Origin of the sequence: Paenibacillus sp. cl141a (genome assembly GCF_900109305.1) — a bacterium.
Lineage (GTDB): Bacteria > Bacillota > Bacilli > Paenibacillales > Paenibacillaceae > Paenibacillus_AQ > Paenibacillus_AQ lautus_A.
The window spans coordinates 57672-115342 of record NZ_FNZO01000008.1; the positions used below are offsets into that span (position 1 = coordinate 57672).

57 protein-coding genes, 3 pseudogenes and 1 other annotated feature (1 of these 61 only partly in view) are annotated in these 57671 nt (G+C 45.7%); of the genes and pseudogenes, 15 read left to right on the forward strand and 45 right to left on the reverse strand.

The window, feature by feature from the left end:
• Window positions 1–962, forward strand: partial view of an elongation factor G gene (locus BMX45_RS20685; RefSeq protein ID WP_090911413.1) — the 3' portion only. 985 nt of this gene lie to the left of the window's left edge; 962 of the gene's 1947 nt are visible here — the last part of the coding sequence; the start codon falls outside the window, past its left edge; it ends in the stop codon at window positions 960–962.
• Between the two features lie 691 nt (window positions 963–1653).
• Window positions 1654–2523: a cation diffusion facilitator family transporter gene (locus BMX45_RS20690; RefSeq protein WP_090911415.1), complete on the forward strand. Its 870-nt coding sequence runs from the start codon at window positions 1654–1656 to the stop codon at window positions 2521–2523.
• 182 nt (window positions 2524–2705) lie between these two features.
• Here the strand turns inward: BMX45_RS20690 and BMX45_RS20695 are convergent, their stop codons facing one another.
• The 9 genes from BMX45_RS20695 to BMX45_RS20730 all read right to left on the reverse strand — a co-directional run bounded on the left by BMX45_RS20695 (window position 2706) and on the right by BMX45_RS20730 (window position 9531).
• Entirely contained in the window at window positions 2706–3254 is a 549-nt protein-coding gene (locus BMX45_RS20695) for a hypothetical protein (protein WP_254778167.1), read from the reverse strand.
• A 44-nt stretch (window positions 3255–3298) separates the two neighbouring features.
• A complete protein-coding gene (locus BMX45_RS20700; RefSeq protein WP_254778168.1) occupies window positions 3299–4105 on the reverse strand; it encodes a phosphotransferase in 807 nt (268 codons plus the stop codon).
• Between the two features lie 457 nt (window positions 4106–4562).
• Entirely contained in the window at window positions 4563–5069 is a 507-nt protein-coding gene (locus BMX45_RS20705; protein ID WP_090911417.1) for a DinB family protein, read from the reverse strand.
• 155 nt (window positions 5070–5224) lie between these two features.
• Window positions 5225–5677: a VOC family protein gene (locus BMX45_RS20710; protein ID WP_090911419.1), complete on the reverse strand. Its 453-nt coding sequence runs from the start codon at window positions 5675–5677 to the stop codon at window positions 5225–5227.
• A 447-nt stretch (window positions 5678–6124) separates the two neighbouring features.
• Window positions 6125–6229, reverse strand: coding sequence for a competence inhibitor ComI (locus BMX45_RS31915; protein WP_254778179.1), 105 nt, complete (start codon window positions 6227–6229; stop codon window positions 6125–6127).
• Window positions 6230–6401: 172 nt separating this feature from the next.
• A complete protein-coding gene (locus BMX45_RS20715) occupies window positions 6402–7007 on the reverse strand; it encodes a nucleoside/nucleotide kinase family protein (RefSeq protein WP_090911421.1) in 606 nt (201 codons plus the stop codon).
• A gap of 199 nt (window positions 7008–7206) precedes the next feature.
• Complete coding sequence (locus BMX45_RS20720; protein WP_254778169.1) at window positions 7207–7689, reverse strand: hypothetical protein; 483 nt, start codon at window positions 7687–7689, stop codon at window positions 7207–7209.
• A 561-nt stretch (window positions 7690–8250) separates the two neighbouring features.
• Window positions 8251–8844: a GNAT family N-acetyltransferase gene (locus BMX45_RS20725; RefSeq protein ID WP_090911423.1), complete on the reverse strand. Its 594-nt coding sequence runs from the start codon at window positions 8842–8844 to the stop codon at window positions 8251–8253.
• A gap of 255 nt (window positions 8845–9099) precedes the next feature.
• Complete coding sequence (locus tag BMX45_RS20730) at window positions 9100–9531, reverse strand: GNAT family N-acetyltransferase (RefSeq protein WP_090911425.1); 432 nt, start codon at window positions 9529–9531, stop codon at window positions 9100–9102.
• A gap of 364 nt (window positions 9532–9895) precedes the next feature.
• Here BMX45_RS20730 and BMX45_RS32160 point away from each other — a divergent pair, with 364 nt between their 5' ends.
• On the forward strand, window positions 9896–9979 hold the full coding sequence (locus BMX45_RS32160) for a putative holin-like toxin (protein WP_220687457.1): 84 nt from the start codon (window positions 9896–9898) through the stop codon (window positions 9977–9979).
• 346 nt (window positions 9980–10325) lie between these two features.
• On the opposite strand, the gene BMX45_RS20735 is transcribed toward BMX45_RS32160, so the two are convergent.
• The 16 genes and pseudogenes from BMX45_RS20735 to BMX45_RS20800 all read right to left on the reverse strand — a co-directional run bounded on the left by BMX45_RS20735 (window position 10326) and on the right by BMX45_RS20800 (window position 22566).
• Window positions 10326–10979, reverse strand: coding sequence for a lysozyme inhibitor LprI family protein (locus tag BMX45_RS20735; protein WP_090911427.1), 654 nt, complete (start codon window positions 10977–10979; stop codon window positions 10326–10328).
• A 62-nt stretch (window positions 10980–11041) separates the two neighbouring features.
• On the reverse strand, window positions 11042–11317 hold the full coding sequence (locus BMX45_RS20740; RefSeq protein WP_254778170.1) for a phosphorylase family protein: 276 nt from the start codon (window positions 11315–11317) through the stop codon (window positions 11042–11044).
• A gap of 49 nt (window positions 11318–11366) precedes the next feature.
• Window positions 11367–11480: pseudogene (locus BMX45_RS31925) on the reverse strand (transposase); the annotation flags it as partial.
• 177 nt (window positions 11481–11657) lie between these two features.
• Complete coding sequence (locus BMX45_RS20745; protein ID WP_175495174.1) at window positions 11658–12722, reverse strand: DUF1648 domain-containing protein; 1065 nt, start codon at window positions 12720–12722, stop codon at window positions 11658–11660.
• Window positions 12723–13108: 386 nt separating this feature from the next.
• Window positions 13109–13270, reverse strand: a pseudogene (locus BMX45_RS31930) (GNAT family N-acetyltransferase); the annotation flags it as partial.
• A gap of 214 nt (window positions 13271–13484) precedes the next feature.
• Window positions 13485–13994 carry a DUF1572 family protein gene (locus tag BMX45_RS20750; protein ID WP_090911433.1) on the reverse strand — a complete coding sequence of 170 codons (510 nt, stop codon included), beginning with the start codon at window positions 13992–13994 and terminating at the stop codon, window positions 13485–13487.
• A gap of 274 nt (window positions 13995–14268) precedes the next feature.
• Window positions 14269–14880 carry a bis(5'-nucleosyl)-tetraphosphatase (symmetrical) YqeK gene (gene yqeK, locus BMX45_RS20755; protein ID WP_090911435.1) on the reverse strand — a complete coding sequence of 204 codons (612 nt, stop codon included), beginning with the start codon at window positions 14878–14880 and terminating at the stop codon, window positions 14269–14271.
• 209 nt (window positions 14881–15089) lie between these two features.
• Window positions 15090–15602, reverse strand: a complete 513-nt coding sequence (locus BMX45_RS20760) for a DUF6886 family protein (protein ID WP_090911437.1) — start codon at window positions 15600–15602, stop codon at window positions 15090–15092.
• 222 nt (window positions 15603–15824) lie between these two features.
• On the reverse strand, window positions 15825–16385 hold the full coding sequence (locus BMX45_RS20765) for a histidine phosphatase family protein (protein WP_090911439.1): 561 nt from the start codon (window positions 16383–16385) through the stop codon (window positions 15825–15827).
• Between the two features lie 238 nt (window positions 16386–16623).
• The gene (locus BMX45_RS20770) at window positions 16624–17040 is read right to left on the reverse strand and encodes a GNAT family N-acetyltransferase (protein ID WP_090911441.1); all 417 of its coding nucleotides are present in this window, start codon (window positions 17038–17040) and stop codon (window positions 16624–16626) included.
• Window positions 17041–18345: 1305 nt separating this feature from the next.
• Entirely contained in the window at window positions 18346–18870 is a 525-nt protein-coding gene (locus tag BMX45_RS20775) for a hypothetical protein (protein ID WP_090911443.1), read from the reverse strand.
• Between the two features lie 468 nt (window positions 18871–19338).
• Window positions 19339–19560 (reverse strand): hypothetical protein, encoded by a 222-nt coding sequence (locus BMX45_RS31935; protein WP_254778171.1) that lies wholly within the window; start codon window positions 19558–19560, stop codon window positions 19339–19341.
• A gap of 262 nt (window positions 19561–19822) precedes the next feature.
• The gene (locus BMX45_RS20785; protein ID WP_090911447.1) at window positions 19823–20089 is read right to left on the reverse strand and encodes a hypothetical protein; all 267 of its coding nucleotides are present in this window, start codon (window positions 20087–20089) and stop codon (window positions 19823–19825) included.
• A gap of 362 nt (window positions 20090–20451) precedes the next feature.
• A complete protein-coding gene (locus BMX45_RS20790; protein ID WP_254778172.1) occupies window positions 20452–20868 on the reverse strand; it encodes a GNAT family N-acetyltransferase in 417 nt (138 codons plus the stop codon).
• 253 nt (window positions 20869–21121) lie between these two features.
• Window positions 21122–21640, reverse strand: a complete 519-nt coding sequence (locus BMX45_RS20795) for a GNAT family N-acetyltransferase (RefSeq protein ID WP_302847929.1) — start codon at window positions 21638–21640, stop codon at window positions 21122–21124.
• Window positions 21641–21900: 260 nt separating this feature from the next.
• Window positions 21901–22566: a DUF4367 domain-containing protein gene (locus tag BMX45_RS20800; protein WP_139212478.1), complete on the reverse strand. Its 666-nt coding sequence runs from the start codon at window positions 22564–22566 to the stop codon at window positions 21901–21903.
• Between the two features lie 311 nt (window positions 22567–22877).
• Here BMX45_RS20800 and BMX45_RS20805 point away from each other — a divergent pair, with 311 nt between their 5' ends.
• Entirely contained in the window at window positions 22878–23441 is a 564-nt protein-coding gene (locus tag BMX45_RS20805; protein WP_090911453.1) for a hypothetical protein, read from the forward strand.
• Window positions 23442–24199: 758 nt separating this feature from the next.
• On the opposite strand, the gene BMX45_RS31940 is transcribed toward BMX45_RS20805, so the two are convergent.
• From BMX45_RS31940 to BMX45_RS31950, 3 genes are all read right to left on the reverse strand, one after another.
• On the reverse strand, window positions 24200–24529 hold the full coding sequence (locus BMX45_RS31940) for a DUF3024 domain-containing protein (protein WP_254778173.1): 330 nt from the start codon (window positions 24527–24529) through the stop codon (window positions 24200–24202).
• A 250-nt stretch (window positions 24530–24779) separates the two neighbouring features.
• A complete protein-coding gene (locus BMX45_RS31945; RefSeq protein ID WP_368087176.1) occupies window positions 24780–25241 on the reverse strand; it encodes an HAD family hydrolase in 462 nt (153 codons plus the stop codon).
• Window positions 25210–25419: an HAD family hydrolase gene (locus tag BMX45_RS31950; RefSeq protein WP_254778174.1), complete on the reverse strand. Its 210-nt coding sequence runs from the start codon at window positions 25417–25419 to the stop codon at window positions 25210–25212. Before BMX45_RS31950 ends, BMX45_RS31945 begins: the two co-directional genes overlap by 32 nt.
• Before the next feature lie 1074 nt (window positions 25420–26493).
• Between BMX45_RS31950 and mraY the strand changes: the two genes are divergently transcribed.
• A complete protein-coding gene (mraY, locus tag BMX45_RS20830; protein WP_175495175.1) occupies window positions 26494–27444 on the forward strand; it encodes a phospho-N-acetylmuramoyl-pentapeptide-transferase in 951 nt (316 codons plus the stop codon).
• A 90-nt stretch (window positions 27445–27534) separates the two neighbouring features.
• On the opposite strand, the gene BMX45_RS20835 is transcribed toward mraY, so the two are convergent.
• Together BMX45_RS20835 and BMX45_RS20840 are read right to left on the reverse strand one after the other, a co-directional pair.
• Window positions 27535–28479 (reverse strand): aminoglycoside phosphotransferase family protein, encoded by a 945-nt coding sequence (locus BMX45_RS20835; protein ID WP_090911462.1) that lies wholly within the window; start codon window positions 28477–28479, stop codon window positions 27535–27537.
• Between the two features lie 150 nt (window positions 28480–28629).
• Window positions 28630–28944, reverse strand: coding sequence for a DUF1904 family protein (locus tag BMX45_RS20840; RefSeq protein ID WP_090911464.1), 315 nt, complete (start codon window positions 28942–28944; stop codon window positions 28630–28632).
• Window positions 28945–29182: 238 nt separating this feature from the next.
• Between BMX45_RS20840 and BMX45_RS20845 the strand changes: the two genes are divergently transcribed.
• Complete coding sequence (locus BMX45_RS20845) at window positions 29183–30094, forward strand: aminoglycoside phosphotransferase family protein (RefSeq protein WP_090911466.1); 912 nt, start codon at window positions 29183–29185, stop codon at window positions 30092–30094.
• Between the two features lie 94 nt (window positions 30095–30188).
• Here BMX45_RS20845 and BMX45_RS20850 read toward each other — a convergent pair whose 3' ends face one another.
• Window positions 30189–30590 carry a hypothetical protein gene (locus BMX45_RS20850; protein ID WP_090911468.1) on the reverse strand — a complete coding sequence of 134 codons (402 nt, stop codon included), beginning with the start codon at window positions 30588–30590 and terminating at the stop codon, window positions 30189–30191.
• A 195-nt stretch (window positions 30591–30785) separates the two neighbouring features.
• On the opposite strand from BMX45_RS20850, the gene BMX45_RS20855 reads away from it, so the two are divergent.
• Window positions 30786–32006, forward strand: a complete 1221-nt coding sequence (locus BMX45_RS20855; protein ID WP_090911471.1) for an RNA polymerase sigma factor — start codon at window positions 30786–30788, stop codon at window positions 32004–32006.
• Between the two features lie 75 nt (window positions 32007–32081).
• Here BMX45_RS20855 and BMX45_RS20860 read toward each other — a convergent pair whose 3' ends face one another.
• From BMX45_RS20860 to nirB, 4 genes are all read right to left on the reverse strand, one after another.
• Entirely contained in the window at window positions 32082–32879 is a 798-nt protein-coding gene (locus BMX45_RS20860) for a PP2C family serine/threonine-protein phosphatase (RefSeq protein ID WP_090911473.1), read from the reverse strand.
• The gene (locus tag BMX45_RS20865) at window positions 32876–33343 is read right to left on the reverse strand and encodes an HIT family protein (RefSeq protein ID WP_090911476.1); all 468 of its coding nucleotides are present in this window, start codon (window positions 33341–33343) and stop codon (window positions 32876–32878) included. The genes BMX45_RS20860 and BMX45_RS20865 overlap by 4 nt, the downstream gene beginning before the upstream one ends.
• 43 nt (window positions 33344–33386) lie before the next feature.
• Window positions 33387–33609 (reverse strand) — a binding site (T-box leader).
• Window positions 33610–33684: 75 nt separating this feature from the next.
• Complete coding sequence (locus BMX45_RS20870) at window positions 33685–35805, reverse strand: assimilatory nitrate reductase catalytic subunit NasC (protein WP_090911478.1); 2121 nt, start codon at window positions 35803–35805, stop codon at window positions 33685–33687.
• Window positions 35806–35836: 31 nt separating this feature from the next.
• Window positions 35837–37990, reverse strand: coding sequence for a nitrite reductase large subunit NirB (gene nirB, locus BMX45_RS20875; RefSeq protein WP_090911480.1), 2154 nt, complete (start codon window positions 37988–37990; stop codon window positions 35837–35839).
• 438 nt (window positions 37991–38428) lie between these two features.
• On the opposite strand from nirB, the gene BMX45_RS20880 reads away from it, so the two are divergent.
• On the forward strand, window positions 38429–39655 hold the full coding sequence (locus tag BMX45_RS20880; RefSeq protein ID WP_090911482.1) for a nitrate/nitrite transporter: 1227 nt from the start codon (window positions 38429–38431) through the stop codon (window positions 39653–39655).
• Between the two features lie 132 nt (window positions 39656–39787).
• Here BMX45_RS20880 and BMX45_RS20885 read toward each other — a convergent pair whose 3' ends face one another.
• The 3 genes from BMX45_RS20885 to BMX45_RS20895 all read right to left on the reverse strand — a co-directional run bounded on the left by BMX45_RS20885 (window position 39788) and on the right by BMX45_RS20895 (window position 41716).
• Window positions 39788–40171: a hypothetical protein gene (locus BMX45_RS20885; protein ID WP_090911484.1), complete on the reverse strand. Its 384-nt coding sequence runs from the start codon at window positions 40169–40171 to the stop codon at window positions 39788–39790.
• A 61-nt stretch (window positions 40172–40232) separates the two neighbouring features.
• Window positions 40233–40793, reverse strand: coding sequence for a VanZ family protein (locus tag BMX45_RS20890; protein WP_090911486.1), 561 nt, complete (start codon window positions 40791–40793; stop codon window positions 40233–40235).
• Complete coding sequence (locus tag BMX45_RS20895) at window positions 40790–41716, reverse strand: M15 family metallopeptidase (protein WP_090911761.1); 927 nt, start codon at window positions 41714–41716, stop codon at window positions 40790–40792. Before BMX45_RS20895 ends, BMX45_RS20890 begins: the two co-directional genes overlap by 4 nt.
• Window positions 41717–41909: 193 nt before the next feature.
• On the opposite strand from BMX45_RS20895, the gene BMX45_RS20900 reads away from it, so the two are divergent.
• Window positions 41910–43646, forward strand: a complete 1737-nt coding sequence (locus BMX45_RS20900; protein ID WP_090911488.1) for an ABC transporter ATP-binding protein — start codon at window positions 41910–41912, stop codon at window positions 43644–43646.
• The gene (locus BMX45_RS20905) at window positions 43639–45486 is read left to right on the forward strand and encodes an ABC transporter ATP-binding protein (RefSeq protein WP_090911490.1); all 1848 of its coding nucleotides are present in this window, start codon (window positions 43639–43641) and stop codon (window positions 45484–45486) included. The genes BMX45_RS20900 and BMX45_RS20905 overlap by 8 nt, the downstream gene beginning before the upstream one ends.
• An 82-nt stretch (window positions 45487–45568) precedes the next feature.
• On the opposite strand, the gene BMX45_RS31410 is transcribed toward BMX45_RS20905, so the two are convergent.
• Both BMX45_RS31410 and BMX45_RS20910 read right to left on the reverse strand, forming a co-directional pair.
• Window positions 45569–45730, reverse strand: a complete 162-nt coding sequence (locus BMX45_RS31410; protein ID WP_175495176.1) for a hypothetical protein — start codon at window positions 45728–45730, stop codon at window positions 45569–45571.
• A 209-nt stretch (window positions 45731–45939) separates the two neighbouring features.
• Window positions 45940–46557 carry a LysE/ArgO family amino acid transporter gene (locus BMX45_RS20910; protein WP_090911492.1) on the reverse strand — a complete coding sequence of 206 codons (618 nt, stop codon included), beginning with the start codon at window positions 46555–46557 and terminating at the stop codon, window positions 45940–45942.
• Window positions 46558–46702: 145 nt separating this feature from the next.
• On the opposite strand from BMX45_RS20910, the gene BMX45_RS20915 reads away from it, so the two are divergent.
• The 5 genes from BMX45_RS20915 to qoxD all read left to right on the forward strand — a co-directional run bounded on the left by BMX45_RS20915 (window position 46703) and on the right by qoxD (window position 52927).
• Window positions 46703–48151, forward strand: a complete 1449-nt coding sequence (locus BMX45_RS20915; protein WP_090911494.1) for a MocR-like pyridoxine biosynthesis transcription factor PdxR — start codon at window positions 46703–46705, stop codon at window positions 48149–48151.
• Window positions 48152–49033: 882 nt separating this feature from the next.
• On the forward strand, window positions 49034–50038 hold the full coding sequence (gene qoxA, locus BMX45_RS20920; RefSeq protein ID WP_090911496.1) for a cytochrome aa3 quinol oxidase subunit II: 1005 nt from the start codon (window positions 49034–49036) through the stop codon (window positions 50036–50038).
• A gap of 63 nt (window positions 50039–50101) precedes the next feature.
• Complete coding sequence (qoxB, locus tag BMX45_RS20925) at window positions 50102–52045, forward strand: cytochrome aa3 quinol oxidase subunit I (protein WP_009589459.1); 1944 nt, start codon at window positions 50102–50104, stop codon at window positions 52043–52045.
• The gene (gene qoxC, locus BMX45_RS20930; RefSeq protein WP_009589471.1) at window positions 52042–52638 is read left to right on the forward strand and encodes a cytochrome aa3 quinol oxidase subunit III; all 597 of its coding nucleotides are present in this window, start codon (window positions 52042–52044) and stop codon (window positions 52636–52638) included. The genes qoxB and qoxC overlap by 4 nt, the downstream gene beginning before the upstream one ends.
• A 1-nt stretch (window position 52639) precedes the next feature.
• The gene (qoxD, locus tag BMX45_RS20935) at window positions 52640–52927 is read left to right on the forward strand and encodes a cytochrome aa3 quinol oxidase subunit IV (protein ID WP_009589381.1); all 288 of its coding nucleotides are present in this window, start codon (window positions 52640–52642) and stop codon (window positions 52925–52927) included.
• A gap of 283 nt (window positions 52928–53210) precedes the next feature.
• Here qoxD and BMX45_RS20940 read toward each other — a convergent pair whose 3' ends face one another.
• The 5 genes and pseudogenes from BMX45_RS20940 to bioB form a co-directional block, all read right to left on the reverse strand.
• Window positions 53211–54380, reverse strand: coding sequence for a cell wall-binding repeat-containing protein (locus BMX45_RS20940; RefSeq protein WP_254778181.1), 1170 nt, complete (start codon window positions 54378–54380; stop codon window positions 53211–53213).
• Window positions 54381–54453: 73 nt separating this feature from the next.
• Window positions 54454–55707 carry a DHH family phosphoesterase gene (locus tag BMX45_RS20945; protein ID WP_090911500.1) on the reverse strand — a complete coding sequence of 418 codons (1254 nt, stop codon included), beginning with the start codon at window positions 55705–55707 and terminating at the stop codon, window positions 54454–54456.
• Window positions 55708–55954: 247 nt separating this feature from the next.
• Window positions 55955–56083 carry an antibiotic biosynthesis monooxygenase family protein gene (locus BMX45_RS31955; RefSeq protein ID WP_254778175.1) on the reverse strand — a complete coding sequence of 43 codons (129 nt, stop codon included), beginning with the start codon at window positions 56081–56083 and terminating at the stop codon, window positions 55955–55957.
• Window positions 56080–56505: a rhodanese-like domain-containing protein gene (locus BMX45_RS20955; protein ID WP_090911763.1), complete on the reverse strand. Its 426-nt coding sequence runs from the start codon at window positions 56503–56505 to the stop codon at window positions 56080–56082. The genes BMX45_RS31955 and BMX45_RS20955 overlap by 4 nt, the downstream gene beginning before the upstream one ends.
• 91 nt (window positions 56506–56596) lie before the next feature.
• Window positions 56597–57593 (reverse strand): annotated as a pseudogene (gene bioB / locus BMX45_RS20960) (biotin synthase BioB).
• Between the last annotated feature and the right edge of the window lie 78 nt (window positions 57594–57671).

Sequence of the window (57671 nt, forward strand, 5' to 3'; positions counted from 1 at the left end):
ACGGCGAACTCAAGGTGGGCGACGTCATCGGCAGCGTTTCCGGGAGGATGAAGACGGTTCATTTTCAAAAGCCGCCGATTCAAGTCCAGGTTTCGGCCGTTCATTCCGCGGAGAAACATCAGCTGCATGCCGCCTTAAGCGACCTCACCGAAGAAGATCCTTTTCTGCAATATAGTCAGGATGCGAAAACAAGCCAGAATGTCATCCATGTATTCGGCAAAGTCCAGCAAGAAATTCTGCTGGAAACGATTCTGCAGCAGTACGGCATCGAAGCCGTGTTTTCCGCTCCGCGGGTGATTTGCATCGAGAAGCCTTATGGCACGGGAGAAGCTGTTGAATATATAGGCGAGTGTCCTTTTTATGCAACGGTGGGCATCAGGGTTGAACCTGGCGAGTTCGGTACCGGAATTCAGTATAGACTGGAAGTAGAGCTGGGCTCCCTTCCCTTAGCTTTTCAGAAAGCAATTAAAGACACGGTATTCGAGGTGCTTCAGGAAGGTTTGTACGGATGGGCCGTGACCGATACGATCGTAACGCTGACGCATACCGGTTACGCAAGCCCGGTTTCGACGGCAAAGGATTTTCGAAGCTTGACTCCTCTAGTCCTCATGGCTGCGCTCGACCAAGCAGGGACGGAAGTATACGAGCCCATAAATGTGATCCAATTCATTCTGCCGGAAAACAGCTTAAGCAAAGTACTATCCAAATTAGCCGCGCTGGACGGCACTTATCAGGAACCCGCGTTCCATAACGATACCGTCCACGTTCACGGCACCGTTCCGGTACGGACTACCGACTTGCTGAAAGCCGAGGTTCATTCCCTTACGAGCGGCGAAGGCATGCTCACCGTTAAACCAGGCGGTTATACGAGGGTGCATGCTCCTTTCCCGGTGAATACACGGCGGCAAGTCAACCCGCTGAACCGTGGCGAATATATGCTTCACTTAAACAAGATCATGTAAGAACACTGGCGGACATCCGGCTTCAAGGAATTGCATGTTAGTAGGTCATTCAGCGTGTTTCGCGTTAGGCGGTCCATGCATTCAGGATGTAAAAGATAGCGGTGTCGAGAGAGAATCTCGCCCGCTATTTTTTTCTTTTTCCCGCACAATAAAAGCCTGCGCATGTCCTAAAGCGATGAATAACCAGGGAAACGAGCCGAACGCCATAGCATAAGGATTATGTTCGCCACGTGGGCGTAAACGCTCTCTCTCGATTCTGCGGCCTGTAGAGCATAACAACCCAAGCACGAACCTTTCATCGTGAATAAGATAGATGCATAACCGATGTCCATCATGAACCTTCAGGAGGCAAGAGGCCTATGCATGCCATAATCGGGATTCTTTCCATCATGCTTACGATAAGCATCCTCCGCCGCAAATCTCGGAGAAACAATCGATAGCCTACGATAGGCGGATTCTCGATGGAGGGCTGCCTATCTTTGTTTGAAATATACAACAAATTACGGCCGGCGCATCGCCGGCATTTTTTGCGTTTTATCGAAATCTATCTTTCTTAGTCCGGCGCAACATTTTTTGCCCCTTGTCACATATTAAGCGACAGGAAAAAACGTTGCTCTAGACCCACCCGTGCGTGGATTGGTATTATAGTCAGGTACTATTTTTAGGGGTGTGCGGAAGGAGTCGGCCAGACGTGGAAGAACAACGTTACAAGGATTTAAAATTGGGCGAAAAAGGTGCGATCATCAGCATCATTGCTTATATCTGTCTATCTGCAATCAAGCTACTGATAGGTTACTCGGCGAACTCCGAAGCTCTGCGTGCCGACGGATTAAATAATGCCACCGACATCGTGGCATCCATTGCCGTATTGATCGGACTACGATTATCGCAAAAACCTGCGGATCGGGATCATCCTTACGGACACTGGAAAGCGGAAACGGTAGCCTCCTTGATCGCCTCTTTCATCATGATGGCCGTTGGGATTCAGGTATTGTTCGGGGCCGCATCTTCCATGTTTGAAGGTACCCACGAATCGCCTGATCTCATATCTGCCTGGACCGGGATCGGCTGTGCCATTGTCATGTACTGCGTTTATCGCTATAACAAACGTCTTGCCAGCCAAATTAACAGCCAAGCCGTAATGGCGGCCGCGAAGGATAATCTCTCCGACGCTTGGGTCAGTATCGGCACGGTTGTCGGCATCATCGGCGCCCAATTTCAGCTTCCCTGGCTCGACCCGCTGACGGCCATAGTCGTAGGTTTTCTGATATGCAAAACCGCCTGGGATATATTCCGCGATACCTCTCATCATTTAACCGACGGATTCGACGAGAACATTATCAAAGGCTACAAAGAAACCGTGAAACAGGTGGTTGGCGTCAAAGGGGTCAAAGACATTCGGGCAAGAAATTACGGCAGCAACACGGTTGTCGACATCGTCATTCTGGTCAGATCCAATCTCGACATTCGGGTTGCCCATGATATTTCGGACCAGGTGGAGCATGAATTAAAAGAAACGCATGGCGTTTATGACGTCCATGTTCATATTGAACCAAGTTAAACCTCCGGGTTCCAAAGTGTCAAAACAACGACGAAGGTCCGGCCACATTCTCATTGGCCGGACCTTTCATCGTCTATGCTGTGTCTTCGATCGATTTTATTAGACTGCGCTACAATTCCTCAGTCGCTTCATAACGTTTCATGTTGACGCCTATGATGTGGGGCGGGCTTTTTGGATCAACTTCAAGATTTATTTACCTTGTCTTCTCCAAAATAAAACCCTTTAAGTTGTTTATCAAAGAAATCCCTTAAGTTTTCTTGATCGATTGTGTAAATCATTTGCCCAGTCCATCTATCTGTTCTTGTTATATAAATCTTTTCAAGATCATATTGGATTCTTATTTCTTTTCCGGCCTTTAATTTAAAAACAATCCCTGCACTAATGCTGGTGTTGGATGGTATTTGATTCAACGCTATACGATCTGAATCAGGTACGGAATTAATCCAATTTACAATATTATTAATTTCATCCTGATTTAATTCAACGTCTATCCAATCGATAAATGCACCCGATCCTTTTCTGGTGTATCGTGCTTTGGACATCTCCGTGCTGGAGATTTGTTTTACCTGAATTTCTTTATTTAAGTTTGACTGACTCATGAAACCATTCATATCACCAAGAACAAAATATAATATCCCTATAACGATTATGAGGACAATAAGTGTTCTTCTATTCTTTAGATTGGTTATAATCGCACTCTCCCCCATGGCTAATAAAGTTGGCGTGTTCACGAACTCCCGCTTTAAGCAAACGATAGCCTTCTTCAAATTAGTATTCAACTTACTATGTCTCTTCTAATGTTTCTTATATTGGGTTCAATTTGATCAAATCGATTCAAACAGTGGTGTCGAATCATGTCTAAGTCTTTAATACTTTGAGACTCATCTTTATTCCTAAATAGAATATTCATAACCCAGTTAGATAGATTACGAAGATGTGCACGATAAGAGTAAAAGCGAATCAAGTCCAGATTAATCTGAATTTTTCGATCCCACTGTTTAATATAGGATGATATAAAGATGTCGAAACTCGAACCAATATAGCCAAATAGATTATACTCGGGTGGTGCTATGATTACCGATTCCCAGTCTAAAAAGAACAACTGATTATTGTGATATATGATATTCCCACCCCACATATCACCGTGACACAAAACAAGTTGGCTAGCATTGATATGAACTGAATTCCGAATTTCTCTAACTAAGTTCATGGAAGACAAAATTTGTTCTTTCTTTAACAAAACAAGCTCTCGTAGTGATTGATTTAAGTCATTGTTCAGATTTGATTTCTCAAGGATCGAAATACATCTCAAAAGATCAGATTCGAAAGTGATATCAAATGATTCCTTTGGTAATAAATTCTGATTCACATGCGGAGTAATCTGTTCTAATGTAGCCACGGACTTTGCAATTCCTACAAGAATCTTATCTGAGAAAGGATATGCCTCAGCCAAGTCTCCAACTATAAAATTAAATAAAACTATAGTGATGTCTTCTAATTTAGTAAATAAACTCCCTAAGTAATTCTTTAATGGATGAGTAATGTTTATAAACAACCCTTGATGATAAAGGTCCCAAGTCAAAGGCAGGTAATAATTTAGTCGTCGTATTCCCTCTCATTGTCTATCATTATGATGATCAAATAACTTCAAGTAATATTGTTGTTCGTCAATACAATTTACTTTATAAGAATACGCCGAATCCCCGACCGGAATAAATTCAATATTTTTAATAAGAATTCCGTAGTTTTTTTGTATGAATAAAATAAGCTGTTTATCTTCGATTTTGAACTTACTTATCAAAAGTGTCACCGCCTTACGATTGAGGAATTGTGGTTTAGGCCAGCTCGTGTCTCGTCAGAGTATACCGATAAACGTAAATGCCACCTGCAAGCTTCTCCACCATGTTTCACGCCTCCCGAAAGCCTCCCGTCTTGTCCTCTCTTCCTATCAACTATGGGAACAGGGCGGAAGGGCATACCATAAAGAAAGGACGGAAGCCGCTTTGTCCACACAGCTTCCGTCCCGATCTTCCGGACGACTAACTCAAATACCGATTTCGGATGACCCCCATGTGATGAAGTTCGTGTCCCGCAATGACGTACGCGAGGGCGCGCGCCGTAATGCTTACGTTGTTGGCTGTGCCCTTGCGGGACCATGCCTCCATCGGCAACCCGCGTAAGAGTGTGATCGTCGATTGCCGTACCGCCCGGTAGTCTTCAGCCAATTGCGCGGTTGTCCAGCTTCCGAAAGGAGGCATGAACACTTCCTGGTCGAATCCGGGCAGAGGCGTCCGGTCCCCTCTTGCGAACCGGAGCAGGCGGTAGGTCATGACGCGTTCCCCGTCCGCGATGTGCCCCACGACTTCTTTCAGCGTCCATTTTCCTTCCGCATATCGATATGCGCCCTGGCTTTCGGTCAACGATGCCAGCAATTCGGTCATTCGCTTTTCCTGGGCGAGCAGAATATCGATGATGTTGCCTTCCGGCACCAACCGGATATACTCGCCGAAGTCCCCGGCGTATTCTTCTGACGGTCTTTGGTTCATGCGTGGTCCCCTCTCTATGGATATATGGAAAATTATAGCGCTCCTCTTAAGATAATTCCATCCATTTCACACTCGAGTTGCATCCATTAGATGAACTTGATTTTTACTCTAGAAATGTATATTTCAGTAACTGATGTTTATAAAACGTTAGTTACTTATTTATTACCGAGTTGTTCCGCCAAACCGACTAGAAGTCCTTCGGTTCCACGAATGTAGCAGAGCCGATATGAGTCCTCATACTGAACGACTTCGCCAACGAGCTGAGCACCATGCTTAGCGAGTCTGGATACCATTTCGTCAATGTCTTCCACGGTGAACATGACGCGTAGATAACCGAGGGCGTTTACAGGAGCAGTCCGGTGATCTGATATAGTAGGTGGGGTGAGAAACCGCGAAAGTTCAAGTCTGCTGTGTCCATCTGGGGTAACCATCATAGCAATCTCTACGCTCTGAGAACCCAGTCCGGTTACGCGACCAGCCCATTCACCTTCGACAGTGGCCCGCCCTTCAAGCTTCAAGCCAATCTCCTCGAAGAAAGAGATTGCGTCATCAAGGGATTCTACAACGATACCCACATTGTCCATCCTAAGTAATTTGTTGTTCGCCATTGATTTATCTCCTTATGTGTACAAATTTATTTACAGGAATAAGTGAAATTGGGCTTTCGGGTATGTCATATAACGTTAATGCATCTACGAACCCGAGAGGCTTATGGGGAACAACGACCGGTCCAACGAACTTAGCCTCGCAGGGTTGTGAGCTGATTCGGCCTTCTCTGCCTACAACTTCTCGCGAATTAAGGTCCGAACGTCTCGGGTCGTAGATACGATGTTATCTGACGGGGATGACATCTTCGTATAACTCTCAATATCAAACTATATGTCTGTTCAACAATGTTTTTCCAACTCAATGAGTTCTTTGATACATCATTTCAAGTATGGTATTATATATTTAATAAAGACCTAGTGCGCTAACACTTGGTCCATACAATTGGCTTGGATGGGTAGTCCCTTCTTAGTCATTTACGATCGGAAACCCACCTTCGGCGGTCAACCTTAGGGTGGGTTTTTACTTCTCTTGTTGTTATTAATGTAAGTTAAAAGTGCAAGAATGAATGATCCAAATAGGAGCATAATCGTTAGTGCATCTTTCACTTCCATGGCTTCACTTTCTTTTGAAGGGAAACCATGACCACCCAAGATTCAATTGTAGTTATATTTTACCTTTATTTACATGTACGTACAAGCGTTCTTATGATCACTTTTGATTTTTCGATTCTAAATAAGTTTTAATACAATTGTCGGCACTTTCCATGTTTCTGTATTCTTTGAGTTATATAATACTTCGTTTCTCAAGCTCTATTATTATTTTGTCCGTAATCACATCAATGGGTTCAAGACCAGATACAATTAAATCACAATCGGCCATGACATTTAAATTAATAGCTTGGTATAAATTTCGCACGACTATAAGATATTGAGACAAATATTCTTCGAAGCTTTTTAAAGTTTCACTTGGAGTGCATTCAGCATTTTGTATCCCTCTTAAAATCCTACGAGCAAGTGCTACCTCTAAGGGAATATCAATACAGACTACAAAATCAATTAATTCTGCCATTCCTTCCCGACCTCTGCCGAAAGGTTCTTCAACTATAATGTATTTTTCTGATTTTACCATTTGGTTGTTAGGTAGTGTTATCGACCTTCCTTGAACCAACTCAGATAAGTCTCTATTAAAATCTGGATTTTGAACTAATTTAGGGTCGGCACCTTTTTCCAACCATTCCACAAAATCATCTGGATATGTATTAGTTGAAGCATAGTCATCAAAGTGGAATGATATTGCATCAACAAGTTTATCTCTTAATTGCTTTGTTAATGTACTTTTACCTGAACCAGATGGTCCACTTACTGCAATTGTGAACGCAGATTTATTCATTGTCTGTCTTTATTCCTTTCTTCTATGCACTATTCCAGCAATTTCAGCTAACGTTTGTATTTTCACGAACCCTGGCTAAGTCCGTCAGCCCCGGGTCCGACGGACTTAGCCAGTGTTGTCTGCTGATTCTGCTTGGGACTAAGGACCGCCAGGACCGCTGCTTAAATACGATGTTATACGACGGAACTGACTTCTTTAATTACACCATTTGAATCATTATACCTTCTTCTTTATATTCATCTACTCGTTCTATATCTATCCATGTAGGTTCATCTTCTCTTAATTTATGGAATCTTATAATGGTATCATTACCATGGAAAGTAACATAAATAATAAATTCAAAATATGGAAAATTCGACTTCAACTTGCATGACCATAAGCTCGTTAAATAGATCGCAAAGTGCAATCCTTGATATGGATCCTCTACAAACCGTTTTGAGATATCGATCATGTGTACATGACTGTCTGCCGCTTCAAAACCAGATCGATCACCAAATTGTCTTAATATATAGTCCATATCTAAATTTGGTACTTCATTATCTTCGCATAACAACACGCAACCATTTACCTCGATAAATTTGAAAGGTAGGGACTTCACTATATCTATATCTATTTCTTTTTTATATGTATTGCATTTTATGCTTTCTAATACTTGCCTTAGTCTTTCATTAATCAGTCTCATTTTTACCTCTCTTCAGAGCTGTACAGCGTTCCTTAATTCACAACGTCGCACAAGATGTGTCCGTCTGAATCCGCTTTCCTCGAAATACCTTGGTGGACCGAGGGACGGCTATTGCTTGCTGCCAAGTGAATATAATGTTACCAGATGCCAACCGCTTTGTAGATCTACATGCAACCTCATATCTCATTTTTCTTGTCTTGTGAGTTCTTTCCTATATTCCATTTCATAAAGATTCAATATCATCTAATGAAACGTTATCGTTTCTTTTTACTCGTTTAATCATTGTATACTAATCTAATTTATATATTTTTCTGATCTCTAACCATGTCTCATACCAAAATGTACCGAACTTTAATGATTTCGATATTTCAATTTTCATTTCACTTATTATTAAATATACCCGGTCATCTTCAACATTCAATTTGTTAGTATGTTCCCGACTCCGAAACCCTATCCCTATATGTATATCTTAGATCCGAAGGTGTGCCTGCCAGCATCTTTATCTCTGAAATACCTCGGAGCAGACCAAGGGGGCTTTAGCCGCATTGTCGGAATGCGTTGTTATCTGATTGACAATCCTTCTTTGACTTCACTTGCAAAATCGTCTTTAATTATTGAAAACAATTTTACATCCTGAAATGCACCCTTTGCCCAGATATGCCTTCTCAATACCCCCTCAAATCGCATTCCAGTCTTCTCCATTACTCTGGCGGATCCGATATTATCCAGATGGCATCTTGCTTCAATTCGAACTAATCCTATTTCATTGAATCCAAACTCTAAAATCCTTCTAATTACCTCAGACATGTATCCTTGATTCCAATATTCATTTGATAATACATAACCAAGCTCTGCTCTTTTATTTCGATTATCCCAACTTACAAAACTACAACTACCAATTAGTTTCTTTGCTTGTTTGTGCTCAATTCCCCAAGGTCCTACTTTCTGTGTGTCATAACGGTTTAACACAAATTCAATAAATGCTTTTGTATCATCAAGTGACCGATGAGTGTCCCAAACGGTATATCTCGATACTATTGGAGATCTACAATAACTATACATATCATCCTGATCCGAGTGACTTATCTTTCTTAATCTTGTTCGTTCAGTTTCAAGAACAGGGAACTCCTGAAAATGTTCTTCAATTTGCGTCATTGCAGCCACCCCCATATAAAATATTAGTGCCAGCTTTCAGATAACGTTTATGTATTCCCGAACCCAAGAACCTTAAGGCCGAAGGGCCGGCCGCGGCGCGGTTAGGTTCGCAGGGTTGTCTGCCGACGCTCCCCTGTACCTCTGAATTCGCTCCGCAGTGAAATCCCTTCGCTCTTGGCGGACCAAGGGGCGAACGCCCCTGCGGGAATTTGGTGTTATGAGATGTCTGCCTCATCTTCGAGTAACTTCCAAAAATTATAAGTACTTCTTAAAGGCTTTACTCGAATCACCGTCATAACCTAACTTTGTATAGAACTCGTGTGCTTGCTTCCTCGAAGCTCCGCTGGTTAAAAAGACCTTAACACAACCCCTTGAAATACACAGCTCTTCAATATGCTTCATAATGAGCGATCCATAACCTTGACCTTGTCTGTTTCCAGATACAACTACACGTTCTACAACTCCAAAAGGTTGTGACTCTATCAACGCATCTAAACATAGATGCAGATGTGCAGTTGCAACGATCTCTTGGTCTACTTCGCAAATGAACAAGAAACTATTAGGATCTTGTTTAATTTCTTCTATTCTATCTTCCAACACTTTTATTTTTGTGTTGTTTGGAAGCAACTCTTTATATAGTCCTTCAATAGCTTCGGCGTCATTGGATCCAGCTTCACGAATTATCATTCACATTCTCCTCTGTATTTAGGATGATTTCACATTACATTCCCACATCTGTGACGCGACCCAGCCTTAGATAGCTCTTATCTTTGGCTGGGTCGTGTGTTGTCTGAATTTTCGCCTATGAGCGTGCTTGCTTATGAAAAAACCAAGGGGCGAAGCTTAGATGCATGGTTTAGTGATGTTACTGCCTTATCTGTAATTACATTCTCATAAAGGTTTTACAGATATATATTGTTTCTTATGTATTCATTCTAGTTATTTATAGTATTTTAATGGTATTTCATCATATCTTATATGTTATAATTTTCTAGTACAATATACGGCTTTAAGGGCGGTCGGCTAATCTCCCAGAAGGGAGGTGATGCCCATGGAGGTCAAAGATGCACTTTCCTTAATGTTCATGTTCGGCATGTTCATTCTGGCATTGCTTACCTACATGAAAAAGAAATAGACCGCCCTCGCTAAGGTAACGGTCTATTTCTCGACCTAACTCCTGTGGCCGACTGCTCTTTATGCAGTTATTGTGCTTTGGAGTCGTGTTCCCGCACGGCTCCTTACTTATTCTTACCTCAGTATAACTCATTTTATAACGCTTTTATATGTTTTGTTGATTATTTTTTTATTTATATAAGGTCTGTAATGTTGTCTGTAGTAATTTCACTTAACGTCCTTATTCACGAAACGACCCGGCCTTAGATAGCTCTTATCTTAGGACGGGTCGTTTGTTGTTTGAGTGTTCTTCCATGACATCTGACAACCAAGGGGCGATAGCCCCGCAGTTGATCAAGATTCCAACTCTATTTGTTGCCTTGGTATAAAAACTCAACTTCACCATCTAGCAAATATCGATATTCAAATAATTGCATTGTTCTTTCTCTTATTCTCTCCCGTATAACCGTGGCCAGGCTTACCGATCCTCGTGATCCAAGGTAGCCATTATCAATAAATGTCTTCTCTACAAATTTTGTTTCCCTTAAGTGATACTGTAACCATTCTTTCTGCGATTCAATTAGTGCTTCTCTTGGTTCTCGATCCAACTTAGAAAGAAGCTTTTCATATATTTGATTCAACTCTTTATCCCAAATCTCTGAATATTTGCTTTCCAACGCCCCCCATCCCAATGTTGTGATCTCTTTGGAATTTTGAAATTCATTAAATTCCACTTCATAATCATGATCTATAGGATTTCGAAGCATTTCATCATAAAATTCTCCTTTCAAATCAAGGTTCCCAATGCTCAGGGGTAACACTTCATTGTTAGAAGGATCTGATCGACCTTCAGTTCTTTCTTTCGATTCTGTTCCATTACCTTCTGTACTCACTACATCAAGAGGCTGTTTAGAATTCAATATTGATTTAGTTTCGCTGTTCAAGGTAGTCGATTGACTAATATTTTGACAAGATGATAACACTATCGTAATAAAAAATAATAAGAGTATCTTACCTTTCATAAATGATCTCCTTAAATTTTATCTGTAATATTTACCGGTAATGGCGCATAACGTTCTTGTGTTCATGAACCCTGGAAGGGTTGTCTGCTGAATTCTTCTCCGAAATTCTTCGCGCAGACCAAGGCTACCTCAAGATTACATTCAATTTCTCTTGATGGCTTAACGTAATGGTATGATACTCCTTCATCGCTCACTGCAGAAACCGGTACTATTACATGTCCAACAGCAATGTCTTTTTTTAATACACCTGCACCACCATAAACTATAAATTTCTGAGAACCATAGGCTATCAGTTCTTCTAAGGATCCTGCTGAGCCTGCAGCTCCTAAATACCCCAAAGTAATATGCACCTTTTTTCCTTGATAATATGTTTCATATATTAATTTGCCAGCGGCGAAACCGACTGTAGACGGTGGACCAGGAGCCGTAGAATTCCGGTAAATCTCGCCAGAGCCGGTTCGTGCTATAAAGCATGCCATTTAACATCTGGCGACGGTCGTTCGGAGGTCTCCATCCTTACGGTTTTCTTTCCAGCGGCAGCAAATCCTTAATTATGTCCCCTTGGTCATCTCGAATTTCGTATCGTCTCATCATACTAACTATTACCCTATTAGAAGAAGTTTATAGCTTGCATACACACTCTAGAATATTCCGGTGAGTACTAACTTCCAAGCCTTGTTACCACACCACAACTAACAGTATAATAATTCCGAGCAAAATCAGCCAGCTTACTGGGTGACCGAAATTTAATCCCCAGCCGACTCCGAGCCTTTTCTCGACGATTAGGTTTGGATCCTTGCGATTGAAATAAATCATACCTAATAGCCATTTATCATCATCATGGACAGGTCTGACATTGGAGCGATCTGCCGATTGCTTCAAGCGGCTTCCGCCCTGACCAGCCCAGAACGATAAGGCGAAGGCGTATAGGATGATAAAGGCTATTATGATTAGGATAATGGGGATAGCGAAATTGATGTTAAGCAGAGTTATCATGTTTAGTTGCACGACGGAAAACAGGATAACTATTAAGAAGCTTGCTGTAATCATAAAACATGACCAAGCACGGCGGAAAGTTACGTCTTGTCTGATGGAACCATTCGGATCAGTGGGTTGAACCTGCTGCTTCACTCTGCGAATACTCCAACTCTCAAATATGAACACAAGTGTTATGAACACTTGTATTATCGTAGGCATAAACACAGAACTATAAGATTTAGCTGCATAGCCGTCTACGTTCCAACTGCTGTTGTAATGGATCGGAATCTGATCAGGAATCAGATCGTAGTTGCGTAGCACAGTTACAATACTAACAACAATAATTAAAACATGAATAAGGAACCAATTACTAGACAAGCCCATGTTTCTTTTCCGAAAACCAGTGTCCACTGCCATGATCGATGGTTCCGGAGCAACAGGCAGCATAGGAAGTAAACTTTTCATTTTGAAATGATAGCTAATGTTTATAACTAGGGAGATTGCGACCATGGCGAGTGAATAAGTGACAATGATCCAACTTTGTTGCTTGGAATGTTCATCACCGTATATTAGGCAGATGATACAAACAATGAATAGGATGGTATGCGAGGAAGCACTAATCCTAGCATATGACTTCCGCATCTGGCGCAGAGGCTCACTGTGGAATTGTGCAGCGCTGACGGTGACCCCAAAACTAATCGTCTCTCTTGTTAAATAAGGCATGCTTACCATGAGTATAATGGTAGGTACAAATACAAAGATCATTACTATAACAGGCATTATCGTAATATCATTCGCCTCCTCTTATACGCTACGCAGCGCTACTCATCTGACAACTGAATTATTGCAAGTACATCTGTTTGAAATTCTGTCTAGGTAAAGGACAGGTTTTCGTTATCCCAATTTTTTTCGATGCTTAGCCACGAATCCTTTTATTTTATTTGTCTTTTCACTTATCCATACAGATTCAGATACCCTTTTGTATTCACGAAATGACCTAGCCTTAGATAACTCTTATCTTAGGCTGGGTCATTTGTTGTCTGAGTTTCTTCCATAATTATGCATCTGATAACCGAAAGGCGTAAGCCCTGATGCGAGAATATTGTGCTATCAGATTTCAGTGCCTTCTATGTAAATTCTATCAAATGCTCTTAGAGATTTTTTGTCAGTATTACTTCAAGAGGTTGACTCTCCAATAGTAAACATCCAGCATCACGATATCCAATCTTCCTATAAAAATGTTGTGCTTCTTCATTATATTGCGTTGACGTTATTATTAGTTTAAATCCTCTTTGACGCATTGTTTCGTCGTATATACTCCGCACTGATTTCTGATAACGTTCCCGTATTCACGACGCCGAGAGGCTTAAGGGAACCTAGTTCCCGGCTGCGCTTGCGCAGTTAGCCTCACAGGTGTGTTCGCCTGACTCGAATTCTCTGCCATTCTCTTCAGGCTCCGTCGCGTGAATATGATGTTATAGGATGTCAGCGTCTTATTTGAAGCACTTTCACATTCTAGCACTTTTTTCAATCATAATTCCATACAAGTTGTCCTTTTCTAATCTTTGCTGCATATATAATTTGCCCGGTATGATAATGTATTTCTCTTACCATTGCTATCATTAGATTAAGAACTGTAGTCTCATTGTTTACCTGACTATAAGTAAGCGGTGGACGATTAATAAATGGCTGTGATAATAACAATTCAGGGTTTGATTGGAGGTATTTAAGATATTGGATCATTATATCGAATGTTTCTTTTGTCATGTTGTAAACTTGCTCTTTAGAATATTTGAGTCCATGTTCAAATTCATTCTCTCTGTCCCGTGTGTCTGGAATATCAAAGAAGATTGTTTCTATTCTTGAATGAACACAACCTCGGATATGAGCGACTAGGTTTGTAATACTATTACTTTCAGAATTAGGCACCCATCTTATATCTTCTTCTGACAATTGTGCAATCGCTTGGAGAGTCCATTTCTTCTCGGAGTTAAACTTAACCAACATACTTTCGATTACTTCATTTGCAATATCCACGGGAACACCTCCAACAAGTTTTCTATATAACCAAAAATAAGTTTACTCAATCAATCTCTATGTATTGATATTGTTTTGCACAGATTTCCTATAACATTTCTGTATCTACGAACCCGAGAGGCATAAGGGAGCGCACGCGATCGGGTCCGACGGACTTAGCCTCGAAGGTGTTGTCTGCTGAGTTTCATCTGCGAAATGCCTCTTGCAGACCAAGGACCGAAAGGCACGCAGCGTAGATACGATGTTATCGGATGTTCTTGCTTTCTTCGAATTACTAAACCAAGTCCTTCAATTCATAATAAGCGTCTCTAAGCCATGGATGAATAACTCTAAGATTATCTCGCTGTTTCCATAAAAAATCAATATATTCGAATGCTGCATCGTTCAAAGAATGATCTAGTTTCTGCGTAATCTGAACTAAATATGGAGGTTCCCCAATTTGGTCCCATTCAATCTTATCTGCAACAAATAAAACCTTGTCTAAAATAGTTGAATTTTTCTTTAGTGTCGTATGACATCCAACTGCATCAAGAATTTCCTGATCCATAATATTAAATATATCTCTAGCCATTTCTTTAGATATCTTCTGATGAATTATCATTGGAAAAGCCTCTTCTTCAGACAGTACTTCAATACCTAGATCACAGGAAACTTGAATCCTTACATCGTTAGAATAGACTGCACTTATATCATGTAAATATCCAGCTATTTCAGCTGAATCTGCATTAGCATTAAATCTTTCCGCTATCTTTCTTGCCTCTTTCCCCACCCTGACACAATGCTCCGCAGTTTTAGGGCAACCATTGTTCACTAAAAAATTATATATGTCATCCTTGAGATTTCCGGATAAAGTATTTATAACAAGATTATTATATACTGACTTCATAAGCCCTCCTAAAACGTATTAACCGCACGCAAGAATTTCCGATAACGTTCTGATATTGGCGACGTTCATTCCCCTTACATAGCTCATATCTTGGGGACTCGATGTGTCTGCCTGCATCAACCTCTTTGAAATCCTTCGGGCAGACCGAGCGGCATCAGCCGCGAACCTAGAACACATTGTTAGACGATGTTGCTTCTGCTCAGTATCTTCTACAATTTCTTTGCGTTATTAAATCTATGTATCCCAAATCCCTTAAAATCTGATGTTAAAATTGCTTCTCTAAGTGGATATAGATTAGATGTAAATCTTAATTCAATCCCTTTACTTATAAGTCTCTCTACCAATTTATCGACTTTCTCTATACCAATCGGTTTAACCACTTGATAAGAAATATAGTACCCAGCTGTCTTGTCAAAAAGTTCAAAGCCATCATCTTTAAAATGGTATTTATATAATGATTGTTCAATAATCCGTGCATACCATTCACTCTCTACAGTAACAATAATATCAGCATTAGTGTTATTGAAAAATAAATCATTATTCTTATCGCTGATATCTTCTGTTTTTCTACAAATAATTCGAGGACAATCTCTCGGAAAGTAATATGTAAATTCATGTTCCTCATCAATTGCCCAAACTACTGCTGGAAAATCAGGTCGATTCTGTTTTTCTTTTGGAATAAAGATTTCTATATTAGCATCTTCGCTGTAATGAAAAAGCATTTAAGCACCTCATCTGTATATTTATTTCAAACAAATTCATCTAACGTTTCCGTGTTCACGACGTCCAACGACTTAAGATGGCCACGATGCGGTTAGTCGGTGCGGACCTGTCCCGGAAACTGCTTGTCCAGACTTTCCTTCCAGGACCGAGGGGCTTGTCCACAGATACGTTAATATATTGTTATGTGATGTCACAGTCCTCTTCGATAAACCTACATGAATCTATTCTTTCCATATTCTTTTTACGTCTATTAATTCTAGGTCTTCAAATTGCATTTTATAAATATCCGGTTTCTTTAATTGATCTAAGAAATCTACGCCATAATTTGGATCAAAATGATTCATCATCAAAGTCATTACAAGACCATGTGTTCCAATAGCAATTTTCTTCCCTTTGTTTTCTTTTAATATGTTTTTGAGCACTGCAATTGATCTTTTCTGACAATCTGCGTTAGACTCCCCACCTGGTAAGGCATATTCGGGATTGTTGAAGTTTTCTCTAATATTAGACATTAAATCTTTATAAGCTTCATCAGCAAAATAACGTTCCCTGAGATTTTCATATGTAGTAATTTCTAAGTTTAAGTGCTGAGCCAATCCCTCAACACTCAATACAGCTCGAGAATATGGACTTGAAATTATGATATCTATTCCTTCATCAATAAGTAACTTCGTTACCTTTTCAGCATCCGCCTTCCCCTTTGAGGTGAGTCCTCTTGTTCTTTCATTTCCTTCATCGTATGGTGATTCGGCATGTCTAACCATATAAATTACGGTCTTCATATAAACCTCCTTGGGATGCTTTCATACTAAATAACTGTGATTTCACATAACGTTTGCGTGTTCCCGACGCCTCTCCGACTTAAGCCTGAAAGGCGGCCACGACACGGTTAGTTGGTGCAGGTGTGTCTGATAGAACCCACTTCTTCGAAATTCCTCGGGCAGACCAAGGTTCCGTAGGAACCGCAATGGGAACATGGTGTTATGTGAAGTTCCTAACTTCGTGAATATACTTTCAAAATCATTCCATATTCAATGTGCATTTAAATCGTTCTACTCCAGCATACTTCTCTCCTAAACTTGTTATGATAAAACCGATCTTTCTGTAAAAGTTCACTGCATTCTTATCGGTTTCGGCTTCTATTCTTCTTATATGATTCTCTTCCATAAATTCCATTATTAATTTCTTTCCTAATCCTTTTCTTCTATTGTTAGATTTTATTGCTATATGTTTTAATTCAATTTCATAATCTGTTTGATAAATAACTCCAATAAGTCCGACTAATTCATGATTTTCCATTCTTCCCAGTAATATTCTTGATTTATCATTCTTATATCGTTCATATTCTTGAATTACTCGTTTATTATCTGGATACATACATTCAGCTAGCAAATTTATTATTTCCTTTCGATCTTTATAGTCCATTAGGTTAATCATGAATTTCACCTGATTTCTATGAGTTTAGTTTTTCAGGAATTTCACATAACGTTCTTGTATTCACGAAACGCCCCAGCCCTAGATAGCTCATATCTTGGGCTGAGGCGTTTGTTGACTGAGCTTCTACCACGATTATACATCTGTCAACCAAGGGGTGATTGACCCGCAGCATGAATACTTTGTTAGGTGAAGTACCTGCCATCTCTGAAATACTACCAAATTATATTTAATTTCTCTTTTGTTATTATTCACTGTGTTTATAAGCTAAAGGAAGTAAATCACTGATTGTTACTTTTACCATATTTAAGTTCTCATCATTTAAGATAACTTTAATATCTGAACTGTATTCTAATAGCATATGTCGGCAGTTTCCACAAGGAGGCAATAAATGTTTATACGTTACTGTACGAACCCGAGAGGCTTAAGGCGCAAACGCGCCGGGTCCGACCGACTTAGCCTCGCAGGGTTGTCTGCCGAAAATGCTACCCCGAATCACATCTCGTAGACCAAGGGCCTTACGGCCCGCAGCGTAGATATTATGTTAGATGATGTTGTCACCTTCTTCGAATTACTTGGAATAGCTCTTAAAATAGTTTTTTACTTCCTTGGGCTTTCTAAAAATTACAATACTCTTACTTCCCTTGTACTTCTCTAATATATTTATTATTCTCATCCGTTGATTCTTCCTAAAATTCCATACGGACTTTATAAATTTATAATCAATACTTTCTAGACAACCCTTCCCCATGTATTCACCAGTGTTGTACCATGATTTAAGATTGTCCTTTTCATTACCCTATAAAGACATAGATATCGCGGAAAATCAAAAAAGTAAACAGTGTCCGTATAAGGAATTCTATAATCTAATGTCCTTCCATAGTTTCCATCCATGATATAGGTTTCCTGAACTAATAATTTTTGTAGTATTTCATCAAACTCCTGATTACTACAACTGATCCATCCTGGTTTCCAGTAAAATGAATCTAAATGAATTACAGGTAAGCCTGATTCTTTATTTAGTCTTGATGAAAAAGTTGACTTACCTGAGCCAGGACAACCAATGACTAAGACCCTTTTCATTTATTCCTCCAATGAATTACTTTCAATAAAAATATTGCGATGATTTCATCTAACGTTTCTGTATCTACGAACCCGAGAGGCTTAAGGAGCGTACGCGCCGGGTCCGACGGACTTAGCCTCGCAGGGTTGTGAGCTGTAATTGCTTCCCTGCTCACCTCTATTTGCGAACCGGGCGTAGCCCACAGCGTAGATTCTTTGTTATATGTAGTTGAAGCCTTCTTTGAACTACTCACTGTTAAATTTCCTACCTAATAACCAATTTGACAAAAATAATACTAGATAAACAAAGGTTAGATATGCCATCCATGAATTTTGTGGATCTATAAGATCTTGACTACTTTTTACCTTAAATAAGATTTTAATTGTAAACAAAATCGACCACCAGAAAGAAGTTTCAAAGATTACAATAAGGCCTAAGTTTATTGTTGGTATCCAATAATGTATATCATCTAAATTAAGACCCTTTTTAAGGACAAATTTAACGAATAAATAAAATAATAGTGTCATTATAATGCCCGCCCCAAATACGACTACTCCACCAATAGCTAGCCAATTTAATAGAATATCAATAGATTCAAAAGTACCAAATATCCAACTTGGTTTGGGCAAGTAATAATACAAAGTATCTAATTCTTGCTTTCTAAATATACTAGCAAAGAAAATAACTACAGAAGGAAAAAACAAAAATTTCAATACTGTGTTTCTATGATTTCGAAAAAGCTCTAAGAACTTAATAATATTATCTGCCAACTGCATTCCTCCAAACTATGATTTCGCTTCAATTACATATAACGTTCCTGTATACACGACCTCAGCGAATGCTGAGGTGTCCGGCTGCCTCTACTTCCCTGACTTCCTTCCATGCCAGACCGAGGGCGTATGCCCGATGCGTGAATACAATGTTATATGACGGTGCTTTGAGCAACCTTCAAAATAGTTCTTTAAATAGTTCTAGACTTTTTACTTCTCGCTCATATCTTTCATAAAGTCTATTTTCTTCATAGTCGTTTAGATAACTTAACATTTCATTTAGACTTTCTATTTTTATCATAACTGACATATATTTGGCATCGCACTTGAACCTACGAGTGTTTCTCATGTATTTCTCTAGTTCAAGAAATCTTTGAATCAATCCTTTAAAACCACTCAAAGAATAGCTTTTGTTAATAAAGTCTAGTTCTAAATCAATATCTTTAAGTTCAATCAGGTAATTATTATTTACTGCGTTGCGCCTTGTAATGGACAAGTCAACCGCTCTTTGTTGAGGTCCGAATCGAAATTATTCCTCCACTGAATAATAGTACTTTTGGGTACATTTAATATGCTGCTTATCTCTGCTGGAATAAGATCTTTTTCAACACAATATTCAAACATTATTTCCTCAAGTGGTTTTCCATGTTCCTTTTCAACTTTAATTTTATATTCATTGTTGGTCTTCATAAGAGAACCAACTCCTTTTTAATAATCTTCCCACTGTCATATAACGTTCCTGTATTCACGACGTCCCACTGACTTAAGATTCCGTAAGGAACCTGCTGCAATCGCGCAGTTAGCCAGTGCGAATGTGTCCGACTGATTCCGCTTCTCCGCCAATCTCCCCTGGCGGACCAAGGATCGGCTTCAGCCGATCCGCCGCGCGAATACTATAAATTATAAGATGTTCCCATCTTCTATGAATTGCTTTCAATTTTCTTTCATCTTCTTATGGTTCAATCTTTTTTAATACTGGTTTTCCCCATCTTCTCTTATTGTAGTGAATGAAATACTCATTATTTTCATGTAAAAGTTTCATTATTATTCGAGGAGCTTTAATGGTTTTTATTTCTCCAATATTATTCTGAACTACTATTTCCCCATTTTTTATTTCCTTTAGAACAATGACTTCAGCAGTTGAACTTGTCACTGAGATCCATACAATGCCAAAAAATATTATGATCGCTATTATAAGTGTTATTAAAATCTTTTTCATCCTTTACCTCTTTTATTAGTCGTTTTATACGCGTTTCCAAGGATATCTTATAACGTTAATGTATTCACGACGTCCCACCACCTTAAGCCCGAAGGGCGGCCGCGATGCGATTAGGTGGTGCGGATGTGTCCGGCTGATTCCACTTCTCTGCTACTGCCATTACTTCTCCGAATCCACATCTAACTCCTGCCGGACCGCGGGCCGAATGGCATGATGCGTGAACATGGTGTTATATGATGTCCCCGCCTTCGAAGCAATACTTTCAAACATCATTTCTTTAATTTCTTTGTGAAGTACAAAACAATATCATCATCTATTACAGCGCTATCTCCATAATTAATATAGCTTTGGCCATTATGTACTCAATTCCCATCTGGAACATAACCACGCTTTACATATAAAACTTGAGCTTTACCATAATCTGAAAATAATCCAACACCTATTCCTACAATAGATGATCTTTGACTTATTATCTCTTCCGCTCTGTCCATTAATTTCGATCCAATACCTAATCTTTGATATTTAATTAAAACATTAAAATCATTTATCTCTGGTATGTTTTGTTCTTTAAAAGATGGATAATATGATCTCCATATCACATTCACGTAACCAACAAACTCCCCGTCGACTTCAGCAATCAAAGTAACTCTTTCCCCGTTATTTTGTTCTTGAATATAACTTTCATATTGAGCTACTGGCTTATTCCACCCTTGTCCTTGAAATGCTTTTGAAATCTTTCTGGGATCATTTTCATTTATTTCTCGTATCGTTATATTCATGAGATACATCTCACTTTCATTTTATGGTCTTTTGAATCTGCGGGGATTTCATAACGTTCGTGTATCCACGACGTCCCACCGACTTAAGCGAACAACGGGAGCGGCCGCGATGCGGTTAGTCGGTGCGGATGTGTCCGGCTGATTCTGCTTCATTGCTGCTGAAATACCTCACTGAATCCAATTCTAACTTCTGCCGGACCGAGGGCCGAAACGGCCTGATGCGTGAATATAATGTTATAAGATGTCCCCGCCTTCATTGACTATCAATCAAATTCATCTGCAATTTAAATTTATATTGTATAAGTTGGTCGTTTTTACCAAGATATTCTTCACTGCCAATTTTACTGACTTCTTCAAATCCGACCTTCTCCAGCATCCTTCTAGATCGAATATTCGATTCATGTGTTTCTGCATGGAAAGTATTTATTCCTAATTTCTTAATACCATACTCAATCATACATAGGACTGAATTAAATCCTATCCCCTTCCCCCACATTGCATTTTCACCAATAGCTATGCCTATTTCAGCAGAGTTGTCTTTGATGCTTGCTAAATCAACGTAGCCAATTATTTGGTTATCTAATTCTATTCCCATTCGAATAAAGTTATCTATTTTTGTATGTACACATTTAGTCCACCAATTATATAACTCATCTGGGTTTCTGTTTTTCTCCCATCCATTGGCTGAACAAAAAGCTTCATCCTTACTCCAATTTAATACTGAATTATAATCTTCCATTGTTATGTTTCTTAGGCTTATTGATTTTGAGATGACTTTTCATCCTTTCTAGTAATTCATTGTATTTTTTAGCTCTGCGGCGATTTCTATATAACGTTCCCGCATTCACGACGTCCCACTCTCTTAAGGCCGAAAGGCCGGCTGTGTAAGCAGTTAGGGAGTGCGGATGTGTCCCGGTAGTTACTTCCTCGCTTTCTGCTTCCCGGACCAAAGGTCAGCTTGCTGGCCTGCAGCGTGAATGTTTTGTTATCGGATGTCAATGCCTTCTTCGAATCTCTAACATTATTCTTTCCTTAGATCATTGATTCAGCAATGCTAAATAAAACGCATTTCTGAATATCGTTCCCCATAAATTCATACTGTATTGCCTTCCCACCAGAATCCTCTTCTATCCAGACTAATTGCTGGTTGTTAACACTCGAAATATAAAATGCCTCATTCCCTCGCACTTCAAGTTTCTCAATTTTAGAATTTTCGCTGTCCGGTACTTGAATACGACTTTTTGTTGTCCCAAATATTCGAAATCTGTAAGTTCCTTGATCTGAATGATAAGTTATATCGACACCAACAAGTGTATTATTAGGCTTAAGATCCCGTACCACTACATTCTTTCTAGATCTTTCACTTTCTTCGATCATTTCATCGATTTCATGAGATAATAAATTGTCAAACCCATAGTAAACTTGTATCTTATGGATCTTAGAGAGAGTCGGAAATAGTGGTTGCCAAGGGGATAATCTTTCTTTTAAGCTTTCAAAGCCCTCATCCCAGTTAACTGCAGCATAATTCGTTTGTTGAGTAAATTTGTTATCTGTAGCTTCAGCATCATAGATAGCCTTGCCGTCGCCTGGCCTTAATTCAGAGATAATACTTTCAACTGTATTTTTATTTTGATTTGAATGAAATTGAATCTTTCCAATCACATTCCCTTGCTTGTTTTTTATTTCCACTCTTTTCATCCCTTCTTCGAATTACTTCTTGTATTGATTGTCTTTGCATGGATTTCCGATAACGTTCTTGTATCTACGAACCCGAGAGGCTTAAGGCGTGCACACGCCGGGTCCGACGGACTTAGCCACGAAGGGTTGTGAGCTGAATTCACTTCTTTGCCTATTCCTCCTGCGAACCAAGAGCCGAACGGCTCGCAGTGTAGATATGTTGTTAAGCGAAGTTACTGACTTCATTGAATCACCAAGTTCTAATTCCTCGTTCAACACTAAACATACTAATAGTGATTATAATTATAAAAAATATCTTCGAGGATGATACCATGCCTATATCGATGTCAATAAAACTCCCTTATAAAAAAATCAACAAGAAAACCATAAATAAATTCTATATATTGGCTACAAATTTAATGACTTTGCATGGAATCAATGATTACAATCAGATAATACAACAAGTAAGTGTCAATAATGATAAGAGTATAATTTTTGATTTCAGTTCTTTCGATGATCTAAATAAGGAAATTTTATTGAAAGAAAGAATCACCTCTATTATCTACACATTCTATACAGCTAGAAATGATTCAATCATAAACAAACTAACATTTAGTCACTTTATAAATGAATTTACATTACTTGAGGTAGAAACTCATGAAAAAGCCTTTACTGAACAAATTTTACTTGAATTTAAAAATCAATTTAAAAATAATCATCAACTAGTTCAAGGCAAAAATAGTATTAGTTATGTAAGTATTTTACCTACTCACAATATGAAAGTTCTCGATACCAATAATAAATCAAAAACTAAATCTTCTAAGTGGTTTCAAATAATCTCAACAACTATTACATTACTTGCAGGAATAGCTACTATCATCGAGTTGTTCTTATAATTTTTTTTCATAATTTTCAGTTATTTCGCTTAACGTTCTTGTATTCACGAACCTTCACTGCCTTAAGTGACCGGAGGGAACGGCCGCAACGCGGTTAGGTAGTGCAAGGTTGTCCGGCTGAATTTGCTTCTCTGCACTGAATCGACTTCTTTCTTTGAAACCTCTTCTTCCTGCCTCGGCCGGACCAAGGAGCGATAGCGACGCAGCTTGAATACGGTGTTATATGATGGGGACAACTTCTTCGAATTCACTTCAAAAATCTTGTTTTATCAATATTTTATTTACTTCTTAAATCTATTTTATGCTTTTTAATACTCTTTATTAATAAATCTATTACAAACCCTAATACGATCCAAAACAATAAATGAAATAAGTATATTAATGGTTGAAAGAATTTAGATGTATCTGGATTTGTATTAATATCTGTTAGCCACTCAACTAATAGCAAGTTAATAGGGTTAGTAAGAAAAATTAAAAGGTTCTTGTCATCATTTCCAGAGAAATTAAAGAAACAAATCAATAAAGAAAGTAAACAAAACCAGAATGCAAATCTTTTCATTATTAAAATCATCACAGCATTCTCCTTACATATTTCTATTAAACTGTCCCTTTCATATAACGTTTCTGTATTCAAGCAGTACGACAAAGTCGGGTGTGTCTGCTGAGACTACTTTCTTAAAATTCATCCAGCAGACCAAGGCTCCGCAAGGAGGCGCTGCGTGAATATTATGTTATGAGATGTCATTGACCACTTCGAATTAACCCCAAAACATTCCGTTATGCCCTTCGTCTACAATCTTTAACTGTGTTTCAAAATCTTCATTCGGTTCTATATCATCTATGAAATGCCATTTCCCTTTACTGTCTTGCCAATATATTTTCCATTCCTTCTCATCTAATCTGAACTGAGCTACTGGCATCTGCACCCATTGATCGCTTTTGTATCCTTGTCTTTCTTCAATCAATGTCACATGTTTTCCTCTGATCTTGTAACTGATTCTAATCTGGCTTTTCACATGTTCTGGTATTGCATTTTGGGTGTATTGGTCCATGATTTTCATAATCCGCTTCTTCGTAAAATCATCCATGGATTCTGTCTCTCCTGCCCTAATCGGTTTTGCTTTGATTATATCACGATGATGTCTCATAACGTTCAGGCATTCACGAACCCTCACTGGCTTAAGTGAGCGAAGCGAGCGGGTCCGACGGACTTAGCCAGTGCAGGGTTGTCCGCCTGCCTCCTCTTCCTCGAAAATCCTCGGGCGGACCAAGGGACGCGCCAGCGACTAGCAGTGTGAATGCAGTGTTATATGATACCAACCGACTTCCACGAATAACTCACAATAGAATAATGTCCTTTAGTTCAATCAAAGTCTTGATTCGATAGCTGGCCTGTGAAAAGTCATGCGTTTTTGTAAACTCGTTATGGACAATAGCACATTCGATACCGGTTGCAACGGCTGAGTTCAGACCTCTGTTTGAATCCTCTATAACCAAGGTCTCTTGTTTGGTAGCGCCGAACCGCCTTAGAGCGGTCAAGTAAGGTTCAGGGTGCGGCTTAGTGAGCTCATAGTCTTCACGAACAAGAATGAACTCCATGAATTGTCTGATCTGGCGTTTTTCACGAATAATTTCAAAATCCGCACGTTTTGCAGTCGTCACGATGGCCATGCGAACGTACTTTGACGTTTCGGCTAGAGTTTCAACTACGCCTTCAATCTCTATGGTTTCTGTGCTTAGATATTCCTGATAATAGGCGTTGCGTACCTCACGCTGCTTGCTGATTGTCTGTTCGTTTATTTATACCTGCCGCACTAACTTGTGACCAAGTACCTAACGACTGAGTCATGTCGCGAAGGTATTGATCCTTATCCAAGGTAAATCCAATGTCAGCCATAGCGCGTTCTCCCGCTTTAAAATACCAATATTCAGTATCAACCAGTACACCATCATGATCAAAGAGTATGAATTTTTTCATTGTTTTGTTCTCCTTTGTTATCAGCCAACCATGCATGCAATAACGCACCGTTGATTACCATTAAGGTAGTCTGGCCTCTCCTCATTTAGCACTTTGGTTTTTCGGGTGGTTTCATATAACGTCTCTTGTACTCACGAGCCCTCACTGGCTTAAGGGGCGCCAGCCCCGGGTCCGACGGACTTAGCCAGTGCAGGGGTGTCTGCTGATTCCGCTTCCCCGAAAAGCCTCTGCAGACCAAGGGCCGTCAGGCCCGCTACGTGAATACGGTGTTAGCTGGAGTTACTGACTTCATTGAGATGCTCGAGTGATATTTGTTTGTTGTTAGCTACTTGCTCTTTTGTTCTAAGATCTCTCGTATATAAGCATGTAAACTTCATTGTTAAACAAGCTGGACTCTTTCATCAACATGCTATCAACATGAATCATTGTTCCTTCAAAAAGTGTATACAACTGTCGAATGGATTCGAGTGTAAATGGAATCATCCAGACCTTTCTATCACTGACCCATTTCCTTCCTGGAATTTCTCGAATCTTCGTCACCATTTGTTCATCATATTTAAAACGAACATACAAGGAATTTTCATCATTCCGAGACAACCAAACACTCACATTCCCACCCTCCCATTATAGCAGCAACCTAATTATTGGAAAGCAAAAAGAGCTCACAATCGCCGTAATCGACGTTGTAAGCTCCCGATACTTTCGGTGCTGTATCCTTTATAATCTAACCGCTCCCAATTCAGTAATATCACGATTAGGGATTTAAAATTGTTATAGCGATTAAATTGATTAAACCATTATCAAGGTAGCCATGGCTACCTCATTTCTCACCTTACTTTAAGAACGGAGATGCCATGCAAGCGAAATCACACTACTGCACTTCGAGTCGAACATGACAAGTAGCGCCGAGTCAGTCTTGATGGTTCACGCCGTCTTCGAAAACTCCACGGGAAATGACAGCCAACGCTTGTCCATTAACAGACCCTATCAATTCTAGAAATTAGAAGGAATATTTGTCCATTCCATCGAAATACAATGAAATAACGGAAATGGATAGAAAGTGATGTGTATGAGATGAATGGAATTCTGGGTGTATCCGGACTATCGTTCTTGCTGGTGACGCTATTTACGCCGCTGCTCATCTGGGGTTTGCGCACCTTAAAGCTAACGCAGCCGATCCGGACAGAGCTGCCTCCCGATCATCAGGCCAAACGCGGGACGCCGTTAATGGCTGGCCTTATTTTGTTGATTGGCATTGGGATGTCGCTGCAGTTTCAGCCTGAGCCGCTGACCGTTTTTTTATGTTCCACCTTTCTTCTGTTCAGCTCGATCGGGTTTATGGACGACTTCAAAAAAGCGGCGTGGCAGGACCCGTCCGGAATTTCCGGCCGCATGAAGCTTGTGCTTCAGTTCCTGTTTACCGGGGCATTATTGTATGTCCTGTTCCAGTCCTTCTCGCTGACAAGTGATATCGCGCTTTTCAACGGGTTCCAGCTTCACCTGCCGATCAGCGTCTACATTATCATCATGCTGCTGTTCATCGTAGGCTCGGCGAATGCCATCAACTTTACCGATGGTTTGGACGGACTGTTGATCAATGTGGCCATACCGACCTACTTTTTCTTCTTCCTGATCTCCGATAAACCGGAGGTTCAGATGTTCTCGCTGGTCATGATCGGCTGTCTGCTGGGCTTGCTGCTCTACAACATTCATCCGGCCCGGGCTTTTATGGGCGATACGGGATCCCTGGCTATCGGCGGCTCCCTTTCCTTCCTTGCTGTTATCGAGAAGGTCGAAATTCTGATTCCCCTGCTGTTCCTGATCTATTTGGCGGAGCAGCTTTCGGTTATCCTGCAGGTATGGTATTACAAACGGACCAAGTTGCGCCTGTTCCGGATGGCCCCGATCCATTTCCACTTCAGTCTCAAGTACGGCTGGAGCGAGAACAAAATCGTGATGATCTTCGGTTTTGTCTCCTGGTTTATGGCTCTGCTCTGTTGGGTGCTGGAAAAATACGTCATGTGAACCATTCCGATGGACAAGCAAAGCAAAAGCCTCCTGGTAGATGCAATGAACTCTAACAGGAGGCTTTTACATATTGAAACCTAATGCTGATTAGGATTTCGACATCGAGATCTGTTCAAGCTCTTTCTTAAGGCTGTGAAGCGTGGACGCGCGTTCTTCGTCATTCTGGACATCATATAGCAGCTGCTCCATGAACTCCCAGATATCCTCCAATCTACGTCTGCCTTGATAAAACGTCAGCGCCTCGCTGTTCATCTCGTAATCGCTATGCGTTTCTTTATAAATCCTCATAAATGATTCGAAATAGGGTTCATTGACAAAAAACATCATATCCGCTTCGACCGGCGCCAGCTTCAGCCCCTCCCAGTCAATCAATATCAATCGCTGACCATCCGACATCAGATTCCAGGCATGCACGTCGGTGTGGCACAGCGCCAGGCGAAGATCGCGTTTCTTCAGCGCTTCGGACAGCGCTTCCACTTCAAGTATCAAACCCTTCAAGCTGTCGATATGGGGATTCATGACTTCCCCCATGTCATCCGGCTTCCCCGCGTCCAACGCCTCCCTTAGCTGACCAAGAAAAGGCACCGTAAAGTTTTCCGTCATGGCACTTGTCACCAGCGGAAAATCCTCCCCGTAACGATGGAGCTCAGCGATGATCTCTGCCAGTTGTCTCACTTGATTCTGCGTCAGCTTGCGATCTGCAATCGTGTCCCCGTCGATATATTCATACAGCAAATAAATGCCTTCGTTATCCTCGCATCGATAACGTTGGTCTGTCGTCAGCATCGGCACCGGAATGCTGCCCTTTAAACGACTATGCTCCTCAAGCCACAGCAGGATCGGCACATAATCGTCAATCAGCGCAGTCCATTTGGGCGTGGAGGCCCGGCTTTTCTCATAAACTTTCAGGAAATAGTCCTGTGCGCCATTACTCACTTTGTAAGCAAGCGCAGCCCAACCGCCCTGCTGGAGTACAATAACGGAATGACCCAAACCGTAATATTCCTTCAAAATGCCCTGTAGTCGGTCCATGTTTCCTCCTGTCTATGCACTTACCATGCCTCATAATCTCTTTGATTTATCATAACGGTAAGAAGATATGAGATAAAGTCCATCATTCATTTTAAGTAAAAAACAAGGATGCTCTTCCAGCATCCTTGTTTTCACTCATCATATCTTATTTTATTCTAATGGCCTGCCTTCTTTATAATAGAGATTCCGATTGAGAATCACGAAGAATATATGTACGTTCCGGTACCCGCGTTCCGACAGGATCTCGTGAATGCTGGCCGCAACCGCATCGTGGGTCTCCTGAGCCCGCTGGAACATCAGGATTTCGACGGATAACGGCGTATTCGTAATGATCCGATATGGGAGCTGTTCGATTTTCACGATTTCTTTCGGAATCTGAACAATACCGGCGAATGTTTCAACCACGGTTGGCGTTATTTCTTCGAGGAAAACTTCTGAAAATCCTTTAAAACGTAAATATGGCACACGTATCCCTTCATTTCATCGATTTATTGGTCTTCTGGATGTCCGCAAGTGACTTTTATCTCTCTTCTACTATACAATAATGTTATTGTGAAAGGAATCACTATGATACAGATATCTAAATTGGTCGGTAAAGTTCAATTACAGCGGTCCTTTCCGTTGCCCGTACGATGCGATTCCGATACACTGGGTAAGTGTTCCGTTTTGTGGAAGTTATTCATTTATGGAGGTGAAGACAAGTATGGGACAAAATCCATGGGATGCCGAATGGGAAGTGACGGAGCCGTTAGTCCGGCTGCTGCTTAACCGTCAATTTCCTCAGCTGTCCTCATTACCCATCCAAAAGATCGGCAGCGGCTGGGACAATACTGTCTATCGCATCGGCGAAGAGTACGTGTTTCGTTTTCCCAGAAGAGCATTTGCCATCCCTTTACTTCAAACCGAAGCCAAAATCCTGCCCAAGCTGGCGAATTACATAACGTTACCCTATGCCAAGCCCCTTTTCTTCGGAAAAGAAAGCGCAGACTACCCCGCGCCTTTCCTGGGGTACACCTATCTTTCCGGGTCGTTTCCGATTGGACTGACGGATGAAACACGGATGCAGTCGGCGGCAGCGCTCGCGCGCTTTCTGAAGAACCTGCATGCCTTTCCCGTGGACATAGCGCAGCAAGAAGGTGTAGCGGTGGACCATCGTAATCTGACCGATCTTGCTGGGCGCAGGGATAAAATGCTGGACTATCTATCCCAGCTTACCCTCCATTTTACGGATGCAGAAATGAAGGAGATCGTCGACTATTTGTACGGCATTTCCTTGGATCGGGTCAAGCAGCGACATATTCTTATTCATGGAGATCTTCATTTCAAAAACATGCTGGTGGACGAAACAGGCAAGCTTTCCGGCATCATCGATTGGGGCGACGTCAGCATCGGACATCCCGCCTGCGACCTGAGCATTGCTTACAGCTTCTTGCCTCCGGCTTCAAGGGAGGGATTTTTTGAAGCCTATGGCAGCGTGGATGAAGAAACGAAAGTGCTGGCTCGTTTAATCGCCGTTTATATCCCCATGCTCATCTTCATGCAGGCTATCGACGATAAGGACGAAGCCGTTGCACAGGAAGCCAAATCGATTATGAAGCGTGCCCTCGCGATTTGATGCTTCTATGAGATTTTTGTATCAAACGGCATAACAAAAAAAGAAGCTTGAGTGTTCAAGCTTCTTTTTTTTTCGATTAGACCTTTGCCCTTGGTTAGATTTTCAACACTCCCATTAATGGCATGATGGCTTTTATCACGTTCATACCCAGTTTAATATGAGGCACGATCTGTCCCAGGAAGCCGAGAGGGCCTGCAGGCGCAGCCGCCACTCCCTCCTCGACTCCTTCGGCTGACGCAGCGCTTGGAGGTCCGCCAAAGAGGTCGCTTAAAAATCCGGATATTTGCGCTTTGTCTCCGCTTCGGGCAATCGCAGCCGGCATCTTATTGTTGGCCCGGAGCCCTGATAGCGTCACTTCCCCGCCTTGGATCTGATTCAGTTCGCCGACGTAATAGCTGCCGTCCTTCAGAACGACCACGACCGGCTGACCTACCCAATGCTGCGGCGGTCTCGGTATGGAAGCGGATCTGGACTTCCTTGCGCGTTTCGAAGGCATATAAGGATCACCTCGCTTCCCATATACATGATGATGACATCATATGCAGTGAATGCCCTTCTTTCTTGTGCCTTTATAGGATGATGAATATAAATGCATTAAAACCTAGATTCCGAGAATATTTCTGTTCCACTGTGGCTTTCTGCATACCTCCGGTGTCTAATAAACTGTAAGGTCAAGAGGAGGTTCTTAACCATGTCTAGAGCTCAAGACAAACTCCCTGGTTATCCGGATAATCAAGGAACAAAACGAACATTTGAAGATACGTATGATGAATATCGCCCAAGGATCCGGCAATATCTCGCCCTGAAATTGAATCCGACGGCGGCAGATGACTTAACCCAGCAAGTGTTTTTAAAGGCAATGGAGAACCTTGATAAGTTTAATGGAACATCCAGTCTGTTCACTTGGATCTTCAAAATTGCTCAAAACACAGTCAAAAATGAGTATCGAAGTTTAGCACGAAAAAATGAAAAACCTTATGACTTTACACGTTTTGAATCGCAGTCCATCTCCCTTGATTTTGCAGGTTATGTTGATATTCGAATTGATATCGGAGCAGCGCTTAAGAAGTTAAGCGAACGAGATCAGCAGATCATATCTTTACGATTTTTTGTGGATTGTACGCTGCAGGAAATTTCCCAGATCGTCGGCATGCGCGAGAGTGCGGTGAAGAACCGATTGTATCGGTCCTTAGCGAAGCTGAAGAAAGAATTAAGAGAATGGGGTGACATCACGATTATGTCGATACTCGACTTGATATCCATTGAAAGTAAAAGTGAGGCAAATCATCATCAGAACAAGGTGCATCAGGACCTGGTTCAAGAACTCAAGAATAATGTAGAACAGATGGCCGCGAAATATAATCATCAGCCTTCCCGCAAAATCGTTATTGAAATTTATCCCGACCTGCCCACATTCCATCAAGCCGTAGGCGAAAGCGATGCACCTAATTGGTTCATGGGGACGTTCGATAACTGCACGTTAAAAATCGTCTCGCCCTTGAACCCGGGACCCGAGCATACCTATCACTCGATCCTCCGATCCACCCTGCACTTATATGCGATGTGGTTGATTAGTGATATTAATCCATTGGCACCTAGATGGATCCGTCAGGGCATCGGGGGGTACGAAGCTCAGCAGATGTCGGAAGACTTCATTCGAAGCACGACGACCGAAGCTATTCGTAATCGGGCAGTTCCAAACTTCGAGGATCTGAATGATGATTCCTGGGATTTCGGCAAAACAGGATTTCAGTTCTCATATTTGATCGTTGCGTTCATGATTGAAAAATACGGGTTAGATTCATTGAACCAATTCATTCGCAATCCGGATGATTATTACGGCATCTTCCATCTTTCCAAGGAAGATCTTCATGAACAGTGGGCGAAAAATCTCCAGCACCAGCTTCATTAAATCAATGGAAACCCGGTCATTGACCGGGTTTCCCAGCCTTTTTCAGTTGAGTTCGATTTATCTTGCATGCATTTCCTATCTTGAAACATCGGATGGATAGCTGGGATGATGCCCAAGCTCCACTTGCCATGCAATCATGGTGACGCTGTCCTTGATCCCGCGTTCATGCGACATTTGCATGAAATCCTTCACGCCTTTTTCCAGATCAACGCCACGCAGCTGTTTCATATGTTCCAGAAATAACGGTCCCCATTCTAACGCGCCATCGGTGCTTAATACAATCACGTTTTTCCCGGAGCGCAGCTCTCTTACGCCCGTGGAATAACAAGGGACCTGCTTATCGAATGTGTTTACCTTCCCTATCCATTCGTAGAAATTCCGTTGATTGAGCAAGGTTTGCCCGAGCGCCGTCAATTCGGGATGAAGCAGATAAAGCAGGCAATCCCCGACGTTAAACCACCACAAGTATTCTTCGCGTCTGCAGCATAGCAGACAGGAAGTTTCACCGGCAATTCTCCTGCAATCCTCGCGAAAGCGTTCGGAAGTCAACATGCCCAGCAAATAGTCATGCAGGTTTTGAAAACACTGCTCGATTGGCTCGCGAAGGATGCCGGCAATCTCGGATGCGGCCCCATCGATATAGGATAAGACGAGCTGGGCGCTCTCATCGGTGTCATGGGCATCCAGCAGCAGGACGAACTCCAAGTCAGATTCCGCATCGATCCAGATATAAGCGCCATCCTCGTTTTTATCCGCCCCGGCTGCCGAGCTGCCGCCATACCGGCCCAGTACCCCATGGGAAACCGCAATCGTCTGCGGATCGTCGAGGAACATGCTGGTGCTGCCGTGCCACTTCACGATATGAGGCCTCATGGAGAAACCTCATCCTGCGCCATATAATGCCTGATTCGCGAACACACTTCTTCGATCTGAGCGGCATTACCTCGGGGGGCTTCCGGCCAACCGCTAATTCCAAACCCCCAATAGGACACGGGCGTATTCGGATAACGCGGAATCAGATGGATATGCAGATGAGGGACGTGATCTCCCAGCACGAAGGAGTAGATATGTTCCGCGCCTATGCATGCTTTCAATGCGCGACTCACCCGGGTCAGCATCCGTCCGACGGCGGCCGACTCATCGTCTTGCAGCTCCGCTAATCCCGATACATGCCGCTTGATATCGATCATGGTATATCCCAGATAAGCTTCGTTGGAATCGGAAGAAATATGGCCTACGTAGAGCAGCTCATCCTCATAAATCGCTCCCCCTGGAAGCTGGATCTCTCCCCGATGCTTTCGACAGATAAAACAATCGCGCTCTTTCGCGTTAACCATATGAACCCTTCCCTTCGATAAAATATAAAAAGCCCGTCATCCCCTAAGAGACGACAGGCTAACTACCCGCGCGGTACCACTCTACTTGATCCGATCTTCATCGAATCCGCTTGAAGCCCGATTACGAAGGCTAAACGTCAAGGCATACTCCATTTCTGCCTCACCACTCCTGGGCGAGCTTCGGAATCCTCACGGACTGCATTTCACCATTGCTGCAGCTCTCTGAACCATGAACGATTTCTACTACTCCCAATCATTGTGTTTGAATATAAAATTGTTCCTATTATAATTTTCCATATTCATCCTGTCAATGAAGAACGGACTGCATTGTTTGCGTCACCCTACCTCAAAGACCGTATCCGGACAGCGGCTGTCTTAAAACCGGGCATCTTGCAGAACGGATCCAGTTCCGGCCGGGTCGCATGATTGACATTCTGCACGCCGCCCCAATGCATCGGGACGAACAGCGTGTCTTCTCTTATATGTTCTTTAATCCTGCTGCGTACGGAAAAACGTCCATGTTCCGACTCGATTTCTACCCACTCCCCGTCACGGATTCGGTAACGCTGCGCGGTAAGCGGATGGATCTCCACGAAATTTTCAAGCTCGCGCGCAAGCAGGGAAGGACTTCTCCGGGTCTGCACGCCCGTCAAGTAGTGTGATAGAACACGGCCATTGGTTAGAATGAGCGGGTACTCCTCGGACACCCCCACCCACGGATCCCCCGGCGTCACGGAAAACACGGCCTTTCCGTCAGGATGAGCGAACGATTGCCGGAACAGAAGCCCCGCCCCCGATTCTTCTTCGGAGGGACACGGCCAGTACACTCCCTCTTCACGGTGCAATCGGTCATAGGTGATGCCGAAATAGTCTGCAATGCCGCCTTTGCTTGCAAGCCTCAGCTCATTAAATATCTCCTCAGGCTCGTGAAAGTCAAAATATTCACCCCTGCCCAATCTGTCTGCGATCGAACATAGAATCATCCAGTCATGACGCGCCTCCCCCGGCGCCTGTCGCACCGCCTTCCGGAGGAGAACCCGTCCCTCCAAATTCGTCAGCGTACCTTCATTTTCCATATAGGAGGTTACCGGCAGGACAAGATCGGCGAATCGGGCCGTTTCGGTCATAAACATATCCGCAACCACCAGAAATTCGAGATGGTTTAAGCCTTCCTCCACAAGCCCGGCATTCGGATTCGAAACAACGGGATTGGACCCCATCACGAAGAGCGATTTAATTTCGCCTTCATGAATCAGCTCCATCATCTCGTAGGCAGAGACGCCCTTTCCAGGCAGGCTGGAAGCCTTAACGCCCCACACGGAGGCAACATATGCCCGGTCCTCCTCATTCTCGATCGATCGATAGCCTGGCAGCTGATCGGCCTTCTGCCCATGCTCTCTTCCTCCCTGGCCGTTCCCCTGACCGGTGATCGCCCCGTAACCGCAGCCTTCCCTCCCTACTTTTCCTGTTGCCAAGACCAGGTTCAGATAACGGCGTACCGCAAGATGGCCATCCGTCTGCTGCTCCACCCCTCGGGCCGTCAGCACCATCCCGGTATCCGCCATAGCATAGGAAACGGCGGCCTCCCGGATCAGCTCCACATCTAATCCGCATAAATCGGCGGCCCGTGATAAATCGAAGCTGTCCAAATAGGTTTTCAATTCCTCGTAACCCGTGGCTCTTGCTTGAATGAAGCCTTCGTCTAAGAGACCTTCATCCACGATCATTTTCAGCATCGCATCCGCCAGCATGGCGTCCGTCCCAGGTCTGATCGCCAAATGCATATCGGCTATTGCGGCCGTTGCGGTTCTGCGCGGATCGATGACGATGATCTTCGCCCCATTCTCCTTGGCCTGGTTGAAGTAAGGGAGCAGCGTAGGCTGGCATTCCGCTATATTGGTGCCGGCCAGCACGATGCAGCGGGCAAGAGGAATATCGGACAGCCTGAACGTCAGCCCCCTGTCGATTCCAAAGGTTTTGCTCCCGGCAGAAGCTGCGGCCGACATGCAGAAACGGCCGTTATAATCGATATACCGGGTACCGAGCGCCACCCTGGCAAATTTCCCGAGCAAATAGGCCGTTTCGTTGGTCAGGGACCCGCCGCCGTAGACGGCATGGGCATCGGGACCATATCTCTCGGATATCGCCTGAAATCGATCGCTAATCACGGCCATCGCTTCATCCCAAGAGCAAGGAACGAGTTCGCCGTTTGAACGGATCAGCGGATGTTGCAGCCGCTGCGAATGGGCTGCGTGCTGATGGGCATTCATGCCTTTGACGCACACCCTGCCTTCCGAAGCGAGGTTCGGTATGCCCTCCACCTTATACTTGGCCCTGAACCTTCCCGGGATGCTCTTCTTTTCCTCTACAACCGTCATCTTGCACTGTACGCTGCAAAACGGACATTGTGTCTCTACCACGGCCGCAGCTCCTCCCGCAGAGGGCGATTCCGAATAAACCATAACTGACCACCTCTCCCTATATTTCGCTTGTTTAACCCGCTTGTGTCTTCCATTCCCGCCGAGACAGCATCTCTGCAAGCTCTATTTGCAGATCGTGGTCCAGAACATGCTCCCGGATCGAGGTCACACCCGTACGTTCCACCCATTTCCACATAGGCTCCTCATACAAACCGTTCTGCCGGTACCACTGCAAACAAGCGGATACGAGCTGCATTACATCTTCCTCACGTTCAGCAACGCCGATCAATTGTCCTTCACGGACAGGGTGGTCCGCATGTCCGCCGAGATAAACCTCCCAGCCTGCGGGCGAAGCGGCTATTCCGATCCCCTGAACCAGTATGCTGACGGACGATGCTAGACGATCGGACACCCCTGCATGTACAGGATAAGGGAGCGATACCTCTTGCCAGCGAAGGCGAAGCCATTCTCCAATGCGCCGAATGCCTGCCGCCTCCGCCCTCGAGCCTTCCGTGTCTCCAATCCATACCTGAACGCCTTGGTAAAGTCCATGATCCGCATCGGAGACATGATGCCAAGTCTTCCGAACCGGTTCATCACCGTTCCCTATCCCCGTCATTTCAAAGTAATAACGCAGAGCTGGCCGGCAGGCCATGCATCCGCCCGGCTTCTTCCAGCCCTGATGGAGCATGAAATCCGATATCGTATGACAGCCTTGACTCACCGCATGGGCAATCGCTTGCTTCAATGAGGAGTACCCCAGCTTCGTGCATTCACATACGGGAATCTCTTCCGGCGTTATGGCCGCCCTCTGCGAAGCCCTCTTCTTGCCGCTTCGCGCATGTTTGACAAGGGCATCCACCATTGGCCGGCAGCCGCCGCACGAACCGGATGCCCTGGTCAGCTGCTTAACTTCTTCCGTGCTTTGGAGATTGCGATCGGTAACGGCCTGCATGATCTCCGCTTTCCTCACGCCGTTGCAAGCACACACCGTTTCATGATCCGGGAGCGTCTGTGCAGCTGCTTCCGCCGAGCTTACAATGCCTTCTTGCGGGATAAGCTCCGAGACAGCCGCGCCCTTCTTCACCATAGACAGCAGCGCGGATCCCTCAGTCGTGTCTCCGAACAGAATGGCACCCGTAACCCTGCCTTTGTGCATGATCACTTTTTTGTACGTACGGCTTACGGCATCGTATTGCTGAATGGCGGTTTCCGCATCGATCCCCGATATCGCGCCGGCCGAAAATACATCCACACCCGAGACTTTAAGCTGGGAGTAAGGAATCGAACCGCCATAAGGCTCGGCCTGCCGGCCGCAGATAACCCGGGCAAGCACCTTTCCTTGCTCATACAGGGGAGCGATTAGACTGTAACTAATCCCCCGGTGCTCCGCGCATTCTCCCACCGCATAAATATTCGGCTCACTTGTCCTCATGAAGTCATCCACCAGGATAGCCCGCCCCGTCAGCAGACCGCTTCTCTGGGCCAGCTCCACGTTAGGCCTGATCCCTACGGCTAGCACCACTACATCCGCATCAAGCCGGGTTCCGTCGATAAACCGAAGACCCTGCGCCCTTGTTCGGCCAACGATTCGCGTGGTATCCATCGCCAAGTGGAATCGCATCCCTTGGCTTTCGAGCTCCCGCTGCAGCATATGGGCTGCCGTCCGGTCCAGCTGCCGGTTCATGATATAAGGGGCATTATGAACCACATGGGTTTCCATGCCGAGATGGAGAAGTCCCCGGGCTGCCTCCAATCCCAGCAATCCCCCGCCAATGACAGCCGCTTTTGTGTAAACCTTGGACATTTCGGTCATTTTCGTGCAATCGTCCACCGTCCGAAATGAAAGGACGCCTTCCTTATCCGTCCCGGGGATAGGCGGAACGAATGGGGATGAGCCTGTTGCCAGAATTAATGCATCATACCCTTCCCGCTTACCGGAGACAGTCTCGATACAGCGGGCTTTGACATCGATATGATGAACGGCTTCACCGGTCAATAACCGGATGCCATGCCGCTCATACCAAGACCAGTCGTTCAGGATAATATCCTGGAGGGAATGTTCGCCTTGAAGGACTTTGGACAACAGAATCCGATTATAGTTGGGGCGAGGTTCGGCGCCGAATATCGTAATATCGAAAAGATCCGGCCCAAGCTGGAGTATTTCCTCTACGCATCGTATCCCTGCCATTCCATTTCCGACAACAATGAGCTTCTTTCTCTTCATGAATTACCTCCACTCCACCCTTGTCACTTTCATGTAAGAAAACACGAAACGCCCTTTCCCTGGGAACAGGAAAGGGCGTCATTGCCTTCAAAACCGGCACATCCTTGTGCCGTATTGGTATTCGCAACATACCTATAGCTTAGTTGACGAAATTTAATATGTCAATATACATGACATATATTCATTGAAATTTTAATAATTAATAATTATTCGATTTTTGTGTAATGTATATTGACATTTATTTGACCTGTTATCTATAATGTGAATCAGCAAAATCATATGTATTTTACAGACGGAAGACACAATGACGTGTCTTCGTCTTGGGCAACGAGGCCGCAAGTCGTTCTGCAATGGGCGAATTGCGGCCTTTTTATGCCTGCATCTGCAGATCCGCACCAGGAATAGAGAACGTACACATTTGGATAAGGAGCGATAACTATGGAGAAGAAAGGATTTTGGCAAAGCGGGCACAAGCCCTCCCTGTTCGGTGCTTTTTTGTATTTCGATATCAGCTTCATGATATGGGGCATGCTCGGACCGCTTGCGGTAGTCATTGCCGGAGACTATCCGATGGATCCGGTGCAGAAGGCAAATTTGGTGGCACTTCCCGTTCTTGGCGGCTCGATACTTCGACTCGTATTAGGTTTCCTAGCCGATCGCATCGGCCCGAAGCTAACGGCTCAGATCGGGATGGTCGTCACGCTGGTCCCTCTTTTGCTTGGCTGGTTATGGGTAGATTCCCTTGATCAATTGTACGTCGTTGCGATTCTTCTCGGCGTCGCGGGAGCTTCGTTCGCCGCAGCACTTCCTCTTGCGGGACAGTGGTATCCCAAAGAACATCAAGGTCTGGCGATGGGAATCGCCGGAGCCGGGAACAGCGGCACCGTCCTGGCGACCCTGTTCGCCAACCGGCTGGCGCAGCATTTCGGAAGCTGGGAGATTGTCTTCGGACTTGCCATCATTCCCATTGTATTGGTCTTCATCTACTTCTCGCTGTTTGCCCGCAACAGTCCGAATCGGCCTGCCCCCAAACGGCTGTCCGAATATGGCAATGTGCTTAAACAGCGCGATGCTTGGGTATTCTGTGCCCTGTACTGCGTGACGTTTGGCGGCTTTGTCGGGCTCGCCAACTATTTAACGATCTTCTTCAACACCCAGTATGGCCTTTCCGCGGTTCAGGCTGCGGACATTACAACGATCTGCGTCATAGCAGGGAGCTTCTTCCGTCCTGTAGGCGGCTTTCTGGCCGATCGTATCGGGGGCTCGCGAATGCTGATGTTTCTCTATGCCGGAGCTGCCATGATGCTGATCGGCGTCTCCTTCTTGCCGCCGCTTTGGCTTGTCGTCACGCTGCTGTTTATCGGCATGATGTGCCTGGGCGCGGGGAATGGTTCTGTATTTCAGCTTGTCCCTCAACGGTTTGCCGGCGAGATCGGCCTGGTTACCGGGATTGTCGGGGCTGCCGGAGGTTTGGGCGGCTACGCGCTGCCGCTGATATTGGGCCGATTGTACCAAGCGACAGGCTCATACACCGCCGGGTTCATCATTCTGAGTTTCATTGCCGCGGCATCGCTGGCCCTTACGATTGTGATGCAGCTGAAATGGCGGCGCAGCTGGCTCCGCGGCGTGCCTTCCGGCGCGCAGACCGGATCGGCCGAGGCGTGAGAGAAAGGCAGATCCCTGTTAATGCTGCGACCGTTTCACGGCATATTGCCAAAGAAACGGTCGCTTAGCGGGCACCCACGCAAAAAAAGCATCGTATCGATGCTTTTTTTGTTTGGGATAACGGCCATGCCATCAGTCGGCTAAATTCACGACGTCATGCTGAACCGAAATTCTGACAAAATAACGATTCGGCCATATCTTGGTTGTCACCACGACATCCTGGTCATCCTTTTCAAAAAAATATCCGGAGCCCTCTTGCATAACATAATGCCAATCCTCGCGCTGCATCCGCTCCTTAATCATTTCAGCCGGTTGCCTCATCTTCGTAAGATACAGTCCATGGCCGTTCGAAGGATCATCGATCTTAACGACGGATTTGTCGGTGGTATGAAGCGAATACATCAGTTTGATATGATTCCAACCGATCGAATGGATATATAATGCGATATTTAGGACGAACATGACAAAGACCAATCCGATGGAACCGAACAAAATCCTTTTCCAGCGTTTATTCACGATTATAACCACCGCCTTTATAGATATGTCTTCAACGTCAAATCGGTACTCATTATCAGGTTCAAGATGAGGCCTCTTGCTTCTTCGCCTCGGATAACGGCTTGCCCTTCTTGCCCCTACCCTCATCAATATGGGATTGTTTTCCCGAAAAGGCTACTTTCAAGACAAGGACCATGAAACAGCCTATCACCCCGCCAGCCGTATTCAGGATTAAATCGTCCACATCAAAGCTTCCCATCGAAAAGAGAATCTGCGAGCACTCCAGCCCAAGGCTTAGCCCGAAGGAAGTCACGAAAGCGCCGATCAATCCCATCCACTTGTTTTTCAGCAATACACTGACGAATATGCCATTGGGTATGAAAATCGCGATATTTCCGAACAGATTGATCACGTCATGCGGGCTCGAGAGCCGTTTCATATTTTGATGGATGGACTTAAACGGCGTAAAATTGGCAAATTGCAATCGATTCTGCATAGATTCGGGATTATCGATCGAACGCTGCAGCTGCTGCCACAGAAACGAAATGTTCACGTCGCCGAATTTGAACAGAATGATTTTGACCAGCACATACACATACATCGCATACAGCAATAATACTATCCATTTAGGCGTTTGCTTCATTCATTCTCATCCTTGCCTAGCTGCACCGTCACAATCATGCCATCGATGTTGTTGCCGGATATCTCATACTCGCTGTCGGCCGGAACCTCAATTGCCGTTTCTTTCGTCTGGACGGGTACGTACTCGATTTCGTAGACCTTCCCGTTTACGGTTGCCTTATAGGTTTTTTTCTCCTTTAGAAAATCCAGATACTCTTCGAGCGTAAAATCCAGCTCGTGCATGATCATGCTGTGCGGAAGCCCTACATAACGAAAATGCCACGGCTCATACTGGATCCCTGTGATATCCGTCTTGTCCTGGGGGTATCTCAAAATGAATCCATGCGCCCAAGCATGCTTCTTCAGCCACTTGCCCTCCGGAGATTGATCGATCGCCTTCTGCGTAGATCCGATATCCATGGATAACCCGAGGTTATGTTCGCTGTAGCCTGGAGGCAATGCATAATCGGCGCCTTTTTCGCGATATAACGCCTCTTGTTCGCTCTCATCCCGGTACCCGCTGCTGATCATGAAGTGATTGACCCCGTCCTCTCCTGCTGCTTGGATCATATCGCCAAAACGCTCCGCCACAGTGCGCGATAAACGGATTGTGTTGTCAAGAACCACGTAACCATTCATTAAGTCTTGATCCTGAAACAAATTCACGATATCCGTCGGTACGGCTGCCGGATCCAGCGGGTGATCCTTGTTGACCAAAACCAGATTCCCCTGGTTTACTTGTTCATCTGTCACTGAGACCGTTTGAACCGCTCTATTTCCATCGTTATCATTTTCTGATTGAGGATTCGCCTGCGCGTCGGAGCCAGCGTTCATATCCTGTTCCTTATGTGTTCCTTCGTTATCATTCGCGATTGGCGTCTCCGTTAGTGCGGGCTCGCATCCGACCAACAGGAAGATCACGAGCAATATCAAACCCTTCTTCAATTTCAACAACTCCCTCTATCTTTGTCCCACCATCTTAAAGATTATAGTTTAAGGAAAAGTAGGGAAAAGTTAAAGTTTTTCTTAAGAGATGCGAATCCCTCCCGGGCTTTCGCTCTTTACCCTTTGACAAGGCTGAAGCCCATGGCTTACCTTGGTATTTAGACTAATAAGAATAAAGAAGGTGCCATTATTCTTGCTTAAACTATTTCGTTATTTACGTCCTCACTGGACAGCGGCCCTGCTTGCACCGCTGTTGATGCTGCTGGAGGTCGCCATGGATCTGCTTCAGCCCATGCTGATGGCCAGCATTATCGACCGCGGCGTCATGCAAAACAATACGGCACACATCCTCAGTACAGGGCTGCTCATGCTGGGAGCTGCAGCCATCGGGCTGCTTGGAGGTCTCGGGTGCACGATTTATTCTTCCATTGCTTCACAGCGTTTTGGCGCCGACCTTCGCCGGGATTTGTTCCGCAAGGTTCAGACCCTGTCTTTCCGCAATCTGGACAACATCTCGACCGGGTCGCTCATCACCCGGCTTACGAGCGATATCGTTCAGCTTCAGACGATGGTGCAGATGCTGCTGCGCATCTTCGTACGCTCACCGTTTCTTGCTATAGGAAGCATGATCATGGCAGTGATCATCAGCCCCAAGCTGGCCATCATTCTGGCTATTGCCGTTCCGTTGCTGTTCGTCGTGATGTTTTTCCTGATCCGGGCTACCCTGCCCTTGTTCGCCACCGTTCAGAAGAAACTCGATAAGGTGAATACGGTACTGAAGGAGAATTTCGCTGGAATCCGGGTTTCCAAGGCATTCGTACGTGCCAGTTACGAGAAGGACCGATTTCATGATGCGAACCAGGATTTCACGCAAGTTTCGGTAAAAACCCAGCGGATCGTTGCGCTCAACATGCCCATCCTGACCATGATTCTGAATGCCAGCATCGTGGCCGTCCTGTGGTTCGGCGGAAAGGATGCTATTGGCGGATCCTTTGAGGTCGGAAGCCTGGTCGCCTTTATAAACTATGTCACGCAGGTATTGTTCTCGGTTTCGTCCGTGGCCATGATGCTGGTGCGGATTTCTACGGCCAAGGTTTCCGCTGACCGCATTCAGGAGGTCATGCGTACAGAATCCGAAATTGTGAACGAGGTTCATCCGGCAACCGATGCGTACAAGCAAGGAGAGATCATGTTTGACCGCGTTACCTTTTCCTATTATCCGAAGATGCAGAAGCCCGTACTGCGCGACATCAGTTTCAAGGTCCGACCAGGACAGCATGTAGCCATTATGGGTGCAACAGGTTCGGGTAAAACCTCTCTGGTATCCCTGCTCCCCCGTCTATACGATGTGACTTCCGGGCAGATACGAATCGACGGAACCGATGTGCGGAGAATGGAGCTGTCCGCTTTGCGCGAACGAATCGGCATCGTCCTGCAAGAATCCATCCTTTTTACAGGCACTATAAGGGACAACATCCGCTACGGGAAACCGGACGCTTCCGATGAAGAAGTAATGGCTTTGGCTAAAGCTGCCCAAGCGCATGATTTCATTACTTCCATGCCGGATGGCTACGATACCGTTCTAGGACAACGCGGCGTGAACCTGTCCGGCGGACAGAAACAGCGGATAGCCATTGCGCGGGCATTATTGCTTCGACCCGCCATTCTGATCCTTGATGACAGCACCAGCGCCATCGATACGGGAACGGAGTCACGGCTTCGGAAAGAGCTGGCCCGCCTGATGAAAGACCGGACCTGCCTGATGATAGCCCAGCGGATCTCATCCGTGATCGACGCCGACCTGATATTGGTGCTGGATGACGGGGAATTGATCGCGAAAGGCACGCACAGCGAGCTGCTTGCTTCCTGTGAAGTATATCAAGACATTTATAGATCGCAATTCGGCAAGGAGGTGTCTTCTCATGGCTAAACCGAATCAGGATTCCAAGCATGCCCATCATACGGACGGTCCGGACCTTAGCATGCGAGGCGGCAACGCCATCCGCGGAATGACGATAGCCAAAGCCAAGCCGAAACATACGATGGATACGATACGCCGGATATGGAGCTATATCCGTCCGTTCAAAGGCGGCATGATGGCTGTTTTCGTATTCACACTTGTAACGACGCTGCTCTCACTGATTGCCCCTTATCTGCTGGGGAATGCCGTAGATCATTACATCATCCCGGGAGACATCAGAGGACTTATGGGGTTATGTGCGATACTTCTTGCCGTTTATGCTGGTACCGCGCTCACGGCATGGCTTCAGCAGCATGTCATGGTGAAAGTATCCCAGCTGTCCATTCTGGCCATGCGGCGGGATATCTTTGCAAGGCTTCAAGTCCTGCCGCTTCGCTTCTTCGACAGCAAGACGCACGGCGAATTGATGAGCCGCACGACCAATGATATCGAGAATGTCTCCGGTACGTTGAACCAAAGCGTAACCCAGTTCATCTCCAGCGTCCTGTCCCTGATCGGATCGCTTGCCATCATGCTGTACCTCAACGTATGGCTTACACTGCTCAGCATGGTGACCGTTCCGCTCGTTATGCTGTTCACGAAGACGGTGGCAAGCCGGACAAGGAAGCATTTTTCCAAGCAGCAAAGCTTGCTGGGCGAGCTTAACGGATTCATTGATGAGACCGTTTCGGGCCAAAAGGTCGTGCAGGTATATCGCCGCGAACGGCATGCCGCCGCCCAGTTTGATGACATGAACAAAAAGCTGACGGATGCCAGCATTCAAGCCCAGATCTATTCGGGCACGGTCGGGCCGGTTATGAACGTGCTGAATAACGTCAGTTTTGCCTTGATTGCAGCGGTTGGCGGCTACATGGCTTTCAAGGATTTCACGACCGTCGGGGTCGTCGTTGCATTTCTGAATTATTCGAAGCAGTTTCAACGGCCTTTGAACGATCTGGCGAACCAGTTCAACCTGGTGCAGTCCGCGGTTGCCGGGGCAGAACGGGTCTTTGAGATTATCGATACGGAGTCCGAATACCAAGGCAATGAACAGATGAAAAAAGCGGACGAAATGTATGGCGAGGTACGATTTGATCATGTGTCCTTCAGTTATAAGGAAGGTGTCCCGATTCTGAGGGATGTTTCGCTTACCGCCCGGCCGGGTGAGACCGTTGCGCTCGTCGGTCCGACAGGCGCCGGCAAAACCACCATCATCAATCTCCTCACCCGTTTCTATGAGATTGATGATGGCGTAATCACCATAGATGGCAGCGATATCCGCCAACTGGATAAGGACAGTCTGCGCAGTCAGCTGGGGATCGTGCTTCAGGATGCTTATGTATTCTCGGCATCGATCCGGGAGAACATTCGTTATGGCCGGCTGGATGCCACGGATCAAGAGATCGAAACCGCCGCCAAGCTTGCCAATGCGCATGACTTCATCATGAAGCTGCCCGATGGCTATGATACGCAGCTCCTGTCGGGCGGCGGCAACCTGAGCCAGGGCCAGCGGCAGCTCTTGACGATCGCTCGCGCCGTGCTTGCCGATCCCGTTATTCTGATTCTCGACGAGGCAACCAGCAGCATCGATACCCGAACCGAGATGCATATTCAGACCGCCATGCGCGCCCTGATGCGAGGCCGGACCAGCTTTGTCATCGCCCATCGTCTCAGCACGATCCGCGAGGCCGACCAGATTCTTGTCATGAATCATGGCGGAATCGCGGAGCGCGGCACACATGAAGAGCTGCTGGCCAAGCGCGGCTTCTACTACGAGTTGTACAACAGCCAATTTAAGCTGACCAGCTAACGGGTGTTGAAAGTTTTCTTATGCTGCAACCGGCAAAATCATATAAGGCCCGATTCAAGAGAATCGGTCCTTTTTTTTACCCTTAAGAGAAAACATCATGTCCTTCTTGCACGACTCGACCGGCATTGCTCACGATCCGCTTCACGGTCCCAATGATCCATTCCATCTCCACGTATTGGTTGCCCGGCGCGTTGTATTCGACGCCCCAATATCCCCGATAGCCCCCGGCGAGCAGGCTGCGCACCTTCTCCTCCGCACCGCTATCGATACTTCACCGTCTCCAAATAACCGAACACGTCCATTTTGCCGTCGAGAAACGTGTTATAAAAGAATAGCCGCCAATCGAATTGTTCATCGCAGTACCTCGTCCTATTCCCGGGTTACATACAAACTCACCATATTTTCTATCCATTAATAGGCATGAAATCTCAATCCCTTCTATATTCCTCCTAACTAGGTTTGAATCAAATGAAGCACGAGATAAGCGGCCGTCCCCCACATAATCACCGCCGATATTCGGTTCAACGCGAACAGCATCCTGCCTGACGTATCCATTCTTCCGGCCGCCCTGCCGACAATTCCGAGTCCCAGAAACCACAGCCAGGAGACAGCGATGCATACAACGGTAAAAATCATTTTGTCCGCCCCTTCATATTGAAGCGAGCTCGTGCCGATAACGCCCATCGTGTCCAGAACCGCATGCGGATTTAGCAGCGATACGGACATGGCAAATACGATTTGCTTCTTGGGAGTGAACGAACGGGCGCTTTCCGGATCCTGACCTAAAGGGCTACTCCTCCACGTCGCCGCTCCCATATAGACCAGAAAGCAGATTCCCAATGTAAATAACGTCATTTTGATCCATTCATATTCCAAAACGATCACGGATACGCCCAATACCGCCAATGAAATCAGCAGCGTATCGCATAACGATGCGGTAATAATGACGGGCAGCGCCCTAATAAACCGGGGTTGGACGACACCTTGATTAAATACGAACACATTCTGCACGCCCAAGGGAAGAATGAGGCCAAGAGCCAGAATGAATCCATGAAGTATAACGCCAATCATTTGAAAACAAACCTCCAGTACATATTTTCACCATTGTAAAGGAAGTGCTTGACTGCGTCTCCAACCAATTGGTTGGCATTCGACCCAACCAATGATGTATACTGGGCATGATTCTATAGAACGTTTGTCAGAAAGCAGGTTGTCCATGACAGAAGAATGGAAATTGAATAAAGCTTCCCAAGTGCCTCTGCATCGGCAAATTTATGATTACATGAAGAGCCGAATCATGAACGGGGAAGGGCCGGTCGGATCCCGACTTCTCCCGCAGAGGGAGCTTGCCGCCAAATTTCAAGTCAACCGCAGCACCATCGTTTATGCCTTGGGTGAACTTGCGGCTGACGGTTTCATAGAATCCCGGGTGGGACAAGGCACGGTTATTGTTAACAATACTTGGAGCGTACTGGCAGCCACGCCCCCGCCTGATTGGAATCAATACGTGAAATCCGGCTCCTATCAGCCGAACATCCATATGATCCAGCAGATCAACCGCGCGGAAACCGATCCGGATGTGATCCGACTCGGAACTGGCGAGCTTTCGCCTGAGCTCCTTCCGACCGTCCAAATGCGGGAGATGTTTAACGGCAGCATGTCCAGCCGTTTCACTTTGGGATATTCGGAACCGAAAGGCAGCATATACTTAAGGGAAATCATCAGCGATTATTTGTATAAGAAGGGGATATCCGCCTCTCCTTCTTCCATTCTTATCGTCTCCGGCGGGCTGCAGGGCTTGCAGCTTATTTCCCTGGGGCTGCTGCATCACGGTTCCGCCATCCTGGTGGAGAATCCCACTTACCTGAACTCGATTCATGTATTTCAGTCGGCTGGCATGCATTTGCACGGCATCCCGATGGATGCCAAAGGGATCAGAACGGAATCTATCGGAAGGCTCAAGCGTCAGCACAGAGCCGCCCTGCTCTACACGATCCCTTCCTTTCATAACCCTACAGGCACCATGATGTCTTCCGACAGAAGGACGGAGCTGCTGCAAATCTGTGCCCAAGAAAGATTGCCCGTCATCGAGGATGATGTGTATGGCGATTTATGGTTGGATACTCCCTCTCCGCCCCCTTTGAAAGCTTCGGATAAACAAGGACTCGTGCTCTATATGGGCAGCATGTCCAAAACCCTCGGGCCCGGTCTGCGCATCGGATGGGTCGTCGGGCCGGAGCCTGTCATCGATCGGCTGTCCGACATTAAAATGCAGACCGATTACGGGTCCAGCTCGCTGTCCCAGCATGCTGTCGCGGAGTGGCTCTCGAGCGGATCCTATGAGAAGCATCTCGTTCAGATCCGGACAGAGCTGATGAAGCGCAGAGACTTTACGCTGTCGTTGCTGGAACGATATTTTCAAGATATTGCCCACTGGAATAAACCCCAAGGCGGATTTTATGTTTGGCTCCGCATCGCAAAGCCGATCTCCATTCGTACGTTATTCGAGCAGGCATTGAAGGAAGGCCTGCTGCTCAATCCCGGAAATATTTATGACCGTAACGACCAGCAGCATCTGCGATTATCTTTTGCCTACGTCTCCTACGATCAACTGGAGAAGGGACTTATCCGGCTTGCGGAGCTAATTCGCCTCCATGTGTTGTAAACAGCAGTTGAAGCCCCATATTATGACGAACCCATTCTCCCCCACCCTCTGACTCGGATTGGAGGCGAAAAGGCATAAACGGCGGAGAGCCGGTAAGCGGCTTCCCGCCAGGATGGAATAAACTAGCAGAACGCACGGGTTCGTTGCATCCGTGCTCGCGGGCCACAAGGAGATTACGGAAAATACCGACGTTGCGAGCAGTGTGACAAATAGCATTGCAGGCCTGGCGCGGAATAACGGCGCCATAAAGAAGTCCGTGACAAAAATGGCGACTCTCCCTAATCGCCAAGGCTATTGATCCGGATCAACATGCTGGAGCACAGGGATGAAGGCGCATAGCCAGCTCAAAACAAGAAATAAAAACCATATCCAGAACGACCGCACTGGCCCTCCTCTCTTTCCTGTCAAGCGTTGCACAATCCCCAGCAAAATATCTCGTTCCAATTTTTAGTTATATCCTATCACAAGCCTCTTCGATCCTTTTGGTTAAATAAGTAAACTGGAAATAAAAATCGACTTCGATTTTATTGTGAAAAATTATACTTTCTCGTCTAAACCCTTATCAGTACTGGGATTTATTCGGCAGGTTAAGGAGCCGAAAGCGGTGAAAAACAGGCCCGGAATTGTGACGAAACTGGTAACTCTCGTGAATATTTGAACAAAGTATGAACTGCCTCAAAACCGCGCCACTACAATGATTTCGCTCACAACCCTCCCCTTTTGTAACAAATTGAACACATAAAATTACATACATTGACACGAATATGGATTTATCTGTTATTTATACAAGTTTATGTGTTTTGCAAAGCCGATCGGAACTTTCTACTATAGATGTGTCAGTAACATTGAATCGAACGAACGTTTCAAGGAAAGGGGTACACCATGAACAAAAGAGGGCCGTTATTTGCATTGTTTTTATGCTTTACCTTGCTCTTATCGGGCTGCAGCTCGCTCACGGTATTAGATCCGAAAGGACCGGCTGCCAGAACCCTATCCGATACAATCATATTCTCTATTCTCATGATGGTCGGAATCCTAGCGGTAGTTTACGCGCTTTATATCTACATGCTCACGAAATATCGAGCCAAGAAATCCAACGAAGGTTACGAACCGCCTCATGAAGAAGGCAACAAATGGCTGGAAATTCTGTGGACTGCCATTCCGATCCTGATCGTTGCCGTGCTCTCGGTCGTAACCGTCAAAACGACGGTGGCCGTCGAGAATGTGCCTGAAGGCTACGAGAACCAAGAGCCTCTGGTCATTTATGCTTCCTCTTCGAACTGGAAATGGCACTTCAGCTATCCGGAAGAAGGAATCGAAACCGTCAATTACGTTAACATTCCGACCAATCGTCCGATCGAGTTCCGACTGTATTCGTTCGGTCCGATCACAAGCTTCTGGATTCCTCAGCTTCATGGACAGAAGTACGCAATGAGCGACATGATTACCAAGCTGAACATGGTTGCCGACGTACCGGGTTCGATGATGGGCCGTAATGCGAACTTCAACGGCGAAGGCTTTGCCCATATGGATTTCGAAGCTCTTGCCATGACCTCTGCCGAGTATGATGAGTGGGTTCAGGATGTAAAGGATACCGCGCCTGAACTGAAGGAAGATGAGTTCAAGAAGCTTCTGGAGACCGCGCATGTCGGACGAATGACCTTCTCTAACACGCATCTGGAATTCAGCCCGCCGCCATCTGAAGACCATCACCATGGCGGTGACGTCAACGGCAATGAGGAGCATCAGGACCATAAAGACGTCCACCCGGATCCTGCAACAACGGAAGAAACGGAATTTGACAGCGAAACGAACGTGGATCCAAACGAACCGCTGCCAAACTTCCCGGCTGAAGAAAGCCCAAATCATCAGCATGATGGACATTAAATCGGTGAGTGAAACGTTGTTCACCCGATCTACTTCATACATCCAGAAAGGAGCTAGGCCTTTATGAAATGGGACGAATTTTTCGTTACCGGTGATCCGTTAATTTACGGCGCCATGGTGAGTATCGTGCTCGTCTCGCTCGCAATCCTCTTCGGCTTGACCTATTACAAGAAGTGGGGATATATGTGGCGGGAATGGCTGACGACCGTGGATCACAAAAGAATTGGTGTCATGTACATCATCTGTGCATTGATCATGCTGTTCCGCGGGGGCGTCGACGCGATCATGATGCGTGCGCAGACCGCCGCACCGGAGATGAAGTTTCTGACCGGTCAGCATTATAATGAAGTATTCACGACTCACGGGGTCATCATGATCCTCTTTATGGCCATGCCGTTTATTTTCGGTCTGATGAACGTCATCGTTCCGCTCCAGATCGGTGCCCGTGACGTTGCATTCCCTAAACTGAACGCTATCAGCTTCTGGCTGTTCTTCGCCGGAGCGATGCTGTTCAACATTTCCTTCGTTATCGGAGGATCACCTGATGCCGGCTGGTCCGCTTACTTCCCGCTGGCCAGTATCGAATTCAGTCCGACGGTCGGCAACAACTACTACTCTCTGTCGCTTCAGATTTCAGGGATTGGTACTTTGCTGACAGGTCTTAACTTTATCGTAACCATCCTGAAAATGCGCGCGCCGGGTATGACCCTGATGCGCATGCCAATGTTTACGTGGTCGGTATTGATCACTTGCGTCATCATTATCTTTGCTTTCCCTGTGCTTACGATTGCGCTTCTGCTTATGATGTTCGACCGCATCTTCGGCTCGCAATTCTTCACGATGGCCAACGGGGGCATGGATATGCTCTGGGCCAACCTGTTCTGGGTATGGGGTCACCCTGAGGTATATATCGTTATTCTGCCGGCATTCGGTATTTTCAGCGAGATCATCTCAGCCTTTTCCAAAAAGAACCTGTACGGTTACAGCTCCATGGTATTGAGTATGGCGATTATATCCGGATTGTCCTTCCTGGTATGGGCCCACCATTTCTATACAATGGGTCAAGGGGCCATGGTCAACGGTTTCTTCTCCATCACGACGATGGCGATTGCCGTACCGACCGGGATCAAAATATTCAACTGGCTCTTTACGCTTCGCAAGGGCCGAATCAGCTTTACGACGCCGATGCTCTACTCGCTTGCCTTTATTCCGATCTTTACGATCGGCGGCGTAACCGGCGTCATGCTGGCGATGGCCAGTGCCGACTATCAGTATCACAATACGATGTTCCTGGTGGCCCACTTCCACTATGTGCTCATTCCAGGCGCCGTATTCGCCGTCATTGCCGGTTTCCACTACTGGTTCCCTAAAGTGTTCGGCTTCCGTCTGAACGAAAAGCTTGGCAAAATCGCATTCTGGTTCATTGCCATCTCATTTAACGTTACGTTCTTCCCAATGTTCTTCCTGGGACTTATGGGGATGACCCGCCGTACGTACACGTATTCGGCCGAGACCGGCTTTGGTCCGCTGAATATGCTGTCGATGGTCGGCGCGGTCGGCCTGGCGATCGGCTTCATCCTTCTGGTGTACAACATTTACTGGAGTACACGTTACGAGCCGCGCGACAAAACAGGAGATCCATGGGATGCACGCTCACTGGAATGGTCGACGCCAAGTCCGGTTCCAGTTTACAACTTTGCGGTAACACCGAAAGTCAAAGGCCGTGATGCCTTCTGGTTCTCCAAGAAAAACAACGAGCCGCTTTCGGACGAGAAAATCACGAAGATTCACATGCCAAGCAACACCGGAAAACCGTTTATACTGGGCATCGCCTTCTTCTTCCTGGGCTTCTTCCTGGTATTCAGCTGGTGGATTCCATCCATCGTGGCCGGTATCGCGGTATTGATTATTATGGCTACCATGTCCTTCGACCGTGATCACGGGTATTACATTCCGGTTGAAGAGATTGTTCAAACCGAACAGAAACTGCGGGGTGATACGGTATGAAAATAGATGCCACTCAGCCGCTGGAATATGGAACAGAGGAAAACCGCAATCGTATATTCGGCTTCTGGCTGTTCCTCGGAGCTGAAATTGCGCTCTTTGCTACCTTGTTTACCGTCTACTTCGTTCTCGTGAACCGCTTTGCCAGCGGTCCGAGCGGAGCGGAAATCTTTGAAATTACGCCGGTCCTGCTTGAGACGTTCCTGCTCTTAACGAGCAGCTTCACCATCGGTTTGGCTGTTCATGCGATGCGTCTGGGCCTGAAAAAGCAGATGATGATCTTCATGGTCATCACCCTGCTGCTGGGTGCGGGATTCCTCGGGATCGAGATCTTTGAATTCTTCACCTATGTTCATGAAGGAGTAACGCTCTCAACGAGCGCCTTCTCCTCCAGCTTGTTCACATTGCTTGGCACGCACGGAGCTCACGTGACCTTCGGTCTCCTGTGGGGAACCGCCATTCTGATTCAACTTAAAAAGCATGGACTGGATCATTCCACAGCCAACAAGTCCTTTATCTTCTCGCTCTACTGGCACTTCCTGGACGTTGTGTGGATCTTCATTTTCAGCTTCGTGTATCTGAAAGGACTGATGTGACATGTTAAAACAGCTGTTTCCAATTAAGCATGTAGCGGGTTATATATCGTCCCTCGTCCTTTCAGCTGTCGCGCTCGTCGTTCTGCTGGATATGCCGGCAGCTTCGAAAGTGGCCGTTCTGCTGGTCACCGCGATCCTGCAGGCAGCCGTTCAGCTCATGCTGTTCATGCACGTCGGGGAAAGCGAAGACAAAAAGTCCGTCTATATCAACATTGCGTTCGCCCTGTTCGTAGGGCTGGTTACCATCTTCGGAACGCTGTTCATCTTCATATGGGGCTGGTACGCTTAAGTCTCGAGAAGAATCCGGGGTGAACGTGTACCGTCGATCATCGTTCGCTGTCACGAACATATCACCAATATTGAAGAGGGCGTCCTAAAAGATCCTGGATCTCGAAGGATGCCCTCTTTTTTCTATTGAAGGTGCTGCATGCGAGTCATTCCCCCATCATACTCCAAACATGTAAAAAGAACCGTTTCTCGGATCTACGGACGTGCGGTCCGTCAATCACGAGGAACGGTTTCTTTTTGCATTCCATATGCAGCTCCATCAGCCACTGCCATTCGCGGCTCCATTAATCATGTCCTGCACGCGTATCCAGAATTTCATCAATCTCACTCTGGAGCTTGGTGGTCAGGGTCTGTTCATCTCCGATGATCCAGGCATGATTATAGGGAGTTTCCACCTTGGAGGCGTCACTCTGTTGCCTGATCGAGTCAACATACTTCGTAATCGAGCGCGGCACTCCGTCGCGCTCCGTAAACAATAAAGGGGCGTGTTTACCCATATGGGATAATGGAGCGGCCGCAATGGACAATGCCGGCGAGTCCGGCCTCGAGAAGGAGAAACTGTAGCCCGGCGATTGTACTCCCCAGCCAAAACCCGTCCCGGGATCATGATACTGGGCAAAATGAATGGCATTCTCATACGGATCGTCCCCGGCTATGCGCGTTACCTTCCCGTATTGCTGCAGCTCGTCTTCAACGGCTTGGGACACCACCTTTTCAGGTCCGATGACGTAGATATTCGCTTTCCCGTTACGCTGCCTTAGGGCCTGTGCCGTCTCTTCGGGCACGTCCTTCTCGCTGACGTACAGCATCGTTTCCGGCATATGGGCAATCCAGCTTACCGCGGGCAGCGTATAGTCTGGCCGTTCCATCGATCCGACAATAACCGAGGTCGGTACTGAACCGTTTACCCTGGAAGCGTAGGCATCAATTGCTGCTGCCGCTTCGGCGGCTTCCCCGGCAGGAATGTGATCGGCCTTGTATTCAAGTCCGTTCAGCTCTTTCATCACCTGATCCGAGATCGGTCCGACGGTAATGATCTCAATCCCCTTGTTGTGCTCCGCCCCCCTCGGCTTCAGCCGTCTCAGCTCTTCCAAGGTTTCTTTCGGGATCCCCCCTTCTTCAACGAAGAGTAAAGGCCCCTCGCTAAGCTGGGTCAGATCGACGCTGACAGCCGCGATCGACCAGTGAGCCGAATCCACGAGGATCACGGTCTGCGGACGGCTGTGCACGTTCGTGGACTGCCACAGCGTCTTGGAAGTCAGTACGGCTGCACTAACTGGATCGGATGTATTTAACCGAATCGTGTTTTTTGTGGCGGACCAAGGTACGGGAACATCCTTCAGCAGTTCTTTGCTGTGAACCGCTGAGGGAATGGAGGGCTCGGAATGGCTCTGTGTTTGACTCCAAGCGAGGATACCTGCCGTCAGCAGGGCTAGGGCCCAGCCGGCGATCATTTTTTTCACCGAATATTCCTCCTGTCTTCACAATACAGTGCATCGTGCGAGATCATTCTTCCTGCTGATCCGTCTAAAGATCTTCCATTAATTTCTCCTCATCCATATCCGGCGGCAGGCCTGGACGCTCATGGGTACGGTTTCGGATCCATTGTTCCTTCAGCATCTTCACAAATACGTCATCCCGGGACAACCAGACCCCGTACTGGCGCTTCATATGCCGCTCTGCTTCCTCGAACGACCTGAACCGGAATGGGAGAGGTTCCCCGTTCCACTCGATCACCCATTCCCCGGCATAGGCGTAAACAAACAGCAAATCCTCGCCCCAGCTTTCGTACAGCACGCCGGACTCGCTTCCTTTGATATTGAACTGATTGCGCGAAGCATCAAACCGGATCGGTTCCAGCTCGAACGAATCCGCCGCAAACAATTGATACACATCCTCTGTTATGGTGCACCCCGCAGCCTTGGCATGGCCGCCACCGCCATACCGCATCGCCACTTCGGACACGTCCACATGATCATGAATGGTTCGAAGGCTCATTTTTCTTCCGCCCATGTTCAGGATCGCGATGTAGTCAAGATGGGGATAGCTCGTTCCCAGCTCGCTGGCAAGCTCGGAATGATAGGATTCGGCGTACACGATACCGACGCAATGCTCCTCGACGAAGGTTTGAATGAGTTCCCGCTGCTTGCGACGAATGTAACGCTCGATTTTATTCTCTTCCATGTCCAGGATTTTCTGTTCAAATTCATCAAAGAAGAAGCCCTCGTGCGATTCCCGGAGGCGCTCAGACATCTTGCTCTCGAATTCGTCCAGGGACAACATGTAGAACAAGTCATTCAGGCGCTTAGCCTCGATCTTGCCGCTCTCTTCCCATTCCCATGTATCATAGAGACGCACCAGCTCAACGAATTCGTCCAGCGCTTCAGTTCTGCCGAGATGTCCATGTTCGATAAGATATTCATAGAACAGCGAGGTTGCCGATGCCAAGCGGCCGTCCCGATGCGTTACATCCACTTGTCCCCAGCTGTGTTCATTGAGGTGGAGGGCGGTTTTATGGTGATCGATAAGCTGCACCTGTCCCCCCTCTTCGACAAACACGCTCAATTCCTTCTCGATGTCAGGAGAAACCGACAAATCCGTAATGAACAACATATCGAACGGATTCTCCTGTACGGAGGTCCGGTTCAAATACCTTGCGACTTGTTGATTCAATCCGTGAACGGAGTTGTAACGGACATCGATTCCTTCACCGAAGGCGCATTTGGCGATGATGCCGCAGCCGACGCCATCCAAATCGTTATGGCTGTACAGATGATACATGGTTGACTTCCTCCCAGCAGAAGGTGGAATGATTAGTTGTTCTTGCCTTTCATCCCTTTACGGTTCCCTAAATTCCGTTGTTTTAACCCCTGTCAGCCTCTCAGAATCCACAAGGAAACTAAAAAAGAAGAAGGGCTGCAGCAGCCGCTTCTTCTGGATTATAAAGAATGATTATGCCTGTTGAACCGGTCTCGGACCTTTGGATGCCATGACCTCGTACATGCCGTGGCTGGAGCTGATGACATGCTCAGGCTGCGTCTTTCCGCTGGTTGTCGCGGTGTCCTTGGATGTGCGCGGGACTGGTTTCCCAGCGTTTCCACGCTTCTTTCGACTCCCAGCGGATCATCACGATTACCTGCTGATCAGATAGGATCAATTCATCGATGCGTGCTGCACGGAATTGCAGGCAGCGCAATCTTCCTGCAAATAAAAAAGCGAAGTAAAGCCGGCCTTCTTCAGCTTGCGCGCAGCCAGAATTCCATCCGAGCGCTTCGGCGTTACGATGACTACGGAATCATCGGGCTTGAGTTCCTTCTCCCACACATACGGCAACCTTCCAAGCGAGATGTTTATGCTCTCTTTCCTTGGACATTCCATAAATTCGGACACATCACGTACATCGAGCACTTTCAGATTCGGGCATTCCTTCTGTGCCAGACGAAGATCACTGCACTTCATGAAGCGCAAACCTGTTATAGGTATAAACCTCCGGTAGTAGAGACCGGATATAAAGATTATCAGTGCGGCAGATGCAATCAGCACGAAGCATTCCCCCATCAATATCGTGTGTTTCAGCATGATGCATGGCGGTAAGATCACGGGCTTAAAAAATCGCCAATCCTACCCCTACGGGTATATAGTATGTGCTCCGCACCTAATTGTCAATACATCATAACAGCGCGTTTTCTTCAATTTCAAACCCAAGGTCTTCAATCAATCCCCAGTCGGCCGTATGAGCCTGGCCTTGTGTCGTTAAATAATCGCCGATGAAAATGGAGTTCGCCGCGTACAGTCCAAGGGCTTGAAGGGATCGCAGGTTCACTTCCCGCCCCCCGGCAATCCGTATCTCCTTCGTCGGGTTAACAAACCGCATCATGGCAAGAATCTTCAAACACATAATCGGTGTCAATTCCTTGCGTCCTTCCAGAGGGGTTCCCTCGATCGCATTCAGAAAATTGCATGGAATCGAATCCGCTCCAAGTGATTTCAGAGCAAACGCAATCTCCACCCGTTCTTCCAAGCTCTCCCCCATTCCGAAAATGGCTCCGGAGCAAGGGGACATTCCGGAAGAGCTTGCCTGCTTCACCGTGTCCAGCCGGTCATCGTATGTATGCGTAGTCGCAATACGCCCGTAATTATCTTTGGAAGTATTCAGATTATGGTTGTATCGATGGACCCCGGCATCGGCGAGCTTGCGCGCATGTTCCTCATTCAGGAAGCCCAGACAACAGCACACCTTCAGATCGGTCGTCCGGGTAATCTCCTTCACCGCTTCGGCTACATGATCAATCTCCCGATTGGACGGGCGGCGTCCGGAAGCCACGATGCAGTAGGTCCCCGCTTTACGGCGAATCGACTCGCGCGCCTTCCAGAATTTTGTCCTTGGTCAGCCATGCGTATTTTTCGATAGGCGCTTCCGACACGATGGACTGGGAGCAATATCCGCAATCCTCAGGACACAGACCGGATTTCGCGTTCACGATCATGTTCAGCTTGACCTTGTTTCCATAATACTCGCGACGGATGTGATAGGCCGCCTGCATAATGTTCAGAAGCTCCCCGTCCTCGCTGTTCAGAATCGCCAAGGCTTCGGCCGGGGACACTTCATGTCCTTTCACGACCCGATCCGCCAGCTTCAACCAATCGTAATGGGTTTGTGTTGTCATATTCAAAATCTCCCTCTCCATTCTGATTGTTAACCATTTTCAATAATAATTAGGTTAACAATATGGATAATAATAGCA

Bases quoted from the DNA above. Each gene is read 5' to 3' on its own strand.
- BMX45_RS20705 (WP_090911417.1), bottom strand. From the start codon at position 5,069: ATGAACCAAAGACCGTCAGAAGAATACGCCGGGGACTTCGGCGAGTAT.
- BMX45_RS20710 (WP_090911419.1), bottom strand. From the start codon at position 5,677: ATGGCGAACAACAAATTACTTAGGATGGACAATGTGGGTATCGTTGTA.
- BMX45_RS31915 (WP_254778179.1), bottom strand. From the start codon at position 6,229: ATGGAAGTGAAAGATGCACTAACGATTATGCTCCTATTTGGATCATTC.
- BMX45_RS20715 (WP_090911421.1), bottom strand. From the start codon at position 7,007: ATGAATAAATCTGCGTTCACAATTGCAGTAAGTGGACCATCTGGTTCA.
- BMX45_RS20720 (WP_254778169.1), bottom strand. From the start codon at position 7,689: ATGAGACTGATTAATGAAAGACTAAGGCAAGTATTAGAAAGCATAAAA.
- BMX45_RS20725 (WP_090911423.1), bottom strand. From the start codon at position 8,844: ATGACGCAAATTGAAGAACATTTTCAGGAGTTCCCTGTTCTTGAAACT.
- BMX45_RS20730 (WP_090911425.1), bottom strand. From the start codon at position 9,531: ATGATAATTCGTGAAGCTGGATCCAATGACGCCGAAGCTATTGAAGGA.
- BMX45_RS32160 (WP_220687457.1), top strand. From the start codon at position 9,896: ATGGAGGTCAAAGATGCACTTTCCTTAATGTTCATGTTCGGCATGTTC.
- BMX45_RS20735 (WP_090911427.1), bottom strand. From the start codon at position 10,979: ATGAAAGGTAAGATACTCTTATTATTTTTTATTACGATAGTGTTATCA.
- BMX45_RS20745 (WP_175495174.1), bottom strand. From the start codon at position 12,722: ATGATCTTTGTATTTGTACCTACCATTATACTCATGGTAAGCATGCCT.
- yqeK (WP_090911435.1), bottom strand. From the start codon at position 14,880: ATGAAGTCAGTATATAATAATCTTGTTATAAATACTTTATCCGGAAAT.
- BMX45_RS20760 (WP_090911437.1), bottom strand. From the start codon at position 15,602: ATGCTTTTTCATTACAGCGAAGATGCTAATATAGAAATCTTTATTCCA.
- BMX45_RS20765 (WP_090911439.1), bottom strand. From the start codon at position 16,385: ATGAAGACCGTAATTTATATGGTTAGACATGCCGAATCACCATACGAT.
- BMX45_RS20770 (WP_090911441.1), bottom strand. From the start codon at position 17,040: ATGATTAACCTAATGGACTATAAAGATCGAAAGGAAATAATAAATTTG.
- BMX45_RS31935 (WP_254778171.1), bottom strand. From the start codon at position 19,560: ATGAAGACCAACAATGAATATAAAATTAAAGTTGAAAAGGAACATGGA.
- BMX45_RS20785 (WP_090911447.1), bottom strand. From the start codon at position 20,089: ATGAAAAAGATTTTAATAACACTTATAATAGCGATCATAATATTTTTT.
- BMX45_RS20790 (WP_254778172.1), bottom strand. From the start codon at position 20,868: ATGAATATAACGATACGAGAAATAAATGAAAATGATCCCAGAAAGATT.
- BMX45_RS20800 (WP_139212478.1), bottom strand. From the start codon at position 22,566: ATGAAAAGAGTGGAAATAAAAAACAAGCAAGGGAATGTGATTGGAAAG.
- BMX45_RS20805 (WP_090911453.1), top strand. From the start codon at position 22,878: ATGCCTATATCGATGTCAATAAAACTCCCTTATAAAAAAATCAACAAG.
- BMX45_RS31940 (WP_254778173.1), bottom strand. From the start codon at position 24,529: ATGGATGATTTTACGAAGAAGCGGATTATGAAAATCATGGACCAATAC.
- BMX45_RS31950 (WP_254778174.1), bottom strand. From the start codon at position 25,419: ATGAAAAAATTCATACTCTTTGATCATGATGGTGTACTGGTTGATACT.
- mraY (WP_175495175.1), top strand. From the start codon at position 26,494: ATGAATGGAATTCTGGGTGTATCCGGACTATCGTTCTTGCTGGTGACG.
- BMX45_RS20835 (WP_090911462.1), bottom strand. From the start codon at position 28,479: ATGGACCGACTACAGGGCATTTTGAAGGAATATTACGGTTTGGGTCAT.
- BMX45_RS20845 (WP_090911466.1), top strand. From the start codon at position 29,183: ATGGGACAAAATCCATGGGATGCCGAATGGGAAGTGACGGAGCCGTTA.
- BMX45_RS20850 (WP_090911468.1), bottom strand. From the start codon at position 30,590: ATGCCTTCGAAACGCGCAAGGAAGTCCAGATCCGCTTCCATACCGAGA.
- BMX45_RS20855 (WP_090911471.1), top strand. From the start codon at position 30,786: ATGTCTAGAGCTCAAGACAAACTCCCTGGTTATCCGGATAATCAAGGA.
- BMX45_RS20860 (WP_090911473.1), bottom strand. From the start codon at position 32,879: ATGAGGCCTCATATCGTGAAGTGGCACGGCAGCACCAGCATGTTCCTC.
- BMX45_RS20865 (WP_090911476.1), bottom strand. From the start codon at position 33,343: ATGGTTAACGCGAAAGAGCGCGATTGTTTTATCTGTCGAAAGCATCGG.
- BMX45_RS20870 (WP_090911478.1), bottom strand. From the start codon at position 35,805: ATGGTTTATTCGGAATCGCCCTCTGCGGGAGGAGCTGCGGCCGTGGTA.
- nirB (WP_090911480.1), bottom strand. From the start codon at position 37,990: ATGAAGAGAAAGAAGCTCATTGTTGTCGGAAATGGAATGGCAGGGATA.
- BMX45_RS20880 (WP_090911482.1), top strand. From the start codon at position 38,429: ATGGAGAAGAAAGGATTTTGGCAAAGCGGGCACAAGCCCTCCCTGTTC.
- BMX45_RS20890 (WP_090911486.1), bottom strand. From the start codon at position 40,793: ATGAAGCAAACGCCTAAATGGATAGTATTATTGCTGTATGCGATGTAT.
- BMX45_RS20905 (WP_090911490.1), top strand. From the start codon at position 43,639: ATGGCTAAACCGAATCAGGATTCCAAGCATGCCCATCATACGGACGGT.
- BMX45_RS20910 (WP_090911492.1), bottom strand. From the start codon at position 46,557: ATGATTGGCGTTATACTTCATGGATTCATTCTGGCTCTTGGCCTCATT.
- BMX45_RS20915 (WP_090911494.1), top strand. From the start codon at position 46,703: ATGACAGAAGAATGGAAATTGAATAAAGCTTCCCAAGTGCCTCTGCAT.
- qoxA (WP_090911496.1), top strand. From the start codon at position 49,034: ATGAACAAAAGAGGGCCGTTATTTGCATTGTTTTTATGCTTTACCTTG.
- qoxB (WP_009589459.1), top strand. From the start codon at position 50,102: ATGAAATGGGACGAATTTTTCGTTACCGGTGATCCGTTAATTTACGGC.
- qoxC (WP_009589471.1), top strand. From the start codon at position 52,042: ATGAAAATAGATGCCACTCAGCCGCTGGAATATGGAACAGAGGAAAAC.
- qoxD (WP_009589381.1), top strand. From the start codon at position 52,640: ATGTTAAAACAGCTGTTTCCAATTAAGCATGTAGCGGGTTATATATCG.
- BMX45_RS20940 (WP_254778181.1), bottom strand. From the start codon at position 54,380: ATGATCGCCGGCTGGGCCCTAGCCCTGCTGACGGCAGGTATCCTCGCT.
- BMX45_RS20945 (WP_090911500.1), bottom strand. From the start codon at position 55,707: ATGTATCATCTGTACAGCCATAACGATTTGGATGGCGTCGGCTGCGGC.
- BMX45_RS20955 (WP_090911763.1), bottom strand. From the start codon at position 56,505: ATGCTGAAACACACGATATTGATGGGGGAATGCTTCGTGCTGATTGCA.